At 73.4% G+C, this 55,495-nt stretch carries 53 protein-coding genes and 1 pseudogene (1 of these 54 cut by a window edge); 22 read left to right on the top strand and 32 right to left on the bottom strand.

The features are described from left to right. The 6 genes from IE265_RS19220 to iolC form a co-directional block, all read right to left on the bottom strand. Positions 1 to 667, bottom strand: partial view of a SpoIIE family protein phosphatase gene (locus tag IE265_RS19220; protein ID WP_190036852.1) — the beginning only. Its footprint begins 1,805 nt before the window's first position; the window shows 667 of its 2,472 coding nt (coding positions 1-667); the start codon lies at positions 665 to 667; its stop codon lies off the left edge, out of view. Positions 668 to 783: 116 nt separating this feature from the next. Next, on the bottom strand, positions 784 to 1,566 hold the full coding sequence (locus IE265_RS19215; RefSeq protein WP_190036851.1) for a GntR family transcriptional regulator: 783 nt from the start codon (positions 1,564 to 1,566) through the stop codon (positions 784 to 786). 518 nt (positions 1,567 to 2,084) lie between these two features. Continuing rightward, positions 2,085 to 3,959: a 3D-(3,5/4)-trihydroxycyclohexane-1,2-dione acylhydrolase (decyclizing) gene (gene iolD / locus IE265_RS19210; protein WP_190036850.1), complete on the bottom strand. Its 1,875-nt coding sequence runs from the start codon at positions 3,957 to 3,959 to the stop codon at positions 2,085 to 2,087. A gap of 7 nt (positions 3,960 to 3,966) precedes the next feature. Continuing rightward, positions 3,967 to 4,896: a 5-deoxy-glucuronate isomerase gene (iolB, locus tag IE265_RS19205; protein ID WP_190036849.1), complete on the bottom strand. Its 930-nt coding sequence runs from the start codon at positions 4,894 to 4,896 to the stop codon at positions 3,967 to 3,969. Positions 4,897 to 4,912: 16 nt separating this feature from the next. Next, the gene (locus tag IE265_RS19200) at positions 4,913 to 5,791 is read right to left on the bottom strand and encodes a Cgl0159 family (beta/alpha)8-fold protein (protein ID WP_190036848.1); all 879 of its coding nucleotides are present in this window, start codon (positions 5,789 to 5,791) and stop codon (positions 4,913 to 4,915) included. 27 nt (positions 5,792 to 5,818) lie between these two features. Continuing rightward, entirely contained in the window at positions 5,819 to 6,769 is a 951-nt protein-coding gene (gene iolC / locus IE265_RS19195; RefSeq protein WP_190036847.1) for a 5-dehydro-2-deoxygluconokinase, read from the bottom strand. 312 nt (positions 6,770 to 7,081) lie between these two features. Between iolC and IE265_RS19190 the strand changes: the two genes are divergently transcribed. From IE265_RS19190 to IE265_RS19175, 4 genes are all read left to right on the top strand, one after another. Beyond that, complete coding sequence (locus IE265_RS19190) at positions 7,082 to 8,101, top strand: sugar ABC transporter substrate-binding protein (protein ID WP_190036846.1); 1,020 nt, start codon at positions 7,082 to 7,084, stop codon at positions 8,099 to 8,101. A 5-nt stretch (positions 8,102 to 8,106) separates the two neighbouring features. Continuing rightward, entirely contained in the window at positions 8,107 to 9,180 is a 1,074-nt protein-coding gene (locus tag IE265_RS19185; protein WP_190036845.1) for an ABC transporter permease, read from the top strand. A 4-nt stretch (positions 9,181 to 9,184) separates the two neighbouring features. Continuing rightward, positions 9,185 to 10,210 (top strand): ATP-binding cassette domain-containing protein, encoded by a 1,026-nt coding sequence (locus IE265_RS19180; RefSeq protein ID WP_190036844.1) that lies wholly within the window; start codon positions 9,185 to 9,187, stop codon positions 10,208 to 10,210. Positions 10,211 to 10,337: 127 nt separating this feature from the next. Then, on the top strand, positions 10,338 to 11,357 hold the full coding sequence (locus IE265_RS19175) for a Gfo/Idh/MocA family protein (RefSeq protein WP_190036843.1): 1,020 nt from the start codon (positions 10,338 to 10,340) through the stop codon (positions 11,355 to 11,357). 179 nt (positions 11,358 to 11,536) lie between these two features. On the opposite strand, the gene IE265_RS19170 is transcribed toward IE265_RS19175, so the two are convergent. The 4 genes from IE265_RS19170 to IE265_RS19155 all read right to left on the bottom strand — a co-directional run bounded on the left by IE265_RS19170 (position 11,537) and on the right by IE265_RS19155 (position 15,691). Beyond that, the gene (locus tag IE265_RS19170) at positions 11,537 to 12,559 is read right to left on the bottom strand and encodes a Gfo/Idh/MocA family protein (RefSeq protein ID WP_190036842.1); all 1,023 of its coding nucleotides are present in this window, start codon (positions 12,557 to 12,559) and stop codon (positions 11,537 to 11,539) included. Continuing rightward, positions 12,556 to 13,560: a Gfo/Idh/MocA family protein gene (locus IE265_RS19165; RefSeq protein ID WP_190036841.1), complete on the bottom strand. Its 1,005-nt coding sequence runs from the start codon at positions 13,558 to 13,560 to the stop codon at positions 12,556 to 12,558. The genes IE265_RS19170 and IE265_RS19165 overlap by 4 nt, the downstream gene beginning before the upstream one ends. A 141-nt stretch (positions 13,561 to 13,701) precedes the next feature. Beyond that, positions 13,702 to 14,478, bottom strand: coding sequence for an SDR family oxidoreductase (locus IE265_RS19160; protein WP_190036840.1), 777 nt, complete (start codon positions 14,476 to 14,478; stop codon positions 13,702 to 13,704). Positions 14,479 to 14,512: 34 nt separating this feature from the next. Then, positions 14,513 to 15,691 (bottom strand): phytanoyl-CoA dioxygenase family protein, encoded by a 1,179-nt coding sequence (locus tag IE265_RS19155; protein ID WP_190036839.1) that lies wholly within the window; start codon positions 15,689 to 15,691, stop codon positions 14,513 to 14,515. Positions 15,692 to 15,797: 106 nt separating this feature from the next. On the opposite strand from IE265_RS19155, the gene IE265_RS19150 reads away from it, so the two are divergent. Continuing rightward, entirely contained in the window at positions 15,798 to 16,868 is a 1,071-nt protein-coding gene (locus tag IE265_RS19150; protein WP_190036838.1) for a LacI family DNA-binding transcriptional regulator, read from the top strand. Between the two features lie 417 nt (positions 16,869 to 17,285). Here IE265_RS19150 and IE265_RS19145 read toward each other — a convergent pair whose 3' ends face one another. Continuing rightward, complete coding sequence (locus IE265_RS19145; RefSeq protein ID WP_190036983.1) at positions 17,286 to 17,723, bottom strand: DUF4442 domain-containing protein; 438 nt, start codon at positions 17,721 to 17,723, stop codon at positions 17,286 to 17,288. A 179-nt stretch (positions 17,724 to 17,902) separates the two neighbouring features. Here IE265_RS19145 and IE265_RS19140 point away from each other — a divergent pair, with 179 nt between their 5' ends. Together IE265_RS19140 and IE265_RS19135 are read left to right on the top strand one after the other, a co-directional pair. Beyond that, positions 17,903 to 18,910: a DUF8017 domain-containing protein gene (locus IE265_RS19140; RefSeq protein ID WP_190036837.1), complete on the top strand. Its 1,008-nt coding sequence runs from the start codon at positions 17,903 to 17,905 to the stop codon at positions 18,908 to 18,910. Between the two features lie 135 nt (positions 18,911 to 19,045). Next, positions 19,046 to 20,332, top strand: a complete 1,287-nt coding sequence (locus IE265_RS19135) for an MFS transporter (protein ID WP_229916289.1) — start codon at positions 19,046 to 19,048, stop codon at positions 20,330 to 20,332. Between the two features lie 74 nt (positions 20,333 to 20,406). On the opposite strand, the gene IE265_RS19130 is transcribed toward IE265_RS19135, so the two are convergent. The 4 genes from IE265_RS19130 to IE265_RS19115 form a co-directional block, all read right to left on the bottom strand. Then, positions 20,407 to 21,252 carry a spermidine synthase gene (locus IE265_RS19130; RefSeq protein WP_190036836.1) on the bottom strand — a complete coding sequence of 282 codons (846 nt, stop codon included), beginning with the start codon at positions 21,250 to 21,252 and terminating at the stop codon, positions 20,407 to 20,409. Between the two features lie 127 nt (positions 21,253 to 21,379). After that, entirely contained in the window at positions 21,380 to 21,949 is a 570-nt protein-coding gene (locus tag IE265_RS19125) for a DinB family protein (protein WP_190036835.1), read from the bottom strand. A gap of 99 nt (positions 21,950 to 22,048) precedes the next feature. Beyond that, positions 22,049 to 23,239 carry an elongation factor Tu gene (gene tuf / locus IE265_RS19120; protein WP_190036834.1) on the bottom strand — a complete coding sequence of 397 codons (1,191 nt, stop codon included), beginning with the start codon at positions 23,237 to 23,239 and terminating at the stop codon, positions 22,049 to 22,051. Positions 23,240 to 23,606: 367 nt separating this feature from the next. Beyond that, positions 23,607 to 24,341 carry a DNA alkylation repair protein gene (locus tag IE265_RS19115; RefSeq protein ID WP_190036833.1) on the bottom strand — a complete coding sequence of 245 codons (735 nt, stop codon included), beginning with the start codon at positions 24,339 to 24,341 and terminating at the stop codon, positions 23,607 to 23,609. A gap of 49 nt (positions 24,342 to 24,390) precedes the next feature. On the opposite strand from IE265_RS19115, the gene IE265_RS19110 reads away from it, so the two are divergent. Then, positions 24,391 to 25,164, top strand: a complete 774-nt coding sequence (locus tag IE265_RS19110) for a TVP38/TMEM64 family protein (protein WP_190036832.1) — start codon at positions 24,391 to 24,393, stop codon at positions 25,162 to 25,164. 201 nt (positions 25,165 to 25,365) lie between these two features. Here the strand turns inward: IE265_RS19110 and IE265_RS19105 are convergent, their stop codons facing one another. Continuing rightward, positions 25,366 to 26,535, bottom strand: coding sequence for a thiolase family protein (locus IE265_RS19105; RefSeq protein WP_190036831.1), 1,170 nt, complete (start codon positions 26,533 to 26,535; stop codon positions 25,366 to 25,368). 120 nt (positions 26,536 to 26,655) lie between these two features. On the opposite strand from IE265_RS19105, the gene IE265_RS19100 reads away from it, so the two are divergent. Then, positions 26,656 to 27,114 (top strand): winged helix-turn-helix transcriptional regulator, encoded by a 459-nt coding sequence (locus tag IE265_RS19100; RefSeq protein ID WP_373302986.1) that lies wholly within the window; start codon positions 26,656 to 26,658, stop codon positions 27,112 to 27,114. 100 nt (positions 27,115 to 27,214) lie between these two features. Here IE265_RS19100 and IE265_RS19095 read toward each other — a convergent pair whose 3' ends face one another. The 3 genes from IE265_RS19095 to IE265_RS19085 are packed head-to-tail and all read right to left on the bottom strand — an operon-like array spanning position 27,215 to position 30,071. Further along, positions 27,215 to 27,934, bottom strand: coding sequence for a cupin (locus IE265_RS19095; protein ID WP_190036830.1), 720 nt, complete (start codon positions 27,932 to 27,934; stop codon positions 27,215 to 27,217). Next, on the bottom strand, positions 27,931 to 28,866 hold the full coding sequence (locus IE265_RS19090; RefSeq protein ID WP_190036829.1) for a DUF6807 domain-containing protein: 936 nt from the start codon (positions 28,864 to 28,866) through the stop codon (positions 27,931 to 27,933). Before IE265_RS19090 ends, IE265_RS19095 begins: the two co-directional genes overlap by 4 nt. Next, positions 28,863 to 30,071: a Gfo/Idh/MocA family protein gene (locus IE265_RS19085; protein WP_190036828.1), complete on the bottom strand. Its 1,209-nt coding sequence runs from the start codon at positions 30,069 to 30,071 to the stop codon at positions 28,863 to 28,865. Before IE265_RS19085 ends, IE265_RS19090 begins: the two co-directional genes overlap by 4 nt. A gap of 310 nt (positions 30,072 to 30,381) precedes the next feature. Here IE265_RS19085 and IE265_RS19080 point away from each other — a divergent pair, with 310 nt between their 5' ends. Together IE265_RS19080 and IE265_RS19075 are read left to right on the top strand one after the other, a co-directional pair. Then, positions 30,382 to 31,257: an undecaprenyl-diphosphate phosphatase gene (locus IE265_RS19080; RefSeq protein ID WP_190036827.1), complete on the top strand. Its 876-nt coding sequence runs from the start codon at positions 30,382 to 30,384 to the stop codon at positions 31,255 to 31,257. 773 nt (positions 31,258 to 32,030) lie between these two features. After that, a complete protein-coding gene (locus IE265_RS19075; protein WP_190036826.1) occupies positions 32,031 to 32,210 on the top strand; it encodes a hypothetical protein in 180 nt (59 codons plus the stop codon). Between the two features lie 155 nt (positions 32,211 to 32,365). On the opposite strand, the gene IE265_RS19070 is transcribed toward IE265_RS19075, so the two are convergent. Next, positions 32,366 to 33,106 (bottom strand): SDR family NAD(P)-dependent oxidoreductase, encoded by a 741-nt coding sequence (locus IE265_RS19070; protein WP_190036825.1) that lies wholly within the window; start codon positions 33,104 to 33,106, stop codon positions 32,366 to 32,368. 247 nt (positions 33,107 to 33,353) lie between these two features. Here IE265_RS19070 and IE265_RS19065 point away from each other — a divergent pair, with 247 nt between their 5' ends. Continuing rightward, positions 33,354 to 33,839 carry a nuclear transport factor 2 family protein gene (locus IE265_RS19065; protein ID WP_190036824.1) on the top strand — a complete coding sequence of 162 codons (486 nt, stop codon included), beginning with the start codon at positions 33,354 to 33,356 and terminating at the stop codon, positions 33,837 to 33,839. Between the two features lie 114 nt (positions 33,840 to 33,953). Further along, positions 33,954 to 35,540 carry an apolipoprotein N-acyltransferase gene (lnt, locus tag IE265_RS19060; RefSeq protein ID WP_190036823.1) on the top strand — a complete coding sequence of 529 codons (1,587 nt, stop codon included), beginning with the start codon at positions 33,954 to 33,956 and terminating at the stop codon, positions 35,538 to 35,540. Here the strand turns inward: lnt and IE265_RS19055 are convergent. Both IE265_RS19055 and IE265_RS39325 read right to left on the bottom strand, forming a co-directional pair. After that, entirely contained in the window at positions 35,464 to 36,369 is a 906-nt protein-coding gene (locus IE265_RS19055; RefSeq protein WP_190036822.1) for a Gfo/Idh/MocA family protein, read from the bottom strand. The genes lnt and IE265_RS19055 overlap by 77 nt on opposite strands. A gap of 848 nt (positions 36,370 to 37,217) precedes the next feature. Next, positions 37,218 to 38,165: pseudogene (locus IE265_RS39325) on the bottom strand (FAD-dependent monooxygenase); the annotation flags it as partial. A gap of 84 nt (positions 38,166 to 38,249) precedes the next feature. On the opposite strand from IE265_RS39325, the gene IE265_RS19045 reads away from it, so the two are divergent. From IE265_RS19045 to IE265_RS19035, 3 genes are all read left to right on the top strand, one after another. Beyond that, on the top strand, positions 38,250 to 38,852 hold the full coding sequence (locus tag IE265_RS19045; protein ID WP_190036821.1) for a TetR/AcrR family transcriptional regulator: 603 nt from the start codon (positions 38,250 to 38,252) through the stop codon (positions 38,850 to 38,852). Between the two features lie 33 nt (positions 38,853 to 38,885). Beyond that, positions 38,886 to 39,398, top strand: a complete 513-nt coding sequence (locus tag IE265_RS19040) for a DinB family protein (protein WP_190036820.1) — start codon at positions 38,886 to 38,888, stop codon at positions 39,396 to 39,398. An 85-nt stretch (positions 39,399 to 39,483) separates the two neighbouring features. Then, positions 39,484 to 39,948, top strand: coding sequence for a hypothetical protein (locus IE265_RS19035; RefSeq protein WP_190036819.1), 465 nt, complete (start codon positions 39,484 to 39,486; stop codon positions 39,946 to 39,948). Between the two features lie 271 nt (positions 39,949 to 40,219). On the opposite strand, the gene IE265_RS19030 is transcribed toward IE265_RS19035, so the two are convergent. The 7 genes from IE265_RS19030 to IE265_RS19000 all read right to left on the bottom strand — a co-directional run bounded on the left by IE265_RS19030 (position 40,220) and on the right by IE265_RS19000 (position 46,674). After that, positions 40,220 to 40,783: a hypothetical protein gene (locus IE265_RS19030; protein ID WP_190036818.1), complete on the bottom strand. Its 564-nt coding sequence runs from the start codon at positions 40,781 to 40,783 to the stop codon at positions 40,220 to 40,222. Between the two features lie 449 nt (positions 40,784 to 41,232). Continuing rightward, entirely contained in the window at positions 41,233 to 41,916 is a 684-nt protein-coding gene (ung, locus tag IE265_RS19025) for a uracil-DNA glycosylase (RefSeq protein ID WP_190036817.1), read from the bottom strand. A 103-nt stretch (positions 41,917 to 42,019) separates the two neighbouring features. Next, positions 42,020 to 43,600: an ABC transporter substrate-binding protein gene (locus tag IE265_RS19020; protein ID WP_190036816.1), complete on the bottom strand. Its 1,581-nt coding sequence runs from the start codon at positions 43,598 to 43,600 to the stop codon at positions 42,020 to 42,022. Positions 43,601 to 43,848: 248 nt separating this feature from the next. Further along, positions 43,849 to 44,607 (bottom strand): SDR family oxidoreductase, encoded by a 759-nt coding sequence (locus IE265_RS19015; RefSeq protein ID WP_190036815.1) that lies wholly within the window; start codon positions 44,605 to 44,607, stop codon positions 43,849 to 43,851. A 17-nt stretch (positions 44,608 to 44,624) separates the two neighbouring features. Next, on the bottom strand, positions 44,625 to 45,386 hold the full coding sequence (gene fabG, locus IE265_RS19010; RefSeq protein WP_190036814.1) for a 3-oxoacyl-ACP reductase FabG: 762 nt from the start codon (positions 45,384 to 45,386) through the stop codon (positions 44,625 to 44,627). Positions 45,387 to 45,523: 137 nt separating this feature from the next. After that, entirely contained in the window at positions 45,524 to 45,913 is a 390-nt protein-coding gene (locus tag IE265_RS19005; protein WP_190036813.1) for a DUF3037 domain-containing protein, read from the bottom strand. A 2-nt stretch (positions 45,914 to 45,915) separates the two neighbouring features. Further along, on the bottom strand, positions 45,916 to 46,674 hold the full coding sequence (locus tag IE265_RS19000) for a HipA family kinase (RefSeq protein WP_190036812.1): 759 nt from the start codon (positions 46,672 to 46,674) through the stop codon (positions 45,916 to 45,918). Positions 46,675 to 46,727: 53 nt separating this feature from the next. Here IE265_RS19000 and IE265_RS18995 point away from each other — a divergent pair, with 53 nt between their 5' ends. Together IE265_RS18995 and IE265_RS18990 are read left to right on the top strand one after the other, a co-directional pair. Further along, a complete protein-coding gene (locus tag IE265_RS18995) occupies positions 46,728 to 48,833 on the top strand; it encodes a S9 family peptidase (RefSeq protein ID WP_190036811.1) in 2,106 nt (701 codons plus the stop codon). Between the two features lie 83 nt (positions 48,834 to 48,916). Continuing rightward, positions 48,917 to 49,381, top strand: a complete 465-nt coding sequence (locus tag IE265_RS18990) for a Rieske (2Fe-2S) protein (RefSeq protein ID WP_190036810.1) — start codon at positions 48,917 to 48,919, stop codon at positions 49,379 to 49,381. Here IE265_RS18990 and IE265_RS18985 read toward each other — a convergent pair. After that, on the bottom strand, positions 49,368 to 50,018 hold the full coding sequence (locus IE265_RS18985; RefSeq protein ID WP_190036809.1) for a cysteine hydrolase family protein: 651 nt from the start codon (positions 50,016 to 50,018) through the stop codon (positions 49,368 to 49,370). The genes IE265_RS18990 and IE265_RS18985 overlap by 14 nt on opposite strands. A 115-nt stretch (positions 50,019 to 50,133) precedes the next feature. Between IE265_RS18985 and IE265_RS18980 the strand changes: the two genes are divergently transcribed. After that, positions 50,134 to 50,601, top strand: a complete 468-nt coding sequence (locus IE265_RS18980) for a pyridoxamine 5'-phosphate oxidase family protein (protein WP_190036808.1) — start codon at positions 50,134 to 50,136, stop codon at positions 50,599 to 50,601. Here IE265_RS18980 and IE265_RS18975 read toward each other — a convergent pair. Further along, positions 50,569 to 51,522 (bottom strand): LysR family transcriptional regulator, encoded by a 954-nt coding sequence (locus IE265_RS18975; protein WP_190036807.1) that lies wholly within the window; start codon positions 51,520 to 51,522, stop codon positions 50,569 to 50,571. The genes IE265_RS18980 and IE265_RS18975 overlap by 33 nt on opposite strands. 38 nt (positions 51,523 to 51,560) lie before the next feature. Here IE265_RS18975 and IE265_RS18970 point away from each other — a divergent pair, with 38 nt between their 5' ends. Continuing rightward, the gene (locus IE265_RS18970) at positions 51,561 to 52,586 is read left to right on the top strand and encodes a DMT family transporter (protein ID WP_190036806.1); all 1,026 of its coding nucleotides are present in this window, start codon (positions 51,561 to 51,563) and stop codon (positions 52,584 to 52,586) included. A 129-nt stretch (positions 52,587 to 52,715) separates the two neighbouring features. Here the strand turns inward: IE265_RS18970 and IE265_RS18965 are convergent, their stop codons facing one another. Then, the gene (locus IE265_RS18965; protein ID WP_190036805.1) at positions 52,716 to 54,047 is read right to left on the bottom strand and encodes an aminotransferase class I/II-fold pyridoxal phosphate-dependent enzyme; all 1,332 of its coding nucleotides are present in this window, start codon (positions 54,045 to 54,047) and stop codon (positions 52,716 to 52,718) included. A gap of 131 nt (positions 54,048 to 54,178) precedes the next feature. On the opposite strand from IE265_RS18965, the gene IE265_RS18960 reads away from it, so the two are divergent. Next, positions 54,179 to 54,853, top strand: a complete 675-nt coding sequence (locus IE265_RS18960) for a pyridoxamine 5'-phosphate oxidase family protein (protein WP_190036804.1) — start codon at positions 54,179 to 54,181, stop codon at positions 54,851 to 54,853. Further along, positions 54,853 to 55,485, top strand: coding sequence for an FMN-binding negative transcriptional regulator (locus IE265_RS18955; RefSeq protein ID WP_190036803.1), 633 nt, complete (start codon positions 54,853 to 54,855; stop codon positions 55,483 to 55,485). The genes IE265_RS18960 and IE265_RS18955 overlap by 1 nt, the downstream gene beginning before the upstream one ends. Positions 55,486 to 55,495 lie beyond the last annotated feature (10 nt).

Here is a 55,495-nt window from a genome sequence, read left to right as displayed (position 1 = left end):
ACGACATCGCGTGGGCGGTGTCCCGGTGGGGCGCGGAGCGGACCGACCCGATGTGCTCGTAGCCGACGACGGGTACTCCGCTCTCCAGCACCCGGCGCATGACCGCCTCCAGCGCCTCGGCGTCCAGGCCGGGCTGGATGTCCGCGAGCCGCTTGCCGATCCGCTCGTGCCCGGAGCCGCCGCCGAACTCCTCCAGGGCCGCGTTCGACCACACGAAACGCAGGTCCACGTCCACGATCGCGAGGCCGATCGGCGACTGCGCGGCCAGCCGTTCCAGCACGCTGCGGCTCATGTCCCAGCCCGCCGCCCCGGTCGTGTCGGCGGCCAGGACGACCCAGCGGGAGGGGCCGTCCGCCTCCTCCAGGGCCGGCACGACCCGTACCGCCGTGACGACCGGGTGCCCGTCGCGGTGGCGCACGGCGACGAGTCCGGTCCAGCCGCCCGCGGAACCGCACTCCCGGATCGGCCCGGGCAGCCGCGCGGCGTCCTCGGGCATCAGCAGTTCGGCGACCGCCCTGCCCACGACCTCGGCGCGGCGGTAGCCGAAGAGGCGTTCCGCGTCGGCGGACCAGCCGGTCACCGCCGTACGGTCGTCCAGCAGGGCCACCGCGGCGTCCGCCATGTCGAACCTCTGCCGCGCCACACCGCTTTCCTCGCTCGTCGCCACGCGGACCCTCTCCGTCCCGGGAGTGGTCGTTCCCGTCCGCCACGTTCGGTGCATTCGTGCGATACGGGCCCAACGTACCGCCGTGGCCGCGTCCCGACCTGGGCAGCCGCATCCGATCAGGGGCGCACGAGGAGCTGGAAGTCGAAGGTGTAGCGGGAGGCGCGGTACACGTGGGTCCCGTACTCGACGGCTCGCCCGTGGTCGTCGTAGGCCGTGCGCCGCATGGTGAGGAGCGCGGCGCCCGCCGGTTCGTCGAGGAGTTCCGCCTCCCTGTCGGTGGCGGACCGGGCGCCGACGGTCTGCTGGGCGCTGTGCAGGGTGATGCCCGCCGCCCGCAGCACGCGGTAGAGGCCGGTCTCCCGCAGCCTGCCGGTGTCCGCCTGGATGAGTGAGGCGGGAAGGTGGTTGCACAGGTGGGCGACGGGCTCGCCGTGGGTGGTGCGCAGCCGCTCCAGGACGATGACGTCACGGCCCTCCGGGATGCCGAGGGCGGCGGCGACCTCCGCCGACGCGGACTGGATCTCGTTGCGCAGCACCCGGGTGGCGGGGCTCTGGCCGGCCGCCGCCAGGTCGTCGTAGAGGCTGCTCAGTTCCAGCGAGCGCCGGACCTGGCTGTGCACCACCTGCGTGCCGATGCCGCGGCGGCGCACCATCAGCCCCTTGTCCACGAGGGACTGGATGGCCTGGCGCACGGTCGGCCGGGAGAGGCCGAGCCGGGCGGCGATGTCCACCTCGTTGCCGAGCAGGTCTCCGGGGGCGAGCGCCCCGCGCTCGATCGCGGACTCCAGGTGCTGGGCGAGCTGGTAGTAGAGCGGGATCGGGCTCGCCCGGTCCAGGGCGACCTCCAGGCGGTCGAACGCGCCGGCGGTGGCCGGTCGTGCGGATCCCGTCTCTGCCACGGGAGCACCTTCCCTTCGCGTGTCCTCTGTACGGCTGGGGCTGGGGCTGCTGTACGGGGCTGGGGCTGCGCGGGCCGCCGGGGTGTGCGGGGGCGCGCGTCCCGTGTCACGGATCGCCGGCGGCGCTCCCGCCGTCGGCGTGACGGGGTGCCCGCGCGGCGCCGGACCCGGCACGGGGACGCGGGACGGTCGCGCCGCCGCCGGTGCGTGCGCGGCCCTCGGCCGGGGCGGCGAGGACCACGGGGCCCGCGACCCCGAAGACACGGCCCCGCACGCCGCCGAACGAGTGAGGTGCCGCCGCCGGGCCGGGCGCAGGCACGTGGGCCGGGCCCTGCCGGACCCCGTTCGGGGAGCGGCGGAGCCCTCCGCCGCGGGCCGCGACTGCGGTGTGACGGGAGTGGCCGGTGGTGTTCCCGACGGGTCTGCCGCCGGCCTGGCGGGTGGTCGTCCTCATGGGCGCGGGTCCGTTCCTGGGTGGCGGACCGCCGCCGGGAGGGCGGCAGGGAGCGGGCGGACGGTCAGAGGTGGCGCCGGCGGTCGACGACCCTTCGCTCGTACGCCTCCCGCGCCCTGGTGGCGGCCTCGCGGGAGGCGACCTCGGCCACCGGGACGTCCCACCACGCCTGGGCGCCGGGGGCGCCGGTGGCCGGGTCCGTCTCCACGTGGACGCATGTCGGCCGGTCCGACGCCCGGGCGGCGGCCAGCGCCTCGCGCAGTTCGCCGACGGTCTTGGCGCGCAGGACGTCCATGCCGAGGCTGGCGGCGTTGGCGGCGAGGTCCACGGGCAGCGGGTCGCCGGTGAACGTGCCGTCGGCCGCGCGGTAGCGGTAGGCGGTGCCGAAGCGCTCGCCGCCGGTCTGCTCCGAGAGCCCGCCGATGGAGGCGTACCCGTGGTTCTGGATCAGCACGAGCTTGACCGGCAGCCGCTCCTGGACGGCGGTGACGATCTCGGTGGGCATCATCAGGTACGTGCCGTCGCCGACCAGCGCCCAGACGGGGGTGCCGGGCGCTGCCTGCTGGACGCCCACGGCGGCCGGGATCTCGTAGCCCATGCAGGAGTAGCCGTACTCCAGGTGGTACTGGCGCGGCGAGCGGGCCCGCCAGAGCTTGTGCAGGTCTCCGGGGAGCGAGCCGGCCGCGTTGATCACCACGTCCTCGTCGCCGACGACGGCGTCCAGGGCGCCGAGCACCTGCGTCTGGGTGGGCACCGCGTGCTCGTCGTCCGCCCGGTAGGCGGCGTCGACGACCCGCTCCCAGCGCTCCTTGCCCGCGCCGTACTCGGCCTCGTACTCCGCGTCGACGCGGTGGCCCGAGAGGGCCCCTGTGAGGGCTTCGAGGCCGGCGCGGGCGTCGGCGACCAGGGTGCGCGCGCTCAGCTTGTGGGCGTCGAAGGCGGTCACGTTGAGGTTCACGAAGCGGACGTCCGGGTGCTGGAACAGGGTCCCCGAAGCGGTGGTGAAGTCCGAGTAGCGGGTGCCGACGCCGATGACGAGGTCGGCGGTGCGGGCCAGGTCGTCGGCGACGGAGGTTCCGGTGTGGCCGATTCCGCCGAGGTCGGCCGGGTGGTCGTGGCGCAGGGACCCCTTGCCCGCCTGGGTGGACGCGACGGGGACGCCGGTGGCCTCCGCGAACTCCCTGAGCGCCCGCTCGGCCTCGCTGTGGTGGACGCCGCCGCCCGCGACGAGCAGGGGGCGCCGTGCGGCCCGTACGGCGTCGGCGGCCGCCGCTAGTTCGGCCGGTTCGGGGGCCGGGCGGCGCACCCGCCAGATCCGCTCGGCGAAGAACTCCGCGGGCCAGTCGTACGCCTCCGCCTGCACGTCCTGCGGCAGGGCGAGGGTGACGGCGCCGGTCTCCACCGGGTCGGCGAGCACCCGCATCGCCTGCAGGGCGGCGGGGATCAGCGCCTCGGGGCGGGTGATCCGGTCGAAGAAGCGGGAGACCGGGCGCAGGGTGTCGTTGACCGACACGTCCGCCTCCACGGGATGCTCCAGCTGCTGGAGGAGCGGGTCCGCCACACGGGTGGCGAAGTAGTCGCCGGGCAGCAGCAGCACGGGCAGCCGGTTGATCGTGGCGAGGGCGGCGCCGGTGACCAGGTTGGTGGCGCCCGGCCCGATGGACGTGGTGACCGCCTGGGCGGAGAGCCTGTTGAGGTGGCGGGCGTGGGCCACCGCCGCGTGCACCATGGCCTGTTCGTTGCGGCCCTGGTGGAAGGGCATGCTTTCCTCGCCCGCCTCCAGGAGCGCCTGGCCGATGCCGGCCACGTTGCCGTGGCCGAAGATCCCCCAGGTGCCGGCGATCAACCGGTGCCGTACGCCGTCGCGTTCGGTGTGCTGCGCGGCCAGGAAGCGCACCAGCGCCTGGGCGACGGTCAGACGGTGGGTGGAGCGGCTCATCGCGACCTCACTGGGACGGGGCAGTGTCGGGAGTCGTGCCGTCCGGGCGCCGCCGGACGTCGGGCGGGGCCAGCCGGGGGTCGACAGGGGTGCCTGGCCAGGTGTCGCGGATCCACGCGTGGTCGGGGTGGTCGCGGATCAGCCAGGCCCGTTCGTCCCCGGGGCCCGCCATGACGTTGAGGTAGTACATGTCGTGGCCGGGCGCGGCCATCGACGGGCCGTGCCAGCCGTCGGGGATCAGTACGACGTCACCGGCGCGCACCTCGGCGAGGACGTCCGTCCCGCTTCCCCGGCCGGAGGGCGAGACCCGCTGGTATCCGAGGCCGGGGGTGCCCTCGTGGCCGGCGATCTCGAAGTAGTAGATCTCCTCCAGTTCGGACTCCTCGCCGGGGTGGTGCTCGTCGTGCTTGTGCGGCGGGTACGAGGACCAGTTGCCGCCGGGGGTGACCACCTCGACGGCGATGAGCCGGTCGCACTCGAAGACCCCCGCGGCGCCGAAGTTGTGCACCCGGCGCGAGCAGTTTCCGGTGCCGCGCAGCTCGACGGGGACGGAGTCGGCGGGCCCGTGGCGGGCGGGCAGACGGCGGGTGCAGCGCGCTCCGGTGAGCGCGAAGCGCCCGCCCGCCTCCGAGGTGAGGGTGGCGGTGGCGTCGCGCGGGACGTACACGAAGTCGCTGACCCCGGCGAACACGTCGCTGCGGCCGCGCAGTTCGAAGGCGTCCTGCCCGGGGGCGTCGTCGACGGTGACGGTGCAGCCGCCGCCGAGGGAGAGCACGATCCACTCGCTGTCCCCCGCGGGGAACAAGTGCGTTCCTCCGGGCGGCAGTTCGAGGACACGGAGGCTGGAGTACCGCCAGCCTGCGCTGTCCGGCGAGACGTCCACGGCGTAGGGGTCGCTCACTGCCTTGCCGGCGGGCAGGTGGTGTGCGCTGGTCATACGGGATTCCTTCCGGTCAGAGCAGGCCGACCGCGGTGTCCACCGCGGTCTCGACGCCGCCCTCGGCGGGATAGAGCAGGGACCGCCCGACGACCAGCCCCTGGACGGTGGGCAGCCGCAGGGCCTTGCGCCATCTCTCGTACGCGCCGTCCTGGTCCCGGCCGACCTCCCCGCCGAGCAGCACGACGGGCAGGGTCGACGTCTCCAGGGCGGTGGACATGTCGTCGGGGTCGTCGGTGACGGGCAGTTTCAGCCAGGTGTAGGCGGAGGTGCCGCCGAGCCCGGAGGCGATGGCGATGGACCGGGTGACGGCCGCGGCGGTGAGGTCGTTGCGCACCGTCCCTCCGACGCGGCGGGTGATGAACGGCTCGACGAACACGGGGAGTCGGCGTCCGGCCATGGCGTCGATCGCGCGGGCCGAGGACTCCAGGGTGGTCAGCGAGCCGGGGTCGTCGTAGTCGATGCGCAGCAGCAGTTTGCCCGCGTCGAAGTTCAGCCTCTCGATGTCCTCGGCGCGGTGGCCGGTGAAGCGGTCGTCCATCTCGAAGGAGGCGCCGGCCAGGCCGCCGCGGTTCATCGAGCCCATCACGACCTTGTTCTCCAGCGCGCCGAGCAGGAGGAGGTCCTCCAGGATGTCGGCGGTGGCGAGCACCCCGTCCACACCGGGCCGCGACAGCGCGACGCACAGCCGCTCCAGCAGGTCGGCGCGGTTGGCCATCGCCAGGGCGCGGTCGCCGACGGCGAGCGCGCCGCGCGCCGGATGGTCGGCGGCCACGATCATGAGGCGGCCGCCGTCGCCCACGAGAGGGCGCCTGCCGCGGCGGGCCGCCGCCTCGGCTATGGCCTCCGGGTGCCGGGCCCGCACCCTGACGAGGTCGGGGATGGTGATGCTCAAGGGTTGCTCCGTTCGGGGGTGGCGGCGTCAGCCGCGGGAAGCGACGAGATCCTCGACCTCGGCGGCGGTCGGCATCGCGGAGGAGCAGGCGAGGCGGGAGGCGACGATGGCTCCCGCCGCGTTGGCGTGCCGCATCGTCCTCTCCAACTCCCAGCCCGCCAGCAGCCCGTGGCACATCGAACCGCCGAACGCGTCGCCCGCGCCGAGGCCGTTGACGACCTCGACGGGCACCGGCGGCACCTCGGCGGCGGTGCCGTCGCGGTGGACGGCGAGGACGCCCTTGGGGCCCTGCTTGACCACGGCCAGCTCGACCCCCGCCGCGAGGAGCGCCTCGGCGCAGGCCCGCGGTTCGCGCTCCCCGGTGGCGACCTCGCACTCGTCGAGGTTGCCGACGGCGACCGTGACGTGCCGCAGGGCCTCGGCGTAGTACGGGCGGGCCTGCGCGGGGTCCTTCCAGAACATGGGGCGCCAGTCGAGGTCGAAGACGGTGGTGCCGGCCCTGCCCCGGGACTTGAGGGCCGCGAGGGTGGCGGAGCGGCTCGGTTCCTCGCTGAGCCCGGTGCCGGTGATCCAGAGGATCTTCGCCGCCCTGAGGGCGAAGAAGTCGAGTTCGTCGGTGCGGATCTCCAGGTCGGGCGCCTTGGGCCGGCGGTAGAAGTAGAGCGGGAAGTCGTCGGGCGGGAAGATCTCGCAGAACGTGACCGGTGTCGGGTGGGCGCCGACCGGGGTGACCCAGCGGTCGTCGACCCCGAACTCCCGCAGGGCCTGGTGCAGATACTCCCCGAAGGGGTCGTCGCCGGTGCGGGTGACGATCGCGCTGGAGCGCCCGAGGCGGGCCGCGGCGACCGCGACGTTGGCGGCCGAGCCGCCGAGGAACTTCCCGAAGGTTTCCACGCGCGCGAGCGGTACGCCGGTCTGCAGCGGGTAGAGATCGACTCCGATGCGGCCCATGGTGATCAGGTCGAAGGACTCGCTCATACAGGTCGCTCCTCGAGCTGGGGTGCGGACTTCCGGGGGGTGCGGGATACGGGGGACCGGTGATTCCTAGGTGTAAGACCGGGGCCGGACCCTGTCAAGACTTTGTACTTACATTCTCACGTGTTCCTGAAATGATGTCTTAACAAAGTATTGACAGAGGGGTCGGTCAGGGACTTACATCCCCTCCCAACAGCACTGCCGAATTCGTCGTCATACGGCCCACCGGTTCCCTCCGTTCGGGCCCGAGGTCCGGGCAGCGCGCCCGGACCGACCCGCAGCCTTTTCCCTGTCGCACAGTGAGGTGCCGGAAAGATGGACCGCACGTCTCGCCCCCGCTCCCGCAGATTCCCCGCCCTCGTCGCCGCGGCCGCCGCGGCGGCCCTCATGGTCACCGGCTGCTCCAGCGACTCCGGCGGCAAGAAGGCCGAGGAGAGCGCGGACAACGCGGCTGCCGGCAAGGCCGACACGCCCCGAATGAAGGTCGCGCTGATCACCCACGCGGCCCCCGGCGACACCTTCTGGGACCTCATCCGCAAGGGCGCCGAGGCCGCCGCCGACAAGGACAACGTCGACCTCCTCTACTCCAACAGCCCCGACGCGGCCAAGCAGGCCAACCTGGTGCAGAACGCGATAGACCAGAAGGTCGACGGCATCGCGATAACCCTGGCCAAGCCGGACGCCATGAAGGCGGCCGTCGCCAAGGCGAAGAAGGCGGGCATCCCGGTCGTCGGCCTCAACGGAGGCATCGACGACTGGAAGGAGCAGGGCCTCCTGGAGTACTTCGGCCAGGACGAGTCCGTGGCGGGCGAGGCCTTCGGCGAGAAGCTGAACGAGCTCGGCGCGAAGAACGCCGTCTGCGTCATCCACGAGCAGGGCCATGTCGCCCTGGAGGCACGCTGCGCCGGGGTGAAGAAGACCTTCGGGGGCAAGACCACGAACCTCTACGTCAACGGCACGAACATGCCGGCCGTGAAGTCGACGATCACCGCCAAGCTCAAGCAGGACTCGTCGGTCGACTACGTGGTGACGCTGGGCGCCCCGTTCGCCCTGACGGCCGCGCAGTCCGTCGGTGACGCCAAGAGCAAGGCCAAGGTCGCGACCTTCGACCTGAACAAGGACATGGTCAAGGCCATCGAGGACGGCGACGTCGACTTCGCCGTGGACCAGCAGCCCTACCTCCAGGGCTACTTGTCCGTCGACGCCCTGTGGCTCTACAAGACCAACGGCAACTTCAGCGGCGGCGGCCAGGAGCCGGTGCTGACCGGTCCGGCGTTCGTGGACAAGGAGAACGTCGCCGACATCGCCAAGTTCGCCGCGAAGGGCACCAGGTGATCCCCGTGTCCCAGGCAACGGCGCCGGCGGCGAGCGACTCGCCGCCGGCTTCGCCGGCCGCACCGAAGGACGGCCGGACCTCCGAACGGTCCCTGGCCAGGCGCGTACTGGCCAGGCCGGAGATCGGCGCGCTCATCGCGGCGATATCCGTGTACGTCTTCTTCTTCGCGGTGGCCTCGCCGTTCCGGGAGGCGAGTTCGCTCGCCAACGTGCTCTACGAGTCGTCCGTCATGGGCATCATGGCGCTGCCGGTGGCCCTGCTGATGATCGGCGGCGAGTTCGACCTGTCCGCCGGTGTGGCCGTGACGACCTCGGCGCTCACCGCGAGCATCCTCAGCTTCCAGCTGTCGCTGAACGTGTGGACCGGGGTGATCGTCGCCCTGGTGGTGGCGCTGGCCGTCGGGGCGTTCAACGGCTACCTGCTCGTGAGGACCGGCCTGCCCAGCTTCCTGATCACACTCGGCTCCTTCCTGATCCTGCAGGGCGCCAACCTCGCCGTCACGAAGATCTTCACCGGCAACGTCGCCACCGACTCGATCAGCGACATGCAGGGATTCGACCAGGCCAAGAAGGTCTTCGCCTCCGAGATCGGCATCGGCGGGGTCGATGTGAAGATCACCGTGTTCTACTGGCTGGTCTTCGCCGCCGCCGCGACCTGGCTGCTGCTGCGCACCAGGTTCGGCAACTGGATCTTCGCGACCGGCGGCAACGAGGAGAGCGCCCGGGCCGTCGGCGTACCCGTCACGTTCACCAAGATCGCCCTCTTCATGGGCGTCGGCGCCGGCGCCTGGTTCGTCGGCATGCACATCCTGTTCTCGTTCAACACCGTCCAGTCCGGCGAGGGCGTGGGCAACGAGTTCCTGTACATCATCGCGGCGGTCATCGGCGGCTGCCTGCTCACCGGCGGCTACGGATCGGCGATCGGCCCGGTCATCGGTGCCTTCATCTTCGGCATGGTCTCGCAGGGCATCGTCTACGCCAACTGGAACCCGGACTGGTTCAAGGCCTTCCTCGGCGTCATGCTCCTGCTCGCCGCCCTCGTCAATCTGTGGGTCCGCCGCCAGGCGACCCGGAGGTGAACCCATGACAACCGACAACTCCTCCCCGACCGGCGCGGCGGCCGGCACGGCGGACACCGGAGCGGGCACGGAGCCCGGGACGGGCGCCGCCACGAGCACGGGTACAGGCGCAGGCCCGGACAGGGGCGCGGACGGCTCCGCCGCGCCGATCGTGGAGCTGCGCGGTGCCGGAAAGGCGTACGGCAACGTCCGCGCGCTGCACGGCGTCAGCCTCGCCGTCCGTCCCGGCCGGGTCACCTGCGTCCTGGGCGACAACGGCGCGGGCAAGTCGACCCTCATCAAGATCGTCTCCGGCCTCCACCAGCACACCGAGGGCGAGTTGCTCGTGGACGGCGAGCCGGTGCGGTTCGGCAGCCCCCGCGAGGCCCTCGACCGCGGGATCGCCACCGTCTACCAGGACCTCGCCACGGTCCCGCTGATGCCGGTGTGGCGGAACTTCTTCCTCGGCTCCGAGATGACCCGCGGCCCCTGGCCGGTGCGCCGCCTCGACATCGCCCGCATGAAGCGCACCGCGGACGAGGAACTGCGCAACATGGGCATCGTCCTGGACGACCTGGAGCAGCCCATCGGCACCCTGTCCGGCGGCCAGCGCCAGTCCGTGGCCATCGCCAGGGCCGTCTACTTCGGCGCCCGCGTGCTGATCCTCGACGAGCCCACCGCGGCGCTCGGCGTGAAGCAGTCCGGCGTCGTGCTGAAGTACATCGCCGCCGCCCGCGACCGGGGCCTCGGCGTCATCTTCATCACCCACAACCCGCACCACGCCTACATGGTCGGCGACCACTTCAGCGTGCTCCGGCTGGGCACGATGGAACTGAGCGCGTCCCGCAGCGAGGTCGGCCTCGAGGAACTCACCAACCACATGGCGGGCGGCGCCGAACTCGCCGCCCTGAAGCACGAGTTGGCACAGGTGCGCGGGGTCGACGTCGAGGGGCTGCCCGAGGAGGCGGACCTCCGGGCCCCGGTCACGTCCGGAGCCGGCGCTCCCGCCCCGTCCGTCCCGACCGCGCCTCCCGGCGGGAAGGACTCCTGACGGCCCGCGGCCCGCGCGGGCCGGGCGGGCCGGGCGCCCCGGACCACCGGAGACGTCCGGCCCCCCGCCCACCATCGACCCGCCAGTTCCCGTGCCGGCGCGGCACGTGAGAAGGGACCGACCGACCATGGCACAGCGCGGACCGCTCGGGGTGGCCGTCATCGGCACCGGGAAGATGGGGGCCGACCACGTACGCCGGCTGCACGAGGTGACCAACGGGGCGCGGGTCGCCGCGGTCGCGGACGTCGACGCGGAGCGCGCGAAGCGCGCCGCCGACGGCATCGAGGGCTGTTCGGTCCACACCGACCCGATCGCGGCGATGAGGGCGGACGGCGTCGAGGCCGTACTGATCGCCTCCCCGGGGCCCGCCCACGAGGCGGCCCTGCTCGCCGCGTTCGCGCACGACCTGCCCGTCCTGTGCGAGAAGCCGCTCACCCCGGACGCGGCGTCCGCGCTGCGCGTCCTGGAGGCGGAGCGGCGGCTCGGCCACCGACGGGTCCAGGTGGGTTTCATGCGGCGCTACGACACGGAGTACGCCAGGCTCAAGTCACTGCTGGACAGCGGGGAGTTGGGCAGGCCGCTGATGCTGCACAACCGGCACCGCAACGTCTCCACCCCGCCGGGCTTCACCAGCGCGATGCTCATCAGCGACTCCGTCGTGCACGAGATGGACATCACGCGTTGGCTGCTGGGCCAGGAGATCACCGCGGTCACCGTGCTGTGCCCCACGCCGTCCGGCAACGCCCCCGAGGGCCTGCGGGACCCGCAGTTGGTGCTGTTCGAGACCGACGGAGGGGCCGTCGTGGACGTGGAGATCAACGTCAACTGCGGCTTCGGCTACCAGGTGCAGGCCGAGGTCGTGTGCGAACGCGGTACGGCCCGCATCGGCGACGGGCACGCCCTGGTCACCACCGCGGCGGGCCGCTGGGGCGGGGCCGTGGCGCAGGACTTCGTGGAGCGGTTCGAGGACGCGTACGACCGCCAGATGCAGGCCTGGGTGGACGCCACCCGGCGGGGCGAGGTCACGGGCCCCAGCGCCTGGGACGGCTACGCGACGGCCGCGGTGTGCGAGGCGGGGGTGCGCGCGCAGACCGGTGGCGGCCGGATCGCGGTCGAACTGGTGGAACGGCCGGACTTCTACCGCTGAGCCGGCGGCGGGGGCGCTTCCTGACGGATCCCCCGCCGCGTGTCCGGGGCGGAGGCCGCCCGGCGACGGTCCGCCGGGCGGACTNNCGGGCGGCCTCCGCCGTCCGCCGCTCGTGTGCCCCGCGGGGCAGCCGGCGCACCGCGTGTGCGCCCCGCGCCCGTGGCCGGCGCGCCGGGGACTCAGGAGGCCGGGAGCCCGGTGCGCGGCCTGGGCCGGAACCCGGCGGCGCGGTAGCAGTCGTCGATCAGCCGCATGGTGGCCACCGCGTCCTCGGCGTCCAGCGGCAGCGCCGCCCCGCCGCGCACCCGGGCGGCGAAGGCCTCCAACTGGTACGTGTACGAGGACCGTTTGCCGAGCTCCTCGGTCCGCTCCCCCGCCGCCGTGCGGACCACCACCCGGTCGTCGCGGTGCGGCAGGACGAAGTTCATCGCGGTCGCCTCGCCCAGGGAGCCGACGATCTTGCAGGTCATCAGCAGTTCGCCGTGGTCCATGTGGCAGCGGGCGGACCCGGTGGCCCCGCCGGGGAACACCAGGTCCGCGTCGAGCCACTCGTCGACCTCCGGCGCACCCGCACGCGCCCCGCCCCGGGCGCCGGCCAGGACCGGTGGCCCGCCGGCCCAAGGGGCCAGCATCCGCAGGGCGTGCAGCCCGTAGCAGCCGAGGTCCATGAGCGCGCCGCCCGCGAGGGACAGCGACCAGCGCGGGTCGTCCCCGGGCGGGGCGGGAACGGCGACCGTCGCCTCCACGTGCCGCAGCTCCCCGAGTTCCCCGGAGGCCAGCAGGGCGTGCAGGCGGCCCGTGACGGGGTGGAAGAGGTAGTGGAAGGCCTCCATGTACACCGTGCCGGCCCCTGCGGCGGCGTCCCGGACCTCGACGGCCTCCTCCGTGTTGCTCGCGGACGGCTTCTCCGTGAGGACGTGCTTGCCCTCGGCGAGCGCCGCGAGGTTCCACGGCCCGTGCAGTCCGTTGGCGAGGGGGTTGTAGACGACCTCCACCTCCGGATCGGCGACCAGTTCGGCGTACGAGTCCACGACGCGCTCCACGCCGTGGTCCGCGGCGAAGGCCGCGGCCCGGGACCGGTCGCGGGCGGCCACCGCGACCAGTCGGTGGCCCGTCGCGCGGGCCGGGCCCACCAGGGACCGTTCGGCGATGCGGGCGGCCCCCAGCACCCCGATGCGCAGCGGCTCTGCGGGGTTCGTCACGCGCCGCGCACCTCCTCGGTCGTCACCGCGCGGCGCTCGCGCAGGGAGAGGGTGCAGGCCTCGGCGATCCAGCCCGCCTCCAGCGCGTCGGCGACGGTGCAGGGCGAACTCCGCCGGCCTGCCACGACCTCGGTGAACACGCCGAGTTCGGCCCGGTACGCGTCGGCGAAGCGGTCCATGAAGAAGTCGTGCGGCGGGCCCGCGGGGAAGGTGGCTCCCGGCTCGACCGACCGCAGCGGCAGCTTGTCCTCCAGGCCGACCGCGATGCTGTCCCGGAAGCCGTGCAGCTCCATCCGGACGTCGTAACCGCGCGCGTTGTGGCGTGAGTTGGAGACCACGGCGAGCGTGCCGTCGTCCAGGGTGAGCACGGCGGCGGTGGTGTCGGCGTCGCCCGCCTCGGCGATGTACCGCTCCCCGCGGTTGCCGCCGGTCGCGTACACCTCGGTGACCTCGCGCCCGGTCACCCAGCGGATGATGTCGAAGTCGTGCACGGAGCAGTCGCGGAAGATGCCTCCGGAGGAGGCGATGTACGCGGCCGGCGGCGGCGCCGGGTCGAGGGTGGTGGAGCGCACGGTGTGCAGCACGCCGAGTTCACCGCCGCGGACCGCGGCGCGGGCGGCCGCGAAGCCCTTGTCGAAGCGCCGGTTGTAGCCGATCTGGATCTCGACACCGCTGTCCCGTACGGCGTTCAGGACCTCGGTGCCCTCCTTCATCGTGCGGGCGACGGGCTTCTCGCAGAAGACCGGGAGCCCCGCCTCCACCGCGGCCAGGAGCAGTCCGGGGTGGGCGTCGGTCGCGGCGGCGATCACCACGCCGTCGACACCCGAGGCGAACACCGCCTCGGGCGAGTCGGCGGCCTCGGCGCCGAGGCGTCCGACGGCGGCCGTGACCGCTCCCGCGAACGGGTCGGCGACGACGAGGGACTCGACCGTGTCGAGCCGGGAGAGGGTCTCGGCGTGGAAGGCGCCGATCCGGCCGAGGCCGAGGATGCCGATGCGCATGGTTCACGGGCTCCTTGTTCGCTTGCGTGTGTGCGGTTCACGTACTGCGCGGGCGGGGTGCGGGGACGGGACGGCGGGACAGGGGGCCGGATGCGGGTACCTGGGGTGCTTCGGTGGGGAGGGACGGGTGCGGTCGCCCGCTCAGTCGAGTCCGCCGAGGACGTTCTGGTCCCAGTCGATCACCGAGCCGGTGACGACGCCGCTGCGGTCGGAGAGCAGGAGCACGACGAAGGCGGCGATCTCGTCGGGCTGTCCGAGTCTGCCCATCGGCAGCTTCGCGGCGGCCCGTTCACGCCAGTCGTCGCCCGCGTCGTGGAAGGTCCGCTGGGTGGTGTCCTCGCCCTCGGTCTCCGTCCAGCCGATGTTCAGGCCGTTGATCCGTACGCGGTCCCATCGGTGGGCGTGCGCCGCGTTGCGGGTCAGGCCGACGAGCCCCGCCTTGGCGGCCACGTACGGCGCGAGGAAGGGCTGGCCTCCGTGCGCGGAGGAGGTGATGATGTTGACGACGGTGCCCGGGGCTCCCCGCGACACCATGTCCGCGACGGCAGCCTGCATCGCGAAGAACGGGCCCTTGAGGTTGACCGCGATGTGCGCGTCGAACAGTTCGGGCGTCGTGTCGAGCAGCGTCCCGCGCGAGGTGAGCCCGGCGGAGTTGACCAGGCAGTCCACGCGCCCGTACGCGGCGACCACCTCGGCCACACTGCCGCGGGCCTGGTCGGCGTCGGACAGGTCGGCCCGTACGTAGCTCGCCCGGGCGCCGGCACCGGTCAGCTCGCCCACCAGCGCCTCGCCCGGCCCGGGGCGGCGCCCGGTGACGGCCACCGTCGCCCCCTCGCGCGCCGCGGCCCGGGCGACGGCGGCACCGACACCCTGGCTGCCGCCGTTGACGAGGACGACCTTGCCTTCGAGAAGTCCCATGCGCGTCCCCACGTGACCGAGTCCTCCCACGGTGTCAGCTCTCGCGGCGGGCCGCGCCGTCGCGCAGCGCGGCCCTCAGCCGCTCCGGCGCCCACTCCCCGGCCAGCGCGCGGTGCACCAGGTCCGCCTGGGAGGAGGGCGTCGCCCCGTCGACGGGCGGGTCGGAGTCGAGGTTCGTCGGGAACGGGTAGCCCTCGGCGCTCGCGGCGACCACGGCGTCCAGCCAGGCCTGTCCGACGCCCTCGGCGCGGCGCCGGAGCAGCACCGGGTAGACCGCGTTCGTGACGGCCTCGCGGTCCACGCTCTCCATGGCCCGGCCGAACGCCGAGGAGACCTGGAGCAGGTTGGCCGCGCGCCGGACGTCCGTCGACCGGTTGTGTCCCGCCGCGTGCAGGAGGGCCGGGTTGAAAAACACCGCGTCCCCCTCCGCCAGGGGCAGTTGTACGTGGTGGGCCTCGAAGTACGCCTGGAACTCGGGCAGTCGCCAGGCCAGATAGCCGGGCCCGTACTTCTGCGAGTGCGGCAGGTACATCGTGGGGCCCGACTCGACGGGCATGTCGCAGTGCGCGACCGCGCCCTGGAGTGTGAGCGCCGGGGAGAGGCGGTGGACGTGGGCGGGATACGCGGCGGCGACCTCGGCGGAGAGGAATCCCAGGTGGTAGTCGCGGTGCGCGGTCTGCGCGGCGCCGCCCGGGTTCACCACGTTGATCTGGGACGTGACCTGGTAGCCGGGTCCGAGCCACGCCGTGGACACCAGGGCGATCATGTCGTTCGCGTAGTAGTCGGCGAACGCCTCGGGGTCGAGCAGGGCCGTCTTCTCCAGGGCGTTCCACACCCGGTCGTTGGCGCCTGGCCTGGCGAAGTGGTCGCCCGCGGCGGCACCGGACGCGCGCTGCCGGGCGATCAGCTCGTCGAACGCGGCTCCCGCCCGGCGGACCACCTCGCGGTCGGGGAAGGCTCCCCGCAGGACCACGACACCGGGGCCCTCGGCGAGCGCGCGGACCAGTTCGGTCTGCACGTCCCGGCGGCCGTCGGCCGTGGCGGACGCGGCGCGCAGCCGGTCGCAGTCGTAGAGCGGGACGTTCCGCTCCACGCCGCTGGCGTACGGGTGGTCGGCCGGGTCGGTCTCGCGCTCGACCAGTTCGCGCAGGGCGCCGAGGTCGCAGTCGCGCTCGGACAGCCATGCGCGGGGCCCTGAGAGAGTGCGGTGCATCCTCGTCCTCCCGGAGTTCGCAGCGACGCGTCGATGTCATTCTTGTGAGGCCGCACCCCTCGGGCAATCGTCAGAGAGCCGTCAAAAACCCCTCAAGGAGCCGGTGATGGGCCACCCGTACCCGATCAGGGAGATCGCCCGCCAGGCCGGCCTGAGCGAGGCCACCGTGGACCGGGTCCTGAACGGCAGGGGCGGGGTCAGGGAGAGCACGGCCCGGTCGGTCCAGCAGGCCGTCACGGACCTGGACCGGCAGCGGACGCAGGTGCGGCTGACGGGCCGGACCTTCATGACCGACGTCGTGATGCAGACACCGGAGCGCTTCTCCACGGCGGTGCGCGCGGCACTGGAGGCGGAACTGCCGTCCCTGCACCCGGCGGTGGTGCGCTGCCGGTTCCACTTCCGGGAGACCGGCGGCCCGGACGAGCTGGTGGAGACGCTGGACCGGACGGCGCGGCGCGGCTCGCAGGGCGTGATCCTCAAGGCGCCGGACGTCCCGGAGGTCACCGCGGCGGTGGGACGGCTGGTGGCCGCGGGCGTCCCGGTGGTGACCCTCGTGACGGATCTGCCGTCCAGCGGCCGGCTCGCCTACGTCGGCATCGACAACCGGGCGGCGGGCGCCACCGCCGCCTACCTGCTGGGGCAGTGGCTCGGCGGCCGCCCCGGCACCGTGCTCACGACGATCAGCCGCGGCTTCTTCCGCGGCGAGGAGGAACGGGAGATGGGCTTCCGGGCGGTGATGCGTACGCTTCGGCCGGCCCGTCGGCTGGTGGAGGTCACCGACAGCGACGGTCTGGACGCCACGCAGTTCGACCTCGTGCTGGCCGCGCTGCGGCAGGACCCGGAGATCGGAGCGGTCTACTCGATGGGCGGCGGCAACGTCGCGACGCTCGACGCGTTCGACGCCGTGGGCCGCCCGTGCGAGGTCTTCGTCGCCCACGACCTGGACCACGACAACGCGCGGCTGCTGCGTGCCGGGCGGCTGTCCGCCGTGCTCCACCACGACCTGCGCCAGGACATGCGCGACGCCTGCCGGCTGATCATGCGGGCCCACGGCGCCCTGCCCCCGGACAGCACTCCGGTCCTGCCGTCCGCGATCCAGGTCGTCACGCCGTACAACATGCCGCCCGGCTCGCCGCCGGCCCCGTCCCAAGGCCGCCCGAACGGACCCGGGAGCTGACCGCGGGGCCCCCGGCGCCGGACCGCTTCGACGGCTCGTCCCCGATGGGCGCCGAATGTGCCCGGACGACCGGACGGCCGGACCGGATGCGCGCCGGGGGCTCCCTGCGCGCTCCGCGCCCCGGACCGGCAGGCAGGCGGCCGGGCGCGGTCGCTGCCACTCGCCCGCCGCCCGGCGGTACGTCAGGAGGGCGACCCATCGGCCCGAGCCGTGCGGGCGCTCCTCGGCCGCCACCTGACAGTGGCTCGGCACCGGTTCGGCGGGCGACACCGAGGCCGCCGACGGCCCCGGCGGCACGGGAAGGGCCTCGGCCCTGCCCCGACCCCGGCCGCCGGACGGCCGCAGCACATCTCGGGCGGCCGCGGCGCCTCTCACGCGGACGCGGCGCACCTCGCACGGCCGCGGCGCCCGAGGGCCTCAGCCGTTGGGCCTCAGAGTCCAGATCACGGTCATCTCTCCGGTCACCGCTCCGTCCTCGCGCCGGATGGCGACGGCGACCGGGAACTCGGGGCGCTCGCCCGCGTCGAGTTCGGCGACGACGTCCGCGACGGGGCGGCCGAGCGTGGCGGTGGCCGTGACGGGCCCGCGGGCCAGCTTCTTGAAGGCGATCTCGGCGGTCACGGGCAGCGGAACGGCCCGCGCGAGCTGGTCCCCGAACGCGGCCAGCACGACGGCCCCGCTCGCGGACTCGCCCAGCGTGAACATCGCTCCGGCGTGCGGGCCGCCCACGTGGTTGTGGTACTCGCTCTGGTCCGGCAGCGCCAGGACGGCCTTCTCCGGAGTGGTCTCCAGGTACTCCAGCTTCAGGGTCCGAACCATCGGCACCGTGGCGGCGAGCATCTCGCCGATCGACATCTGGTCTGCGCTCATGACCGCATGTTACTCATGAGTAGACAGCTCTGACCAGAAGCGGAGCGCGATCGTCGCAACGGCGCCCCATACGGGACGAACCCGGTCGGCCCACCGCCTCGGTTACCGGCCTGGGCAGGGGCGGTGACCCAACCGTGTCCCTGACAGCACTAGGGTGGCTGCCCATGTGGCCAGGAAACCAGCCGCCCGGGGGCGAGCAGAACCCGCAGAACCAGAACCCGTACCAGCAGCCGGGGTACCAGCAGCCGAATCCGTACCAGCAGCCCGGGTTCCAGCAGCCGAACCCGTACGCGCAGCCGGGGCAGGCCGGTTGGACGGCGCCCGGTGCGCCGCAGCCGCCGCAGGGCGGCGGGAACGGGAACCGGACGAAGGTCGTCGCGATCGTGGCGGCCGCTGCCGTCGTGATCGCCGCCGGTGTCACGGGGCTCCTGGTGCTCGGCGGCGACAACGACAAGGACGACAAGGCGGACGGCGGCAAGGACAAGAAGTCGTCCTCGCCCAGCGCGTCCAAGGACCCGAGCGCGTCCGCGTCCTCCGGTGACGACAACCCGCGGGGCGGTGACGGCGAGAAGGCCACGATCGCGGGCTGGAAGGTCGTCATCAACCCGCGCTTCGGCACGATGTTCGACGTGCCCGCCGAGTGGGAGATCGAGAGCACCGACACGAGCGTCGGATTCGAGTGGGAGGAGAAGGGCAAGACCGACCGCACCACGGTCACCGCCCCCGCCTACCTCAAGTCCAAGTGGTGCTCGAGCGACACCGACAAGGACGGCCGCGTCGAGGACACCTCGCTCGCCACGGCCGGCACGCGCGGCGAGAACGGTGCCAAGACCACCGCCGAGGCGGCAGAGACCCGCGTTCCCTGGTGGATCTTCGGCGGCTACACGCAGCCGGACAAGAAGAGCGTCAAGTGGGACAAGGCCAAGGCCTACACCACGAAGTCGGGGCTCAAGGGCAGCATCGCCACCGCGTACTCGAGCAACACTCCGCAGAAGAAGAAGTGCGACAGCGAGGGCAAGGCCATCACCTTCGCGTTCAAGAACGGCGCGGGCGACTACGTCACCTGGAACCTGTACGGGGCCAAGGGCGTCAAGGACGAGATCCCCGAGGCGACGGTCAAGAAGATCCTCAGCACCGTGCGGCTGACCGAGGCCGCGCCGACGGACTCCTAGGCCCTCCCGCCGGCCCCTCGGGGCCGTGCACGGCACCTCCCGTCGCACGGACGGCGCGAGGTGCCGGACGCCGACCGGCCGAAGCAGCCGGCGACCGGTTTGGCAAGTCGGCCCCGCGGCGGCAATAGTCACCAGGTGAAGACCTCGTCCGCCGCTCCCGAACGCCTGCGCCGCCCCTCCTGGGCGGGCCGCAACTACACCCTGCTGACCGCCTCCGCGGTCGTGACCAACCTCGGCAGTCAGGGTGCCCTGATCGCGGCGGCGTTCGCCGTCCTGGACCAGGGCGGCGACGGCGGCGACGTGGGCCTGGTCGCGGCGGCCCGCACGCTGCCGCTGGTGCTCTTCCTGCTGATCGGCGGCGCGGTCGCGGACCGCCTTCCCCGGCACCGCGTCATGGTCGCGGCCAACGCCCTCAACTGCGTCTCCCAGGCCGCGTTCGCCTTCCTCGTGATCTCGGGCGAGCCGCAGCTCTGGCAGATGATGCTCCTCACCGCGCTCGGCGGCACGGGCCAGGCGTTCTTCAACCCCGCCGCCGAGGGCATGCTGTTCTCCTCGGTGAGCGGCAGCCAGGCCGGCCGCGCCTTCGCCATGTTCCGCCTCGCGATGCACGGTGCGGGCCTGGGCGGTGCCGCGCTCGGCGGGGCCATGGTCGCCCTGGTCGGCCCCGGTTGGGTGCTCGCCGTGGACGCGGCCGCCTTCGCGGTCGCCGGCGCCCTGCGCGTGTTCCTCGACGTGAGCCACATCCCGCCGCGCGCCCCGGGCGGCGGCCTGCTCGCCGACCTCCGGGAGGGCTGGCAGGAGGTCGTCGGGCGGCCCTGGCTGTGGTCGATCGTCGCCCAGTTCTCGGTCGTGGTGGCCGTGGTCGGCGCGGCCGAAGCGGTGTACGGACCACTGGTCGCCCGGGACAGCCTCGGCGGGCCGGGTCCGTGGGGCCTGGCCCTCGCGGCGTTCGGCGCGGGCACGGTCGGCGGGGCGCTGCTGATGATGCGCTGGAAGCCCCGGCGGCTGCTCCTCGCCGGATCCCTCTGCGTCTTCCCGCTCGCACTGCCCTCGGCGGCGCTGGCCGTGCCCCTCCCGGTCGGCCCGCTGTGCGCAGTGATGTTCGTGACCGGCGCGTCCATAGAGGTCTTCGGCGTCTCCTGGATGACCGCGCTGCACCAGGAGATCCCGGAGGACAAGCTCTCCCGCGTCTCGGCGTACGACTGGTTCGGCTCCATCGCCATGGTCCCGCTGGCCACCGCCCTCGCGGGCCCGGCGGAGTCCGCGTTCGGGCGCACCGCCTCGCTGTGGGGCTGCGCGGTGCTGGTGGTCGTGGTGACGGCGGCGGTGCTGTGCGTACCGGATGTCCGCAGACTGACCAGGCGGACGAGGGAAGTGGCCCAGGGAGTGCCGCGGAGCGAGCCCGCGCGCTCGGAGGTCTGACCCGCCGGACCCCTCGCCCGACGGCGGCAACGGCAGCGGCAGGCCATGGTGCCGGGCCGGTGCCGTCCCTCGGCTCAGCCGATGCCGAACGCCCCGTCCGGAGGCTCCGGCGAGGGCACCGCGTCCTCGTCGTGCACGGGCCGCGCGTCCCCGACGAGGAGGCGCAGCGTGTCGCCGTGCTCGACACGCGCCGGGAAGGCGTCCGCCGCCGTACGGCGGGCGAGGGCGGCCGTGTCGAACGGCCGGTGCGAGGCGACCAGCACGGCGTTGCCGAAGCGGCGTCCGCGCAGCACCCCCGGCTCGGCGACGAGCGCCGACTCCTCGAAGACGGCCGCGAACGTCGCGAGTTGGGAGCGCAGGAAGGCGAAGGGGGCGGCGTCGGCGAGGTTGGCCAGGTACACGCCGCCGGGGCGCAGGACCCGCTCCGCCTCGCGGGCGAACTCCAGCGACGTCAGGTGTGCCGGCACGCGTGAGCCGCCGAAGACGTCGGCTATCAGCACGTCGGCCGAGCCGCCCGGCGCGGATTCCAGCCAGGCCCGGGCGTCCGCGCCGTGCAGTGCGATGCCCGCGTCCGCGGGTACCGGCAGATGCTCCACGACGAGGTCCAGCAGCGCGGCGTCGGCCTCCACGACGTCCTGCCGGGACCCGGGCCGGGTCGCGGCGACGTAGCGGGGCAGCGTGAGCGCGCCGCCGCCCAGGTGCAGCACGTCGAGGGCCCGCCCCGGCTCGACGACGATGTCCAGGACGTGCCCGAGCCGCCGCGTGTACTCGAACTCCAGGTGGCCCGGCTCGTCCAGGTCGACGTACGACTGGGGCGCGCCGTCGACCGTGAGGAGCCAGGCCCGCTCCCGGTCGATGTCCGGCATCAGCTTGGCGGTCCCGTGATCCACTGCCCGCGTCACGGGTATCGGCTCGTCCACGGGTCCATTGTGCCCGCGCCCCGCGCCCCCGGGTCACGACCACGACCGGATGCCGCGCCCGCGGGCACCCGGCGGTCCGGGCCGGGCTGCGGCGCGTGCCGGGGCGGTGCCTGCCAGGGGGCCGGGCTCAGAGGCCGATCGCCCCGTCGATCCGTTCACGCAGCAGATCGGCGTGGCCGTTGTGGCGGGCGTACTCCTCCACCATGTGCAGCAGGACCCAGCGCAGCGACACGGGCCCGCGCCACGGGTCCTCGCCCTCCAGACCGAGGCCGGGCGCCCCGGCGGCGAACTCCTCGGCGAACGCCACCTCGGCGCGCCAGGCCCGCCAGGCCCCGGCGATCACGGCCGGATCGGCCGTGGCGCCCTCGAAGTCGCCGTCCGGGCACTCCGGCGAGGAGAAGAGGGCCGGCGCGTCCTGCCGGGCGAGCGCCCGCCGGAACCAGCGGCGCTCCACGTCCGCGAGATGCCGGACGAGGCCCAGCAGCGACAGCGTGGAGGGCTCCGCGGAGCGCAGCGCCAACTCCGCGTCCAGTCCGGCGCACTTCATCTCCAGCGTCGTCCGCTGGGCACGCAGGACGTCGGTGAGCAGGGTCCGTTCGTCGGCGGTCGCGGACGTACGGAAGCGCGGGTCGTCCTCCCCGGCGGCGAACAGCTCGGCTCTTCTGCTGGGGGCCGGACCCGGCCGGGTGCTCGTCATGGCCCCATCCTCGGCCCAGGACGCGGCCCGGCGCACCCGAGTTCGACCGCCGGCGGCCGTGCGCCCCTCCCCCGTGGAAGGGGCGCACGGCCGCGGGGCTCAGCCGACGGCGGTCACCGTGCCGGCGCCGACCGTCCTGCCGCCCTCGCGGATCGCGAAGCCGAGTCCCGGCTCCAGCGGCACCTCGCGGCCCAGCTCGACCGTCATGGTGACGGTGTCGCCGGGCCTGGCGACGGCGAGCTCCCCGAGGTCGACGTCACCGACCACGTCCGCCGTGCGGATGTAGAACTGCGGCCGGTACCCGGTGGACACCGGTGTCGTACGGCCGCCCTCCCGCCCGGACAGGACGTACACCCGCGCGGTGAAGTGCCGGCCGGGCACCACGCTGCCTGGCGCCGTGACGACGTGCCCGCGGCGCACCGCGTCACGGGGCACCCCGCGCAGCAGCAGCGCCACGTTGTCGCCGGCCTGGGCCTCCGCCATCGGCCTGCCGAAGGTCTCCAGGCCGGTGACCACGGTGTCCACCGAGGCGCCGAGCACCTCGACGCGGTCGCCGACGCGGATCGTGCCCCGCTCGACGGCGCCGGTGACGACCGTGCCGCGTCCGGTGATCGTGAGCACGTTCTCGACGGGCAGCAGGAACGGCGCGTCGAGATACCTCTCCGGCATCGGGACGTACGTGTCCACGGCGTCCAGCAGCGCCTCCACCGAGGCCGTCCAGCGCGGGTCCCCCTCCAGGGCCTTCAGCCCGGAGACCCGTACGACCGGTACGGCGTCGCCGCCGTAGCCGTGCGTGGAGAGCAGTTCCCGGACCTCCAGCTCCACGAGGTCGGCGAGCACGGCGTCCTCGCCGTCGTCCACGGCGTCCGCCTTGTTGAGGGCCACGACGATGTGGTCGACGCCCACCTGCCGGGCGAGCAGCACGTGTTCGGCGGTCTGCGGCATGATCCCGTCGAGCGCGGACACCACGAGGATCGCCCCGTCGAGCTGGGCCGCGCCCGTGACCATGTTCTTGATGTAGTCGGCGTGGCCCGGCATGTCCACGTGCGCGTAGTGGCGGGTGTCGGTCTCGTACTCGACGTGCGAGATGTTGATGGTGATGCCGCGCTCGGCCTCCTCCGGGGCGCGGTCGATCCGGCCGAACGGTACGTAGCGGGTGGAGCCGCCGGAGCCGCGCTCGGCGAGGACCTTGGTGATGGCGGCGGTCAGGGTGGTCTTGCCGTGGTCGACATGACCCATGGTGCCGATGTTGAGATGCGGTTTGGTGCGCGTGTAAGCCGTCTTGGACATGGCGGTACCTCGAAGCCTCTTCGGTGTCGGCGGAGCTGAGTGACGACCCGGCGGCCGAACGGCCGGGAAGGGGACCCCGAGGACGGGCCGACCCTCCCCCTGCGGGGTCCGCCGGAGTGTCCGGGAAGGGTCAGCTTCGGGCGCCGTCCGCGGCGGCCGCGGTGAGCGGGACGGCAGCCTTCGGAGCGGCCGCGACTGCGGCTGCTGCGAGGAAGGCGTACCGGAACATGAGCCGATCATCGCCGACGCCCGGGGGCCCGTCGAATGGTTTTCGGCGCCCCGGGGCGGGTGTTTCCCCTGGTGCGTCAGGGTCCGGGGTTCCCCGGGAGCCGATGCGTTTCGGGGCCCGCCGGACTCCGGAGGGGCTTCAGGGTCCGACGTTCTTCAGTGCCTCGCGGACGGACAGCGGCGACAGCCGTCCGCGCTCCCGGGCGACGAACGCGCGCACGGCGTCCGGATCGGTCTTCGCGTACTCGCGCAGGCACCAGCCGATGGCCTTGCGGATGAAGAAGTCGGGGTGGCCCGCCTGCCGTACGCAGTAGGCGAAGAGGCGTTCCGTGTCGGTGTCGCCCTTGGAGCGGAGCTGGTGGAGGAGGGCGGTGCGCGCGATCCACAGGTCGTCGTCCTCGATCCACGCGTCCATGTCGGCGCGCAGGGCGGGGTCGGCCGCCACCAGGCCTCCCACCACGTGTGCGGCGAGGGCGTCGACGGTGTCCCACCAGGGGACCGTGGAGACGAGCCGCCGCGCGACGGGCAGGAACCCCGACGAGAGACGCCTCACATGGCGGCGCAGGTAGTCGACCGCGAAGTACTGGTACTCCCGCTCCGGCAGCCGCCAGCAGCGCAGCGCCACGGCGACGCAGTCGGCCTCCTCCGGCCGGGGTGTGCCCGCGAGGACGACACGGGACAGCGCACGGCGGTCCGGCGTGGTCAGGCCGAGGAAGGGGGCGATGTCCTTCATGTACGCGCGCGCCGACGCGGCGCGTCGCGGGTCGGCCGCCGCCGCGTAGGTGGCGGTGAGCCGCTCCAGCACGGTGTCCGCCAGGGCGCTGGGTGGCGGCACCGGGCGGCGGTCCGGTGCTCCGGAAGCTGTGACCTCCATGAGACGAACCATACGGCGATCACACACACGGGTCGGTTAGTGTCGCCGGATGCTCGATGCCACCACCCGCTCTGGGGGCACCGCCACGGCCACTCCCCCGCTCCCCGCACCGGCTCTCGTCCCCACCGGGTTCGCCGGCTCCCCCACAGGTGTCGCCGCTCGCTGCACGAGAGCACTGCTCTCTCCGTGGTCCCGGTTCTCCCTGCTGGTGACGCTGCTCGTGGCGGCCGGCGGGAGTGTGCTGCTGTTCGAGCCGCAGAGACTGCTGGCCGACGGCTGGCCTCCGCAGCTCGGCGGGGCCGGCGCGGCCCTGGTGTTCGCGGCGGCGTACGGGCTGTGCACGGTGGCGTTCGTGCCGCGCCCGATCCTGAACCTCGCGGCGGGTGCCCTGTTCGGCTCGCAGCTCGGCATCGGCGCGGCGGTCGGCGGCACGGTGCTGGGGGCCGGGATCGCCTTCGGTCTGGGCCGAATGCTCGGGCAGGACGCCCTGCGCCCGCTGCTGCGGGGCCGCTGGCTGAAGGCGGCGGACGGGCAGCTCAGCCGCCACGGCTTCCGCTCGATGCTCGCCGCGCGGCTCTTCCCCGGGGTCCCGTTCTGGGCCGCGAACTACTGCGCGTCGGTGTCCCGCATGGGCTGGCTGCCGTTCCTCCTCGCCACGGCGCTGGGCTCGGTCCCGAACACGGCCGCGTACGTCGTCGCCGGTGCCCGCGCCTCGGCCCCCACCTCCCCGGCCTTCCTGATCGCGATGGCCTGCATCGCGCTGCCGGCCCTGGGCGGAGCGGTCGTCGCCTGGCGCAAGCGGCACCACTTCAGGTCCCGCTGACGGACGCGGCCCGGCCGACGGGCCGCCGGGCCGGCCCACGGACGCCCCGCCCCCGCGCCCGGCGCCGAGCCGGCCCCGAGGACCCGCCGCCCCCCGCTCCCGGGAAGCCCCCGCTCGCGGGCCCGGACGGCCCCGGACCCGCGAGCACCCGAAACCCCCGCCCACGCCCACGCTCTCGCCCACGCGCGGAGCTCCTCGCGCCTACAGCCCTTCCAGGACCATCGCGTTGGCCAGGCCGCCCGCCTCGCACATCGTCTGGAGCGCGTAGCGCGCCCCGCGCTCCCGCATCGCGTGGACCAGCGTGGTCGTCAGCCGGGTGCCGCTCGCGCCGAGCGGGTGCCCGAGGGCGATCGCGCCGCCGTGGACGTTGACCTTGGCGAGGTCGGCGCCCGTCTCCTGCCGCCAGGCGAGGACGACACTGGAGAACGCCTCGTTGACCTCGAAGAGGTCGATGTCGTCGAGGGTCAGCGAGGCCCGGCGCAGCACCTTCTCCGTGGCGGGGACGACCCCGGTGAGCATCAGCAGGGGGTCGGACCCGGTGACGGCGAAGCTGTGCAGCCTGGCCAGCGGCCTCAGCCCGAGCCGGGCCGCGACCTCGCCGGAGGTGATCAGCACGGCGGAGGCCCCGTCGTTGACGGGGCTGGCGTTGCCCGCCGTGACGTTCCACTCGATCTGCGGGAACCGTTCGCCGAAGGCCGGGTCGTAGTACGCGGACCGCAATCCGGCGAGCACCTCGGTGGTGCTGTCCGGCCGCACGCACTCGTCCCGGGCGACGCCGTCGAGGGGGGCGACCTCGGCGTCGAACAGGCCCTGCTCCCACGCCGCCGCGGCCTTGCGGTGCGACGCCACGGCGAACGCGTCCATCTCCTCCCGGGAGAGCGACCACTTGGCCGCGATCAGTTCGGCGCTGATGCCCTGCGGGACCAGTCCCCCGGGGTGGCGCTCGGCGACGCCCGGTCCGAACGGGTCCGCGCCCTCGGGCACGTTCGACCACATGGGCACACGGCTCATCGACTCGACGCCGCAGGCCACGACCATGTCGTACGCCCCCGCCATGACGCCCTGTGCCGCGAAGTGGACGGCCTGCTGGGAGGAACCGCACTGCCGGTCAACGGTGGTCGCCGGGACCGACTCGGGGAAGCCCGCCGAGAGGACGGCGTAGCGGGTGGTGTTCATGGCCTGCTCGCCGACCTGGTCGACGGTCCCGCCGATGACGTCGTCGATGAGGGCGGGGTCGACGCCGGAGCGCTCGACGAGGGTGCGGAGGGTGTGGGCGAGGAGTTCCACGGGATGGACGTGGGCGAGCGAGCCGTTCGGCCTGCCCTTCCCCACGGGAGTGCGTACGGCTTCGACGATGACTGCGTCACGCATGGTCGGCCCCTCGGCGTCTGCGGGTTCGCGGATGGTGGGTTTGGTTTTCAAACTTGCCAAGTGACTCCACGGTAACCCAGTGGGTTGGAAGAACCAACCCACTCTCCTAGACTGGTGCGCATGAAGGACGCCCGCCCCTGTTCGATCGCCGGCACACTCGCCCTCGTCGGCGAGAAGTACTCCCTGCTCGTGCTGCGCGAGGTGTCCCTGGGCGCCAGGCGGTTCGACCAGCTGGTCCGCAACACCGGCGCCCCGCGCGACGTACTGGCGACCCGCCTGAAGCGACTGGTCGACGCCGGCGTGCTGGAGAAGGTGGCCTACAGCGACAGGCCGCGGCGGTTCGAGTACCGGCCGACACGGGCGGGCCTCGATCTGGAGCCGGTCCTGCTGACGCTCATGGCGTGGGGCGACCGCCATCTCAACGCGGGCGACCGACCGATGGTGCTGGAACACTCCGGCGACCACGAACTGGTGCCGGTCGTGACCTGCGCGGAGTGCGGCGAGGAGGTCGCGCACGACGACGTGACGGCCCACCCGCGGGCCGCCGGCTGGACGGTGACGGGCCCGACGGCGGCCTGAACCCCGCCGGACCGCCGTCCCCGCGCGATGTGCGCCCCGGCCTCCGGGCGGCCGGTCGAGGGCCCGGAGGCCGCCCGCCCGCCGTCCACGGCGGCCCCGGCTACCGCCCCCGGTACACGTCCAGCCGCCCGCACATGCCGAACACCGCGTGCGCCGAGGGTTGTTCGGCTCGCACTGCCGCCTGCGCGAGGTGGGTCACGTCGCCCCGCTCCAGCCGGTCGAGCTGCTCCCCGGTCGCCGCCGCCGCGGCCTCGGCACCCCGCCTCCACCGCTCGCGCCACGCGTCGAGCCGGGGCCGTACGAGAGCCGCCGCGGCCCGGTGGAAGGCGGCGAGCGGCTCGGGCCCGTCCGCCTCGCGCAGCGCCCGGTACCCCTCCAGGGCGAGGTCGCGCCGCGCCCGGACGACGCGTTCGCGCTCCTCCTCGGGCGCGTCAGCGGGAACGGCCGTCGCCTCGGCGTACGTCGCCGGGTCGGTCAGGAACTCGGGCGGCAGGGTGAGTACGGCGTCACCGGCCTCCGGCAGCCCGCCGTTCTGCATGAGCACGGTGATCCGCAGCCGGTCCTCGTCGACGAGCCGGTGGATCGTGCCCGGCGTGAACCAGGCCACCGTGCCGGGTTCGAGAGGCGTGACCGCGCACCCCGAGGCCGTCAGGGTCTGCACCGCGCCCCGCCCGCCGGTGACGACGTACGCCTCCGAACAGGCCAGGTGCAGATGGGGGGTTCCGCCGCACACGCCGTCCGCCGCGGGCCAGTCGTAGACCGACAGGTGCGAGACGGCGACCCCGCCCGGAAGGCCCGTGAAGGGCTCGGCGGCGCTCACCACGGGTGCTCCGCCAGGTACTTGGCGATCTCGTCCCGCTCCCACACCCCGTCGGCGACGACGACCCGGTAGCGCCTGGTGAGGGTGTCGCCCGGGGCGAGTTCGAGTTCGTCGTGGAACGCGAAGGACGGGGCGACGGCGGCGAAGGGCTCGTTGCGCACGAACCAGTGGGACGGGTGGGCGCCGCCGGCACCCGTGTGGTCGTTCTCGGGGGCGTGCGCGAAGACCAGCGTCGCGTGCCCGTCGGCGTCGTCGTGCTCCCCGGAGTACGCGAGCCAGGGCGCCTGCCGCCCCATCAGGCCGGGCCCCTCGCCGTCGGGTCCGAGGACCCTCCCCTGCCGGAAGGCGCGCGGACCTCGCCAGAACAGCCCCGTGTAGCCCGCCATCTCCCGCCCGGCCGTCGTGGGACTGCCGAACAGCAGTGGCGTGTCCCGGCGGTTGGTGACGGCGGTCGTCCAGGTCAGCGCCCAGGAGCCGGACGCCCGGTCCACGTCGTGCACCTCGACGCGCCGCTCCTCCTCGGCCCACAGCGAGCCGTCGTACGGATGCCAGGTGAGCCGCTCGGCGACGACCGCGCCGCCGGGCCGGGCGGCGACCTCGTCGAAGCCGGTGTGCGCCATCGACCCGACGCGCTCCGGGAGTTCGAGGTACCCCTGGCCGTGCACGTAGCTGTTGCCGCCCCACAGGTTCGCGCCCGACAGGTGCGAGGCCGTCATCTGCAGGCCCTTGTGCCAGCGGTGGTCATTGGGCCGGTACCCGGTGACGACCCGGCCCGCCAGGGTCCTGAGCGGGTGCAGGTACGGCTTGGGCGCCTCCCAGGCCGCCTCGGGACCGTAGACGTAGCTCAGCAGCGCGACCCCGCTCACCGGGTCGGTGACCGTGACACGGTCGCCGTGGGCGTGGACGACGCGCAGCGCGCCGGGTCCGGTCATGCCGATGCCTCCTCGTGACGCGGGGGCGCCCAGCCGGGCGCGCCGCCGTGCAGCGCGGTGTGGAAGGGGTCGCCGGGGCCGATCCCGCCGGCGCGGACGGTGGTGTCCGTGAACGCGGACTTGTAGAGCGCGGAGACCAGTTCCAGGCTGGCGCGCCCGTCGACGCCGCTGCTGCGCGGCCGCTCGCCCGCGCGCATGCTCGCGACCAGGTCGCGGAGTTGGGCCAGGTGCGAGCTCGGCACGTCCGGGCCGAAGTCCCGCCAGGCCGCCGCCTCCCCGGCCGGTACGCCGGGTGCGGGCGTGACACGCCAGTCGGCGTTGCGATGGCCGTAGAGGTGGGTCAGTTCGACCGTGGCCCGCTCGCAGTCGACACGGATCCTGCTGACCTCGTCCGGACTGAGCACGCTGTTGACCACGGTGGCCAGGGCCCCGCTCTCGAAGCGGACCAGGGCGATCGAGACGTCCTCGGTCTGCACGTCGTGCACCAGGCGGCCGGCCATCGCCCGCACTTCGCTCCACGGCCCGAGCAGATCCAGGAGCAGGTCCATCTGATGGATGCCGTGCCCCATCGCCGGGCCGCCGCCCTCCGTCTCCCACCTGCCGCGCCAGGGAACCGCGTAGTAGTCGGCGTTGCGGTACCAGGTCGTCTGGCAGTGCGCCACGAGGGGCCTCCCCATGGCGCGCTCGGCGATCAGCCGCCGCACGTGCCGCGCGCCCGAGCCGAAGCGGTGCTGGAAGACGACAGCCGCGTACGGGCCGCCCTCGGCCCCCTCGTGCGCCTGAACCGCGTCGAAGTCCGCGAGGCTCGGCACGGGCGGCTTCTCGCACCACACCCAGGCGCCCGCGCGCAGTGCGGCGACCGTCTGCTCGCGGTGCAGGGCCGGCGGGGTGCAGACGCAGACGAGGTCGGGGCGCTGCTCGGCCAGCATCCGGTCGAGGTCGGTGTAGCCGTGCGGGACGCCGCCCGCCGCGCAGAAGCGCTTCACCGCGTCGGCGTCGACGTCGACGGCGGCGACGATCTCCGCCTCGCCCTCGGCGGCCAGTGCGGCGAGGGCGGGAAGGTGGCTGCCGGAGGCGATGCCCCCGGTGCCGACGACGGCGGCCCGCACGGGGCGGCCGCCGAGCGGTGCGGCGGGGCGGTGCACGTGCCGGGATGCTCCGGGCTCGGTCGGACTGCTGCTGCTTGCGTCGCGGGAGGTATCCATGGCTGTGATCAGCACTCCATCGGACGTGTCGGTTGATCCGGCGGACGCCTGCCCGTCGCGGCGGCCGTGCGGGACCGCGCGCGGACAGCAAGCGCTTTCACTCCTCGCGGAAACGTAAGCGGACGCGTCGCGGCGGGTCAACACCCTGGTCACCGTCGCGAGGTCTCCCCCAAGGAGGCCCTGTGGTCGCCCGGTTCGCACGGGGCGCTACGCTGCCCCGAGCGCGCCTGATCATCACGACGCACAACCCGGCACGCCCGTCCGGCCATTCACCCCGCTCCCGCCATCAGCACTTGGATCGCGTAACTTCATGTCTTGGTTTGAATCCCTCATCCTCGGACTCGTCCAGGGGCTGACCGAGTTCCTGCCCATCTCGTCCAGCGCGCACCTGCGGCTGACCGCGGCGTTCGCGGGCTGGGAGGACCCGGGAGCGGCCTTCACCGCGATCACCCAGATCGGCACGGAGACAGCGGTGCTGATCTACTTCCGCAAGGACATCAGCCGGATCGTCTCGGCCTGGTTCCGCTCGCTCACGAACAAGGCGATGCGGCAGGACCACGACGCGCAGATGGGCTGGCTCGTGATCATCGGGTCGATCCCGATCGGCGTGCTGGGCATCACCCTCAAGGACCAGATCGAGGGCCCCTTCCGCGACCTGCGCCTCACCGCGACGATGCTCATCGTGATGGGCGTCATCCTGGGTGTCGCGGACCGGCTCGCGGCACGCGACGAGGTCGGCGGGAAGCACCGGGCGGCCCGGGAGCGCAAGTCGCTGCGGGACCTGAGCGTCAAGGACGGCCTGATCTACGGCGTCTGCCAGGCCCTGGCCCTCATCCCGGGCGTCTCACGCTCCGGCGCCACCATCAGCGGCGGCCTCCTCATGGGCTACACCCGTGAGTCCGCGGCCCGTTACTCGTTCCTGCTGGCCATCCCGGCCGTACTCGCCTCCGGCGCCTTCGAGTTGAAGGACGCGAGCGAGGGGGGACATGTCTCGTGGGGACCCACGGTCTTCGCGACGATTGTCGCGTTCGTGGTGGGATACGCAGTCATCGCCTGGTTCATGAAGTTCATCACCACGAAGAGCTTCATGCCGTTCGTCTACTACCGCGTCGCGCTCGGCATCCTCATCATCGTGCTGGTCAGCACGGGTGCGCTGAGCCCGCACGCGGCCGAGTCGGCCGGCTGACGTCCTCCGCCCACGGACCGGCCCGACGCATGTACGGGCCGGTCCGTGGCGTATCCGGGCCGACCCGACGCGTATCCGGGTCGGCCCGACGCATGTACCGGCCGGCCCGACGCGTATGCGGGCCGGCCCGACGTACGTCCGGGTCGGCCATTCGCGCTTCCGGGTCGGCGCGGCCGTGCCCGGGCCGGACCACATGCGTCCAGGTCCGTCCGGCGCGGCGCGCGCCCCGGCAGGATCGGCGCTCCTGACACGATCCGGGCCCCGGCAGCGTCGGCCGCCCCGATCGCCCCGGCCGCTCGGCCCCGGGCCCGTGACCACCCGGCCGCCGTCGCTGCAATCCCGCCCGCGCACTTGGCGGAAGCGCACCCGGTACCCCGCGGCGACCGACGTGCCCCTCACGAGATCGGCGCACCGGTGTTCCCGGCCGCGCGGAGGCATTCCGCACGCACGGGGGCAATCGCTTCCCGATCCCCTAAGTGCGCGCAGGGCGGTGCTGACCGGGCCGACGGACGGGACGCCGGCCGCGACCGCCGCGGACTCGGCGCGGCGGCCCCGCGTACGCGGCCGCACGGACACTCCGTCGTGCGCGCCGCCGCAGCGGACGGTACCCGTCGGCCCCGCCCGGCGGCCGTGCCGCGGCCCCGCAGGGCACCGGGCGACCGCCACCTTCTCCAACACGGCGGCCCTTAAACGTTTTTGGCGTGACCAACCACATACGGGCTGGGTAGTCGTCCGGTAGCGCGCTGTCAGTCGTTGGCCCTACGCTTGTTCGCATGTCCCCCGATTCCCTCACCCCTGGTTCCGCACGGTCTGCCGCCGTGCTGAATGAGCAGATCCGCGCGTTATGGATACGCGCGGGCGGTTCGCTGTCCCCACAGGAGCGGGCGGAGTACGAACTGCTCGTGGTGGAGTGGGCGGCGGCGGTCCGCGACGAGGTCGTCGAAGCGGCGTGAACTTCCGGGCGGGGCAAGGACATCCCCGCCGCCGGACGAGGCGGGACGCGCCCCCGCCACCCCCGACCCCCGACCTGCGACACAAGGCACAAGGCACAAACCGCACGCCACTCGCCGGGCGGCGCCCGACCACCCCTCCGGGCGGGCGCCCTTCGTCAGCGGCCCCCCGCCACCCTCAGCACCGCCCCCGTCACGTACGACGCCTCGGGCGACAGCAACCACGCGACGGCCGCCGCGATCTCCGCGGGTTCGCCCGGCCGTCCGAGCGGGATCGCCGGAGCCATCCGGGCGGGACGGCCCGGATCACCCATGGCCGCGTGCATGTCGGTGTCGACCAGGCCGGGAGCGACCCCGTTCACCCGCACGCCGTCCGGACCGAGCTCCTTCGACAGACCCACGGTCAGGGCGTCGATCGCGGCCTTGGTGGCCGCGTAGTGGACGTACTCCCCCGGACTGCCGAGCGTGGCGGCCGCCGACGAGACGTTGACGACCGAACCGGCGCCCCGGGCGGCCATGTCGCGCGCGGCCCGGCGCGAACACAGCAGCGTGCCCAGGAGGTTGACCTCCAGGACGCGGCGCAGCACCGCTGTGTCCGTGTCCGCGAGCCGGCCGAGCTGACCGGTCACCCCGGCGTTGTTCACGAGGCCCGTCACGGGCCCGAGGCTCTCGGTCGCGGTGTCGAAGAGCCGCTCCACGTCGTCCTCCTCGGAGGTGTCGACCCGGACGGTGACGCACCGGGCCCCGGCCGCCCGTACCGCCGCCGCGGTGCGCTCCGCGGCCTCGTCGTCGCGCGTGTACCCGAGGGCCAGGTCGTGGCCGTCCTCCGCCAGTCGCAGACAGGTCGCCGCACCGATCCCCCTGCTGCCGCCCGTTACCACCGTGACGGGTCGAGACATGCGCACTCTCCTCCGTGATGCCTGTATGAGCCATCCATGATCCCAGGCCGTCCGGGCCGGTGTCCCGGAACCGCCGCACCCCCCGCACTCCCGCACCCCTCCGGCCCGACTCCGGGCGGCGGCAGGGCCCTCGGCGGCGAAGAGCCGGGCGGAGCCGGAACACCCGCGTCCGTCGCCCGGGCGCACGCCGGGTGAATATCCCTGCACGCCCCTTGGCGAAGCGGGCCCCGTGACCAACACTTGGCCGATGACGCAGCGCGTGGAACTGGCAACGGTGATGGACCGGCTCGCGGTCGACGGGATGGTCACCGAGTACGCGGTGGCGGTCGACGACGGGGACTGGGAGGCCTACCGGGGACTGTTCGCACCCGGCGGCCGGGCGGACTACCGGTCGGCCGGCGGCATAGAGGGCGACGCCGGGCAGATCGCCGACTGGCTCGCGCGGACGATGCGGCTGTTCCCGATGCGGCAGCATCTGATCGTCAACCGGCGCGTGCGGTTCGGGCTGCTGGAGCAGGACACCGGCGACACCGCCAGGGTGCAGGCCGACTACATCAATCCGATGCGGTTCGCGGGACAGGACGAGGGCTCCACCGAGCCCGACTTCGTGTGCGGCGGCCGCTACGACTTCGCCCTGTTGCGCACGGACGACGGATGGCGGCTGCGCGAGGTGGTCGTCCGGGAGAAGTGGCGCCGCACCGCTCCGACCGGCAAGGAGCCTGCCGCTCGGTGAGTCCCGTACGCCTTCGGGGCATGTCTGCGTCAGCCTGGGCACCCTTACGGTGATCGTCAGGTGGGCGCACACTGGGGTCACGCACTGTGGCCCGAGGGCCGAGGGAGGCGAAGCATGACTCTGTCCGCCGCCGAGTGGCGCACGCGGCTCGGGACGCGCTGGTGGCGCGGCGGAGCGGCCGTGCTCGCCGGAGCGCTGCCGATGCTGACCTTCCCCGCCCCCTCGCTGTGGTGGTTCGCGCCCTTCGCCCTGGTCCCGTGGATCCTGCTCGCCCGCTCGGCGCCGACGGGGCGGCGCGCGGCCTACGACGGCTGGCTGGGCGGTTTCGGCTTCATGCTGGCCGTGCACCACTGGCTGCTGCCGAGCCTGCACGTCTTCACTCTCGTCATAGCGGCACTGCTGGGCGCGCTGTGGGCCCCCTGGGGCCGGCTGGTACGCCGGTTCCTCGCCGCGACGCCCTCGCCGGGCCGGGCCTTCGCGGCCCTGCTGGTCCTGCCCTCCGCGTGGCTGATGGTCGAGCTCGTCCGCTCCTGGGAAGGGCTGGGCGGCCCCTGGGGCCTGCTCGGTTCGAGCCAGTGGGACGTGGAGCCCGCGCTGCGGATCGCCTCGGTGGGCGGTGTGTGGCTGCTCAGCTTCCTGCTGGTGTCCGTGAACGTCGCGGTCGCCCTCCTGGTCTCCGTACCCCGGGCCAGGGTTCCCGCGGTCGCGGGACTCGTCGCAGTGGGCGCGGCCGTCACCTCCGTCTGGGCCTGGTCGCCCCGTCCGCAGGAGGCCGGGGCGGCACGGATCGCCGTCGTGCAGCCCGGGATGGTCGACGCCGCGGGCGGCGCGGAGGAGCGCTTCACCCGCGAGGAGGCACTCACCCGGGAGCTGGCCGGACAGGACGTCGACCTCGTCGTGTGGGGGGAGAGCAGCGTCGGCTTCGACCTCACAGAGCGGCCCGACCTCGCGGACCGGCTGGCCGCGCTCGCCCGCGAGGTGGACGCCGACGTCCTGGTCAACGTGGACGCGCGCCGCGCCGACCGCCCGGGCATCTACAAGAGCTCGGTCCTCGTCGGCCGCGACGGCCCGACCGGCGACCGCTACGACAAGATGCGGCTGGTCCCGTTCGGCGAGTACGTGCCGGCCCGCTCCCTCCTCGGCTGGGCCACCTCCGTCGGCAAGGCGGCGGGCGAGGACCGTATGCGGGGCACCGAGCAGGTCGTGATGACGGTCGGGGACGGGCTGCGGGTGGGACCGATGGTCTGCTTCGAGTCGGCGTTCCCGGACATCGGCCGGCAGCTCGCGCGGGACGGTGCGCAGGTGCTGCTGGCCCAGTCGGCGACCTCGTCGTTCCAGAGCAGCTGGGCGCCCGCGCAGCACGCGTCGCTGGCGGCGCTGCGGGCGGCCGAGTCGGGCCGCCCGATGGTCCACGCGACCCTGACCGGTGTCTCCGCCGTCCACGGTCCGAACGGTGAACGGGTCGGTGAGCGGCTCGGCACGGACGCGAGCGCGTCCGCGGTGTACGACGTCCCGCTGGCCGGCGGGACCACGCTCTACCTGCGGTTCGGCGCCTGGCCGGTGTACGCGGCCCTGCTGGTGCTGGCCGCTCTGGCGCTCTTCGAGGGCCGGCGCCGGCTGCTGCTCAGGCGGGCCGTTCCGTCACCGCTCGCACCACACGCTCGCACAGCTCATGGGTGGCCAGCGCGTCCCGGGCACTGAGCACCTTGCCCGCGCGTACGGCGTCGAGGAAGGCGAGCACGACCTGCTCGATACCGCGCTGCCGGGCGACCGGCACCCAGTCGCCGCGCCGCCGGGTGGTCGGCTGCCCCTTGTGGTCGACGATCTCGGCGAGGTTCACGACCTGCCGCTTCGTGTCCTGGCCCGAGACCTCCAGGATCTCCTCGTTCGATCCGCTCAGCCGGTTCATCACCCCGAGGGCGGTGAACCCGTCGCCGGCGAGCTGGAGCACCACGTGGTGCAGCAGCCCGCCCTCGACGCGGGCCCGTACCGTGACGTCGTCCACCGTTCCCGGCACCAGGAACCGCAGGGTGTCCACGACGTGGATGAAGTCGTCGAGGATCATCGCGCGCGGCTGCTCCGGCAGGCCCACGCGGTTCTTCTGCATCAGGATCAGCTCGCGCGGATGGTCGGCGCACTGCGCGTACGCGGGTGCGTGGCGGCGGTTGAAACCGACGGCCAGGCTGGTGTCGCGCTCCTCCGCCAGCCGGACGAGCCGCTCCGATTCGGCCAGTTCGTACGCGATCGGCTTGTCGACATAGGTGGCCACGCCCGCTTCGAGGAGCCGGGCCACGATCTCGGGGTGGGCGTGCGTGGGCGCGTGCACGAAGGCCGCGTCGAGGCCCTGGTCGAGCAGGCCTGACAGGTCGGTGTGGCGCTGTGCCGCCGGGATGTGGAGTCCGTCGGCGACCCGGGTGAGGGTGGCGGGCGTCCTGGTGTGCAGATGCAGTTCGACTCCCGGCCGGGTCGCGAGCACCGGGAGGTAGGCCTTCAGCGCGATGTCGCCGAGTCCGATGCAGCCGACCTTCACAGGGGTCTCCTCTTTGGGGGGTCCGAGGGCGAGTGGGTGTCCACGGGGCGGGCCGCGTCCGCGGCTCCGAGGGCTCTCCCGTGGCTCCTGGCGGGCTCGGGAGGACCGCCACGGCACCTCGCCGTGCCGCCCGACCGTCCGGACATCCCCGGGTACGCCCTTGCGTGAGCGGCCCTACGCCCCGCGACGCACCGCGTCCGGCACAGGGCGCCGATCCGCCAGGGACCACGGGACAGCCCTCAGGGCGTGTCCGCCCGTGTCCCGTCGGAAGCATACGGCGACCTCGGAGGCCGCCAGTCGGCGATCCCATCGAAACTCCGCAGGAGAACGGCCGGCGCCGCCGTGGAGACGGCGGCGACCACGGCGTCGCGCAGTGCTGTCCCCAGCCGGCCGCGGACCATGTTGAGCCGGGCCGCCGAGACCGCCTTGCGGGCGATGGCGGTCGTCCGCGGTCGGCGGCCCGCGCTGTAGGCGGCCAGGGCGTCCCCCATCGCGTGCGGCCCACCGGACGGGACGTACGCCCCGACGCCCGGACCGAACGGGTCCGGGCCGGCGGAGGCCTGACCCGCGTGGCGGTGGGACGGGCCTGCGTGGTGCGGGTCCGGGTCTGCGGAGACACCGCCTGCGTGGCGCGGGTACGGGTCCGGGTCGGCGGAGGCCCGGCCCCCGTGCCGGGTGTCCGGATCGGCGCCGGTGGCAGGCGGGCCCGTGTGCCGGGAGAGCGGGTCCCCGCCGGTGGCGGGCGGGCCGAGGTGCCCAGGTCGGTGCGGGGGGTACGAGTCCGCGTCGGCGACGGCCGGACCCCCGCGCCGGACGCGCGGGTCCGCGTCGGCGAGGCGGACCGGATCGACGTGGTGGGCGAGCACGATCGCGTCCTCGATGGCCTGGTTGCCGCCCTGCCCGAGCGTCGGCGGCATGGCGTGCGCGGCGTCCCCGACCAGGGCGACGCGGCCCGCGTGGAAGGCGGGCAGCGGCTCGGCGATGTGGTGCACGTCGTGCCGCAGGACGTCCTCGGGCCGGGCGGCGGCGAGGACGTCGGGCACCGGCTCGTGCCAGTCGCCGAACAGCCTGACCAGCTCGGCCAACTCGTCGTCGGCCGCCCGTCCCCCGGCCGGGACCCGGGCGGCGGCGTACGCGTAGACCCGGCCGTCCTTCATCGGGTGCGTGCCCCAGATACGGCCGCGGCCCCACGTCTCGTGCGCGGCGAAGGGCACTCCCGGCACCGGGACCACGATCCGCCACGTCGTGAACCCGGAGTAGACGGGCCCGGGGTGCGCCGGGAACAGGACCGGGCGCACGGCGGAGCGGAGGCCGTCGGCGCCGACGACCAGCTCCGCCTCCAGTTCGCCGCCGGGTGTGGCGACGCGGGCGGGCCGGCCGGGCACCCCGGGGTCGCCCTGGTCGACGAGCGTGGTGGGAGCGCCCGTACGCACACAGCCGGCCGGGAGGCACGCGACGAGGCTGCCGACCAGCGTGGCGCGGTGCAGCAGGACGAGCGGTCCGCCGAACCGGGCCGCGACGGCTGCCGCGCTGCCCCGCGAGAGCCACCGTCCACCCGGAGTGCGCAATCCCCCGTCGCCCTGCCAGGCGGCGAGGTCGCGGATCTCGTCGCCGAGCCCGATGACGTCGAGGGCGCGCAGGGAGTTGGGCGCCAGCGAGATGCCGGCTCCGACGGGTTCGAGCGAGCGGGCCCGCTCCAGGACGGTGACCCGCCAGCCCGACCGGTGCAGCGCCACGGCGGCCGTCAGGCCTCCGATGCCCCCGCCCACGACGATCGCGCGTGGTGCCTGTGCCATGACCCCTCCAGCGTTCACTACATCTGTAGTTACCGAGCACCTCGACCGTACTACAGCCGTAGTCGCGGCGGTAGGTTGGGTTCCATGGCCGTACGCAGCGCCGGCGCCAGCCGTGCCGAACTCATCGCCGACGCCGCCCTCGGCCTCCTGGCCGAACGCGGCATGCGGGGTCTCACCCATCGCGCCGTCGACTCGGCCGCGGGGCTTCCGCCGGGGTCCACGTCGAACGTCGCGCGCACCAGACTCGCCCTGCTGGAGGCCGCGGTACGGCGCCTTGCGGAGCGCGAGGCGCGCGTGCTCGGGGTGGAGGAACTGCCCGACCCGCGCGCCGGAGTCGACTCCCTGGTGGAGGGGATGGCGCAGGCGGTGCACCGCTCGCTCACCGGCCACCGCGAACTGCTGCTGGCCCGCTACGAGTTGGCACTGGAGGCGACCCGGCGACCGGAGCTGCGGGTGTTCTTCGACGCCGCGGGACGGCAGTTCCGGGACCTGCTCACCGGGCTGCTGACCGCGTTGGGCTCAACCGAGCCCGAGCGGCACGCCCTGTCCCTGGTCGCCTGGGCCGACGGCCTGATGTTCTCCTGCGCGGCGGGCTCGTACCACGCGGACGTGCCCAGTGTCGACGACGTGCGGACCGGGTTGCGGGAGGTACTGGACGGCATGCTGCGGGACGGCCGCGCGGGATGACCGGCAGCGGCGGCGGGCTGCGATGATGCGGGCATGAAGACGGAACGCAGCGAACCCGCGCCCGACGCCGGCGAACGCGCCATGCTGGAGGGCTGGCTCGACTACCACCGCGACACCCTCGCGTGGAAGTGCGCGGGCCTGGACGACGCCCAGCTCAGAACGGCCTCCGTGCCGCCGTCCGAGTTCTCGCTGCTGGGTCTCGTCCGGCACATGGCCGAGGTGGAGCGCGGCTGGTTCCGCCAGGTACTCGTGAACGACGACCCCGGGTCGATCTACTGCACGGCCGAGGACCCGGACGGCGAGTTCCACGTCACGGACAAGGACACCTGGGACGAGGCGTACGCGACCTGGCAGCAGGAGATCGCGGTCGCCCGTCGCAACGCTGTGCGGTTCGGTCTGGACGACCTGTCCGAGGGCGCGAGCCGGTCGTCCGGCACGTCCTTCAACCTGCGGTGGATCTACACCCACATGATCGAGGAGTACGCGCGCCACAACGGTCACGCGGACCTGGTCCGTGAGCGGATCGACGGGGCGACCGGCGACTGAGGACCGCGGCGGGGCGTTCACCCGTGCGGGGCATCATTCGCTCGTCAGCTCCCCGGATCGGGCCGGACGCAGCAGAGTTGCGCGGGTGCATCGAACCACCACCACCGCAACGCTCCTGGTCACCGTGGCCGTCTCGGCCGTCTCCGGCTGCATGACCGTGCAGCGGGCACCCTCGCCCGGGCCGCCCCCGGCGCCCTCCACCGCCTCCGAGCCCCGGCCGGACGGCAGCACCCGGACCCATGTCGTGCAGGCCCCGGTCCAGGAGGCCCTGGAACATGTGGGCCCGCCGCGGCGCTCCTCGGCCCCGGCGTCGGCGCCCGCCCGGCAGGCCGCCCCGGCGGCCTCCCCCGCGGCTCCGGCCGCTCCCGCGCGCCGGCCCGCGGCCGACCCGCCGGAGCGCCCCGACTCGCGGGAACCCGAGCGCCACGCCGCCCCTCGGCCACCCGTGCCGGGGCCCGGCACGGACGTGTGCGCCCTGGGCAGGTCGTACGGCGGCTGGCCGGCGGACAGCCCGCAGGCGGCCATCTGCAAGGACGTGTACGGAGGTTGACCGGATTCGCGCGGCGGACCGGATGCCCCGGCCCGCCGCGCGCCGGCGTCCCGCCGCATCGTCGGACCCGCGGCCTTCGACGTCCGAGGGCCGACGTCCGACATCCGACGTCCGAGGACCGAGTACCGAGTACCGAGTACCGAGTACCGAGGACCAACGCCCGACCGTTGCCCCGCAGGCTCCGACCTCTGAACTCCGGCCTTTGGCCTCCGGCCTCTGACGTCCGGTCCTCGACCTCCGGTGTCCGGTACCGCTCCGCCCCGGCCTGTCTTCAGGGTCGGCTGCGCGGCGGTCCCAGGGTCTCCCCGCCGGGCCCTCTCCCCTGGTCCGGCGGTTCGGGGGTGCCGCCGCCCGACGGGCCCTCCTCGTCGAGCCGCAGCTCCAGCCTGCCGATCCCCGCGCGGACCCCGTCGCCGTAGGCGTCGTCGCCGAGTGCGCCCACTGTCTCGCGGGCGCGGCCCAGGTGGCTGCGGGCCGCCTCGGAACGGCCCAGCTTCACGTAGTCGGCGGCGAGGTTCAGATGGAGGGAGGGGTAGAAGGCGCGGACCGCGAGCGAGGCGTGGTGCTCCGCGAGCCGTGCGTCCGTGAGTTCGTCGGCCGCCGACAGTGCGCGCAGATCCCAGGAGAGCTCGTCCGCGGGGTCGTCCTGAGCGTCCGCCATGTAGTGCGCGAGCGTGCAGCGGTGCAGCGGGTCGCCCTCCTCGCCGATCTCAGACCACAGGCCGAGGAAGCGGCCCCTGGCCTCCTCGCGGTCGCCCCCGTGCAGGAGCATGGCGGCCTGTCCGATCCGGGTCATCATCGAGTCCGCAGCCGTCTGTTCCTGTTGCTCCGCCACCGGGCCGTCCTCCGCGCTCGTCCGCGGCCGCCGCGCCCGCGCCGACCGATGCCACCGCCGTCGACGCTAACGGCAGCCACTGACAATCGCGCTCAGGCGGCCCCGCACAGCGCTGGGCCAGCCCGGTGACGGACCGCGGCGAACGGCCCCGGGCAGCCCCCCTCCCGAAGCCCGGCGACCCGGCCCTTCACGGAACCCGGCGACCCGCCCGTCCCGAAGCCCGGCGGTCCGCCCGCCCTCGAGCCGGGGCAGCCCTGCCCGATCCCCACAACGAACCGGCCCCGCGAACCCGCGGCCCGCAGTACCCCGGCAGCCCCCGGAGCCCACGGCGTCCCCGCCCCGAATCGGCACGCGCCTGGCCGCACACACGCCACGGGCCCCCGGCGGCCGGAACGCGCAGAGGGCCGTCCCCCACGGGACGGCCCTCACGAACTTCCTCCGGCGACGGCTCAGCCGAGGTTCGGAATGCGCCAGTCGATCGGCTCGTGACCCTGCTTGGCCACCGCCTCGTCGATCTGCGTGAAGGGGCTGGAGCCGAAGAACTTCTTCGCGGACAGCGGCGAGGGGTGCGCGCCCTTCACGACGATGTGCCGCTCCTCGTCGATGAGCGGGAGCTTCTTCTGCGCGTAGTTGCCCCAGAGCACGAAGACCACCGGGTCGGGACGGTCGGCCACGGCGCGGATCACGGCGTCCGTGAACTTCTCCCAGCCCTTGCCCTTGTGCGAGTTCGCCTCGCCGGCGCGGACCGTCAGGACCGCGTTGAGCAGCAGGACGCCCTGCTGGGCCCACGGCATCAGATAGCCGTTGTCCGGCACCGGGTGGCCGAGCTCCGCCTGCATCTCCTTGTAGATGTTGCGCAGGGAGGGCGGTGTCTTCACGCCGGGCCTGACCGAGAAGCACAGCCCGTGTCCCTGGCCCTCGCCGTGGTACGGGTCCTGACCGAGGACGAGCACCTTCACGCTCTCGTACGGTGTCGCGTCGAGCGCGGCGAAGACCTCCTCGCGCGGCGGGTAGACGGGACCCTTCTCGCGCTCCTCCTCCACGAACTCGGTGAGCTCCTTGAAGTAGGGCTTCTGGAGCTCCTCGCCCAGGACGCCGCGCCAGGACTCGGGCAGCATGGCGGTGTCGGTCACGTGAACTTCCTTAGATGTGCGGTCGTTTCCGGTTCCCCGAACCTACCGCCGCCCACTGACAATCGGTCCCGGAGGCCTGGATCGGCGACCGGGACCGTCCGTACTACCAGCTCGTCTTGCGGCCCAGCTCCCACATCATCATGATCGTCGACGGGTCGAGGGCACGCTCCAGGCCGGAGATCTCCTCGCTGGCCGCGACGTACTGCTTGCCCTGCCACAGCGGCAGCAGGCGGGCGTCCTCGACGAGGATGTCCTGCGCCCTCTCGAACTGCGCCGCGACCGCCCCGCGGTCGCTCTCGCGACGCGACTCCGGCAGCAGGACATCGGTGATCTCGGGCGACTTGTACGGCGTGCCCAGCGCGTTCTGCTCGCCCACGAACGGCGCGATGAAGTTCTCGGCGTCGGGGAAGTCGGGGAACCAGCCGCGGCCGAACACCGGGTACTCGCCCTCGCGGTAGCCGGCCTCGTACGTCTTCCACGGGCGTCCCTTGATGGTGACGCTGAACAGTCCTGACTCGTTGAGCTGGCGCCTCAGTTCCTCGAACTCCGGCTTGGTCTGCGAGCCGTAGCGGTCCGTGGTGTACCAGAGGGTCAGCGGGACCTTCTCCGCGATGCCCGCTTCGAGGAGGATCTGCCGCGCCTTGGGGACGCTGGGGTTCCCGTAGTCGTCGAAGAAGCCCGTCGTGTGTCCGGCGAGGCCGCTCGGGACCATCGAGTACAGCGGCTCGACGGTGTCCTTGTAGATGTTGTGGGCGATGGCACCGCGGTCGATGATCTGCGCGATCGCCTTGCGGACCGCGGACTTCTTCGCCCACGGGTCCTTCGGGTTGAAGACCAGGTAGCTGATCTCCGTGCCCGCGCCCTCGACCAGTTGGAGTTCGTCCTCGGACCGCTTGGACTGGAGGGCGACGACGTCGGCGGCGGCGAGTCCGCGCAGGATCACGTCGATGCGGTGGTCGCGCAGCGCGCCCACCATCTCGCCGGAGTCCTGGTAGTACCGGATCGTGACGGCGCCGTTCCTGCGCTCGGCGAAGCCCTTGTAGTTGCCGTTGCGGACCAGTTCGGCCTCCTGGCCCTCCTTGTAGCCCTCCAGGCCGTACGGTCCGGAGCCGGTGACCTTGCCGTCCTCGCGCAGGGCGTCGGCCGGGTACTCCTCCGGGTCGACGATCGACATGGCGGGCGTCGCGAGGACGAACGGGAAGGTGGCGTCCGGCTTGTTCAGCCGAAAGACGACCTCGCGGTCGCCCTTCGTCTCGACCCGGTCGAGGCTGCCCAGCAGCCCCGCCGGACCACCGCGGACGGCGATCTTCACGATGCGGTCGATGGAGTGCTTCACGGCCTTGGCGTCGAGCTTGTGCCCGTCCGAGAAGGACAGGCCTTCGCGCAGCTTGCAGCTGTACGTGCGGTTGGAGCCGTCCGTGAAACGGCAGCTCTCGGCCGCGTCCGGCTGGGGTGCCGAAGCCCCGGAGGGGTAGCTCAGCAGAGTCTGGTAGATGTTGCGGAACAGCTCCCAGGAGCCGTCCCACGAGGCGGCGGGGTCCAGCGTGCTGGGCGCGCTGGTCGTCCCCACGACGATCGGCCCCTCCTCCTCGGACGTGTCCGAGGAGAACACACCACATCCCGTCACCAGGGATATGGACGCGATCGCCGACAAGTGACGCAGAGACCGGTTCCGGTTGAACACGCGCACGCTCCTCGATCTGCCTTGCCAAGGTCGGCAGACCATATCGCAGTGCCCCGCCCGGTCAACCTGATCCGAAGGCGGGGCACTTGGCGTGCTCAAACATCAACTGTGCGATTTCTTTCGACTCTGCGGCTCTTGTGTGGAAACTGTGGTGAACATATCCGGCCACTGTACGAATTTTCTCCGTCACTGACCGGTACGAGAACGAAACCGCAACGTCATCGAATTCTTTGCGCCAACCGCCCTTTTCAGGCCACGCCGGCGTTGAGGAAGATGCCTCCGTCGACCACGAGCGTCTGCCCGGTGACCCAGTCCGACTGGTCGGAGGTGAGGAACGCGGCGGCACCCCCGATGTCCGACGGCACGCCGAGCCGCCCGAGCGGGTAGGCCGCGGCGGCCTCCGCCTCGCGCCCCTCGTACAGCGCCTGGGCGAACTTGGTCTTCACCACGGCCGGCGCGATCGCGTTGACCCGGACCCGCGGCGCGAACTCGTGCGCGAGCTGGAGGGTCAGATTGATCATGGCGGCCTTGCTCATGCCGTAGGCCCCGATGAACGGGGAGGCCGAGACGCCGGCGACGGAGGCGATGTTCACGATCGCGCCGCCGTTCTCACCCTGCCAGGCCTTCCAGGTCTGCTGGGCGAAGCCGAGCGCCGAGACGACGTTGGTCTCGAAGACCTTGCGGGCGACATTGAGGTCCAGCTCCGCCATCGGGCCGAACACCGGGTTCGTACCGGCGTTGTTGACCAGGAAGTCGACCCGGCCGAACGCCTCCATGGTGCGCTCCACGGCGACGGCCTGGTGGGCCTCGTCGTGGGCCTTGCCCGCGACGCCGATGACGCGGTCCGCGCCGAGCCGCTCGACGGCCTCCTTGAGCGCGTCCTCGTTGCGCCCGGTGATGCACACCCGGTCGCCGCGGGCGATCAGCGCCTCGGCGACGCCGTAGCCGATGCCGCGACTGGCACCGGTGACGAGGGCGACCTTGCCCGAGAGTTCCACAGCAGTCATGTCCCTGTCCCCCAGCGCTAGTTGAGCGGTCCGCCGGCCACGTACAGCACCTGGCCGGAGACGAATCCGGCGGCGTCGTCCGTGAAGAAGGCGATCGCGTTGGCGATGTCGTCGGGGTTGCCGACGCGCTGGACCGGGATCTGGGTGGCGGCCGCGGCCTGGAACTCCTCGAAGCCCATGCCGACCCGCTCGGCGGTCGCGGCGGTCATGTCGGTGACGATGAAGCCCGGCGCGACGGCGTTGGCGGTGACGCCGAACTTGCCGAGCTCGAAGGCCAGCGTCTTGGTGAAGCCCTGCAGACCGGCCTTGGCCGCGGAGTAGTTGACCTGGCCGCGGTTGCCCAGCGCCGAGGACGAGGAGAGGTTGACGACGCGGCCGAACTTGGCGGCCACCATGTGCTTCTGGACGGCCCGCGTCATGAGGAAGGAGCCCCGCAGGTGCACGTTCATGACCGTGTCCCAGTCGGACACGGCCATCTTGAACAGCAGGTTGTCGCGGAGCACGCCCGCGTTGTTCACCAGGATCGTCGGAGCCCCGAGCTCCTCGGCGATCCGCGCCACGGCGGCCTCGACCTGCGCCTCGTCCGAGACGTCGGCACCCACCGCGATCGCCCGGCCGCCCGCGGCGGTGATCTTCTCCACGGTGTCCTTGCACGCGGCCTCGTCGAGGTCGATCACCGCGACGGCACGGCCCTCGGCGGCCAGTCGTACGGCGGTCGCGGCGCCGATGCCGCGCGCGGCACCGGTGACTACGGCGACGCGCTGCTCAGTGGTGGACATTGCTGGTTCTCCTCGCCCTTGGGGTGCGGCACCCACGGTACGCCCATCAGGTGAGCGACCGCTTAGTACCTTCAGCAGACGTGACGCTAGAAGCCTTGGCACCCAGTGTCAACGGCATCCCGCGCGCATGTGATCCATTACCTGACCAGCAGATCGAGCAACCGCCCCGCCTCGGCCGCCGGATCCTCGGTGAGACCGGTGTGCACGGGACCCGGTTGGACCACGGTGGACCGGGGCGCGATCAGCCAGCGGAAGCGCCGCCCGGCGTCGTCGCCGGCGGCCTGGCCCGCCGCGTCGCCCCCGGCGCAGACCCCCTCGACGGCCCGCAGCGCGGCCCGCACCCCGGCCACGTCCGCCCGCGGGTCGAGGGCCGTCAGCCTGGCCTCGTCGAGATGGGTGAGGGCCGCCACGAAGGACTTGGCCCGGCAGTACACGAGCACGCCCGCGTTGATGCACTCGCCGCGCTCGACGCGCGGCACGACGCGCAGCAGTGCGTACTCGTAGACGTCCCGGGTGCTCCGGCTCACCGTCACCTCGTCCCCTCCTGGATGCGTTCGTGGATGGTGCTGGCCCGTTCGAGCAGGGGCCGCTCGTACGCGCGCCGCAGTTCGTCGGGCGACCCGAAGCCCGGTTCGTCGCGCAGCCAGGCGTCGGGGACCGCGGCCGTCACCTCGGCGAGCAGGTCCTCGGTGACCCTCGGCGCCAGTTCGGCGGCGGCGGAGGCGATGTCCGGGCCGAAAGGGGCGAGCGCGTGGTCGGTCGCGTTGTACGGTTTGGCGGCCGAGGCGCGCGCGCCGGGCCAGTTGTGGTGCCAGATCATGGTGGCGCCGTGGTCGATGAGCCAGACCTCGCCGTCGCGGACCAGCATGTTCGGGTTCCGCCACGACCGGTCCACGTTGTTGACCAGCGCGTCGAACCAGACGATCCGCCCCGCCTCACGGGCACCCACCCGGTGCGCGAGGGCGTCGAAGCCGATCGCCCGGGAGAGGAAGTCCATCCCGAGGTTCGGCCCGCCGCTCGACTTGAGCAACTCCTGCACCTCCTGGTCCGGTTCACCGAGTCCGAGGACCGGGTCGAGGCCGATCGCGACCAGGCCCGGCACCCGCAGGCCCAGCCGGCGGGCGAGTTCGCCGCAGACGACCTCGGCGACGAGCGTCTTGCGGCCCTGCCCCGCCCCCGTGAACTTCATGACGTACGTGCCGAGATCGTCGGCCTCGACGAGCCCCGGCAGCGAGCCGCCCTCACGCAGCGGCGTGATGTAGCGGGTCGCGCTGACTTCCTTGAGCATCGCCCCAGGTTACTGGGGTGTTCCCCGTTCACCCGCACCCGAAGGGATCGACCGTGACCACCGAGGACCTGCCGCTCCAGTTCGCCCGCACGCACCGTTTCTCCTCGGGCACTCCCCGCGACTTCACCGTGTCGCCCGACGGCGGGCGCGTCGTCTTTCTGCGCACCGCGGACGGCCGTTCCGGCACTGGCCTGCTGTGGCTGTTCGAGAACGGCTCGGAGAGGCTGCTCGCGGACCCGCGCGCGCTCGGCGCGACCGGCGCGCTCCCCGCAGCCGAGGCGGTCCGCCGCGAACGGGCCCGCGAGACGGGCGGCGGGATCGTCTCGTACGCCGCGGACGCGGACGTCCGCCTGGTGGTGTTCACGCTCGCGGGCGCCCTCTGGACCGTGCGCACCGACGGGGGCGTGCCGCGCCGGATTCCGACGGCCCGCCCGGCCGTCGCCCCGCGCCCCGCTCCGGACGGTTCGCTCGTCGCCTACGTCGGGGAGGGCGCGCTGCGCGTGGTGCGGACCGACGGCACCGGGGACCGTGCCCTGGCGGAGCCGGAGGGCCCGGAGGTGACGTACGGGCTGTGCGACCACGTCTCGTCGGAGTCGCTGGGCCGAACTCGGTCCTTCTGGTGGTCGCCCGAGGGGGACGCGCTGCTGGTGGTGCGGGTCGACGACTCCCCGGTGCGGCGGTGGTTCGTCGGCGAACCGGCCCGTCCGGGGAAGGCGCCCCGCGCGGTCGCGTACCCCGCGGCCGGCACCGCCAACGCGGAGCTGTCCCTCCACCTGCTGCGGCTCGACGGAACCCGCGTCGGCGTCGACCTCCCCGCGGCGGCCGACCCCGCTCCCGGGGACGACCGGGCCGCCGGCGCCTTCGAGTACGTCGTGGAAGCGGCCTGGGACGGGGACGGGCCGCGGGTCCTCGTGCAGACCAGGGACCAGCGTTCCGCGCTCCTGCTCCGGATCGACCGGACGACCGGGGCCACCGCACCGCTCCACCGCCTCGCGGACGACGCCTGGCTGGAGTTCGTACCCGGGACGCCGGCCGCCACCGCGAGCGGCGGCCTCGTCCTCACCACCAGGGACGGGACCCGCGGGCTGCTGCTCACCGGGACCGGGGTGCGCACTCCGAAGGGCATGTACGTCCACGAACTCCTCGGCGTGGTCGGCGACCGGCTCCACTTCACGGCCTCCGAGGAGCCGACCGAGGCGCATGTGTGGTCGTACGAACCGGAGGCCGGCTTCACACGGCTGACCGGCGAACCCGGCGTGCACGGCGCGGCCGTCGGGGGCGACACGGTCGTCCTGGACAGCGCCACGCTCGACCGGCGGACGGTGACGGTGCTGCGCGGCGGGCGTCCCGCCGGGCGGATCGGGGTGCTGGCCGAGCGGCCGGTGACCGAACCACGCCCCCGTTTCCTGACGCTCGGCGAACGGGAGCTGCGGGCCGCGCTGTACCTGCCGGGCGGGCACCGGCCCGCGCCGGACACCCGCCTGCCCGTGCTCGTGCACTCGTACTCCGGGCCCGGAACCCAGCGGGTGGTCCGGGCGGCCGCCTGGCACCACGCGGTCAACCAGTGGTTCGCCGACGAGGGCTTCGCGGTGCTGACCGTCGACGGGCGCGGAACCCCCGGGCGCGACCGGGCGTGGGAGACGGCCGTCCACGGCGACCAGCTGACACCGGTCGTCGAGGACCATGTGGACGCCCTGCGAGCGGTCGCGGAACTCCGTCCGGAACTGGACACGGACCGGGTGGCGATCCGCGGCTGGTCCTTCGGCGGCTTCCTCGCGGCGGGCGCCGTACTGCACCGGCCCGACGTGTTCCACGCGGCGGTCGCCGGCGGGGCGCCCACCGACATGCGGCTGTACGACACGCACTGGAAGGAACGGTTCCTGGGGCATCCGGACGTCTGCCCGGAGAACTACGAGCGGTGCTCCCTGGTCGCGCACGCGCATCTGCTGACCCGTCCGCTGATGCTCGTCCACGGGATGGCCGACGACAACGTGGTCCCCGCGCACATGCTCCGGTTCTCGGCCGCGCTGCTTGCGGCGGGTCGCCCGCACACGGTTCTGCCGCTCACAGGCTCGACGCATACGGTGGCGGGTGAGGGCGTGGCCGACACGCTCCTCCGGCTGGAGCTCGACTTCCTCAAGAAGTCCCTCCCCGGCTGAACGACCCGGGCGGGGTGCTCGTACCACCTGGTGGACCGACCGAATCCGCGCACATCCGCACATCCGTGGAAGGGACCGCCACCATGTCCAGCGAAACGCTTCAGCCCGCTCCGGGACCGGCCCGCCGCACCGTCATCGCGGCGGTCGGCGCCGTCGGTGTCGCCGCCACGCTGACCGCGTGCTCGGACTCGGGCGACGACTCGGGCTCGTCCGACGTGGCGCCCGGCGGGGAGGCCGGGGGCGCCGGGGCCGGGGCGGCCGGCGACGCCGTCGCGAAGACCGGTGACATCCCCCAGGGCGGCGGCAAGGTCTTCGCCGACCTGGGGCTGGTGGTCGTGCAGCCGACGGCGGGCGAGTTCAAGGCCTACTCGTCCAAGTGCCCGCACCAGGGCTGCGCGGTGAAGGACATCTCCGACGGCCTGATCAACTGTCCGTGCCACAACAGCCAGTTCCGCGTCGAGGACGGCAGTGTCAAGACGGGTCCTGCGACCAGCGGGCTGCCCGAGGCGAAGATCACCGTCAACGGCGACTCGATCACGCTCGGCTGACCCTCCGGGGCCTCTTGAAGCAGGTGAGCACGTCGTCCGTGGTCGCGATCGTGGCCACCAGGGCGAGTGTGTTGCGGACCATCGCGGGGGTGTAGTCGGAGGGCACCCCGGCGATGGCGTCCTCGGGGACGACGACGGTGTACCCGCGGTTCACGGCGTCGAACACGGTGTTGGGCACGGCCACGTTGGCCGAGACGCCGGTCACGATCAGCGTGCGGCAGCCGAGGTTGCGCAGCAGTGCGTCCAGGTCGGTGCCGCTCAGGGGCGACAGGCCGTGCAGGCGGCGTACGACCAGGTCCTCGTCGGCCACCTCGACCGGTGCCGCGACCCGGACCGCGGCGGTGCCCGACAACTGCTGGACCGGCAGCCGTTCGGCCGCCCTGAAGAGCCGGGCGTTGCGGTTCGCGCCCCGGCCGTCGGGCCGGCGCTCGGCCACGGCGTGCACGACCTGCACACCCGTCCCGTGGGCCGCGGCCACGAGCCGCGCGATCCGTGTGAGCACGCCCGACGCACGTGCCTCCCCGGCCAGTTCGGGCAGCGCGCTGTCGGGGCCGACCACCCCCTGCTGGCACTCGACGGTCAGCAGGACCGTGGTCGCGGGGTCGAGGAGTTCACTGAGCTGTTCGTACGACGGCATGGCTCCCCCTGTGGTGAGCGCCCGGTCGGCGGTGGCGGGCGAGCGTAGCCACCATTGCGCGAGGAGGGAAGACGGCCCATGATTTCCTGACTCCACGTCAGAGAAGAGGGAACGCATGGCCGTCACTCAGCGCCGGGGCCGAAGGATCATGATGACGCCGGAGGAACTGGACGAGTTCCTCACCCAGCAGCGCACGTGCCGGGTGGCGACCGTGTCGGCCGACGGGGCCCCGCACGTCAGCACGCTCTGGTTCGTCTGGGACGGCACGTCGCTGTGGCTGTACTCGATCACGCGCAGCAAGCGGTGGGCCGACCTGCGCCGCGATCCGCGGATCGCCGTGGTGGTCGACGCGGGCGAGGAGTACGGGGAACTGCGGGGGGTCGAGCTGTCCGGCTCCGTGGAGTTCGTCGGCGACGTTCCGCGCACGGACGGGCCGTGTCCCGAACTCGAGCCCGTGGAGCGGTTGTTCGCCGCCAAGAACTTCGGTCTGGACGAGATGCCGCACGACGGACGGCACGCGTGGATGCGGCTGACGCCGGATGCGACGGCGTCATGGGACTTCCGCAAGCTCGCCTCCCTCTGATCCGCGCCGCGGGCCGGAACCGGTCCCGGCGCCTCCCGCACGCCGCAGCGCCTCCACCGCCGCCCGGATCGAGGGGCGGCGGTCGGCGTCGGCCCGCCACACCGCGTACACATGCCGGCTGACGCGATGCCGCACCGGCACGGCCCGCACTCCGGACGGCATCGGGTCACGGCCGAGCCGGGGCGCGACACAGACCCCGAGGCCTGCGGCGACGAGGGCCAGTTGCGTGTGGTGCTCCTCCGCGCGATGGGCGATCACCGGCTCGATGCCCTTGGCGCGCAGCGTGAACATCAGCCACTCGTGGCAGAACTCGCCCTCGCCCCAGGTGATCCACTCGTCGTCGGCGAACTCCTCCATGTCCACGGTGTCCCGGTCGGCCAGCGGATGCCCCGCCGGCATCGCCACGTCCGCGGGATCGTCGAGCAGCGAGGCCTTGACCAGCCCTTCGGGCACCGGGAGCGGCTTGTTGTACCAGTCGAGCACCACCGCCACGTCGAGGTCCCCGCGGATCACGCCCGCCACCCCGTCCTCGGGCTCCAGTTCGCGCGAGCGCACCCGCAGGCCCGGATGCCCGGCGCGCAGTCCGGCGAGCGCGGCGGGGAACAGGCCGCGGGCCGCGGTCGGGAAGGCTGAGAGCCGGAGTTCGCCGACCACCTGGCCGCGCTGGGCCTCCAGGTCGGACTGGGCCAGCTCGACCTGGGACAGGATGCGGGCGGCGTGGTCGGCGAGCAGGCGTCCGGCGTCGGTGAGCCGCACACCGCGGCCGTTCCGGGCGAGGAGCTGCTGCCCCACCTCCCGCTCCAGCTTGGACATCTGCTGCGACACGGCCGAGGTGGTCACGTGCAGCCCCTCGGCGGCGCCGCTGACCGAGCCGTGCCGGGCGAGGGCGTCGAGGGTGCGGAGACGCTCCAGGTTCAACATGTAAGCAATGCTACGAGATACGGAGCGAGAAATCTCGCTTGTGCTACGAGATCCACTCCGTCATCGTGGTGCCCATGAGCGCCACGACCGAGCCCCGCCCCGCTTCAGCCGCCGCCCCGCCCGGCGCGACCTCGACCCCGGTCGGCGCCGGCCCGGGGACCGCCGCGCCCCGGCCGCGCCCGGCCCTCGACTGGCGTCTGCGGTTCGGCGCGCTGTCCCTGGTGTGGGGGTTCAGCTTCCTCCTGATCAAGGTGGGCACCGAGGGCTACGCCCCGTTCCAGGTGACCCTCGGACGGCTGGTGTTCGGCACGCTGGTGCTCGCCGCCGCGATGGCCTGGAAGCGGGAGCGGCTGCCTCGGGGCGCGCGCACCTGGGGCCACCTCACGGTCGCGGCGCTGCTGCTCAACGCGCTGCCGTTCTCGCTCTTCGCGTACTCCGAGCTGACGATCCCGTCCACCCTTGCGGGCATCTGCAACGCGACCTCGCCGCTCTGGGGCATGGCCCTCTCCATGGTCGCGCTCTCCGAGGACCGGCCCACGCGCCGCCGGGTGGCCGGCCTCGGCATCGGCTTCCTAGGCGTACTGACGGTGCTGGGCGCCTGGCAGGGCTTCCACGGCCTGGACACCGCCGGCACCACGATGGCCCTGCTGGCGTCGCTCAGTTACCCGATCGGCTGGATCTACGTCCGCCGCACCCTGGCGGGGTCCAGCCACTCCAACCTCTCGCTGACGGGCGCCCAACTGCTCCTGGCGACGGCGCAACTGGCCGTGGTCACCCCCCTGTTCACCTCGTTCCCGACCAGGTTCGCGCTCGTCCCGCTGCTCGCGGTCGTCGCCCTGGGAGCCCTGGGGACCGGACTCGCCGTCCTCGTCCAGTACGGCCTGGTCTCCGAGGTCGGCCCGACGACGGCCCAGATGGTCACGTACTTCATCCCGGTCATCGCCACCGCCGCCGGGGTCGCGATCCTCGGCGAATCGCTGGCCTGGTCCACCCCCGTGGGCGCGCTCGTCGTCCTGGCGGGCGCCGCGCTCACCCAGTCCGGGCCGAGACCGGCCAAGGCCTGACGACGGGGCGGCCACCCCGTCGGCCAACCCACCGGCCACCCCTCACACGATCCGGCCACCCGTCCGTCCGCCGCCCCTCACCCGGTCCGGCCGAAGGCCCCGCGTCCGCCCCGTGGCGGACCCCGCCGCTCAGACGTACCGGCGCGCGGGAGCGGGCCCGACCGCGGCGGCGACCGCGTCCGCGACCGCAGGGATCTCCTCCGGACCGAGCGTCGAGACGGTGATCCTCAGCCCGGGAGGCGCGTTGGTCCGGAAGCGGGCCCCCGGCGCCACGGCCCAGCCCGCGTGCAGCAGTCGCGCGACGGCCCCGGTCTCGTCGGGTACGGGCACCCAGACGTTCATCCCGCTGCGCCCCTGCGCCTCGATCCCGTGCCGCGCGAGCGCGTCGATCAGGGCCTCGCGCCGCCGCCCGTAGCCGGCCGACACGGTCCGCGCGTCCACCGCGCCATCCGCCCACAGGCCCGCGACGGCCTGCTGGAGGAGCCGGCTCACCCACCCCGGGCCCAGCCGCTGGCGGCCGCGGACCCGGTCCATGGTGACGGAGTCGCCGGTCAGCACCGCGAGCCGGAGGTCGGGTCCGTACGCCTTGGCCACCGAGCGCGCCAGCGCCCAGTGCGCGGTGGCGCCGGCCAGCGGATGCAGGGGCAGGTCCACGATGCGGTACCCGTGGTCGTCCTCGACGAGCAGGGTCCCCGGGTACTCCTCCAGCACGGCGCGCAACGCACGCGCACGCGCGGCGCCGACGGCCGCGCCGGTCGGGTTCTGCGCGCGGTCGGTGACGATCAGGGCACGCGCTCCGGCCTCCAGAGCGGCCCGTACGTCCTCGGGCAGCGGCCCGTCGTCGTCCACGCCGACCGGAACCGCCCGGAACCCGAGCGCCGGCACCAGGTCGAGCACACTGCGCCAGCCCGGGTCCTCGACGGCCACGGCGTCGCCGGGCCTGAGGTGTGCGGTGAGTACGCGTTCGATGGCGTCGAGCGCGCCGGACGTGACGACGACCGGGCCGTCCGGAACGCCGTCCGCCGCCAGGTCGGCGCGGGCCAGACGCACCAGTTCGGGTTCCTCGGCGGCCTCCCCGTAGAGGACCGGGGCCCGGTCCGCGCGGGCGGCGGCCGCCGCGAGCACGTCGGCGAGCGGGGGCAGCAGGGCCGGGTCCGGATTCCCGTCGGAGAGGTTCCGCACGCCGGGCGGCACGTCGAGACGGGACAGCTCCCGCGCGGTCGTGACCGGCTTGGCACGGACGCGGCTGCCGCGCCGGCCGTCGGTCTCGATGACCCCGCGCTCACGAAGGGTGCGGTAGGCGGCGGCCACGGTGTTGGGGTTCACCCCGAGCCGCACCGCCAACTCCCGCATCGGGGGCAGCAGTTCGCCCGGCTCAAGGCCGCCCGAACCCACCGAGCGTTCGACGCTGGCCGCAATCTCGGCTGCGCCTCTTCCTTCGATCGGATACTCTCCTAGCACAAAGCCGAGTATGCACTAGTGCAATCTCCCCCGCAAGGCGGCCGCACGCACCGGACGCCCGCGGGAGAGACGGTCGCACACCCGCGAGCAGAGCGCTGACGAGCACGGACCGACGGACCACGGAGACCACCATGACGGAGACGGCCGCCCATCCCACCGACTACACCCCGACGGACCGCACCGTCCCCACCCGCTCCCGGGAACGCGCCGCGTACGACCGCGAGACGGTGCACGCGATACTCGACGAGGGGTACGTATGCCATCTGGGCTTCGTCCGTGACGGGGCCCCGGTCGTCCTCCCCACGCTCTACGGGCGGGTCGGGGAGCGGCTCTACGTGCACGGCTCGACCGGCTCGCGCCCGCTGCGCATGGCGGGCCGGACCGATCCGGGGCTGCCGGTGTGCCTCACCGTCACCCACGTCGACGGGCTGGTACTGGCCCGCTCCGCCTTCCACCACTCGATCAACTACCGGTCCGTGGTGGTGCACGGCGTCGCGCACCAGGTGACGGACCCCGACGAGCGGCGGGAGGCGCTGGACGCGCTGGTCGACCACGTGGTGCCCGGCCGTTCGTACGACTCGCGGCCCGCGAACGACAAGGAACTGGCCGCCACCGCCGTACTCCGCCTGGACCTGGCCGAGGTGTCCGCGAAGGTGCGCACCGGCGGCCCGAGCGACGAGCCCGAGGACATCGGCCTGCCGCACTGGACCGGAGTGGTCCCGCTCCGGAAGGGGTACGGCACCCCGCTGCCCGCGGACGACCTGGACCCCGCGATCGGGCTGCCGGACTACCTGGCCGGCCTGTGATGCTCATCCACCCCTGGGACGCGGCGCACGACGACGGCGAGTGGCAGCGATGGCTGGCCGTCCACGACTTCGGCCAGCTCGCCGTGAACGGCCTGCCCGGCGAACCGCCCCACGTCCAGCCGACGCACTTCGCGTACGACCCGTCCCGCGGCGAGGTCCTCATGCACCTCGCCCGCCCCAACCCGCTCTGGCCCGCGCTCCTCGCCAGTCCCGGCGTGACGCTGAGCGTGGTCGACGACTACGTGTACGTGCCCGGCCCCTGGCAGGCACCACCGGGCGCCCCGCCCGAGCACGGGACCCCGACGAGCCTCTACGCCGCGGTCCAACTCCACTGCACGGCCCACGTGGTGGACGATCCCGCGGACAAGGCGGAGCTGCTCAACCGGCAGTTGGGGCACTTCCAGCCGGAGGGGGGCTCCGCCCGCGCGGCCGCGGGAGAGGCTCCGTACGGCCGTCTGCTGTCCGGCATCCGCGGCCTGCGGCTCGAAGTGAACGACGTACGGGCGAAGTTCAAGTACGCGCTGCACAAGCCGGCGGAAGTCCAGGACCGCATCGCCGCCGAACTCACTGTGCGGGGCGGTCCGCGCGACGCGGCCGCGCTCGAGCACCAGGCGCGGCGGCGCCGGGGCTGACGAGCACCGG

This window comes from Streptomyces fructofermentans, assembly GCF_014651055.1.
GTDB lineage: Bacteria > Actinomycetota > Actinomycetes > Streptomycetales > Streptomycetaceae > Streptomyces > Streptomyces fructofermentans.
Note: the sequence above shows the minus strand (reverse complement) of the source record. Positions and strands in the feature narration are given on the sequence as shown.

Excerpts from the sequence above, each read along its gene's own strand:
- iolD (WP_190036850.1), bottom strand. The coding sequence starts at position 3,959 with ATGAGCCGCTCCACCCACCGTCTGACCGTCGCCCAGGCGCTGGTGCGC.
- iolB (WP_190036849.1), bottom strand. The coding sequence starts at position 4,896 with ATGACCAGCGCACACCACCTGCCCGCCGGCAAGGCAGTGAGCGACCCC.
- iolC (WP_190036847.1), bottom strand. The coding sequence starts at position 6,769 with ATGAGCGAGTCCTTCGACCTGATCACCATGGGCCGCATCGGAGTCGAT.
- IE265_RS19190 (WP_190036846.1), top strand. The coding sequence starts at position 7,082 with ATGGACCGCACGTCTCGCCCCCGCTCCCGCAGATTCCCCGCCCTCGTC.
- IE265_RS19180 (WP_190036844.1), top strand. The coding sequence starts at position 9,185 with ATGACAACCGACAACTCCTCCCCGACCGGCGCGGCGGCCGGCACGGCG.
- IE265_RS19175 (WP_190036843.1), top strand. The coding sequence starts at position 10,338 with ATGGCACAGCGCGGACCGCTCGGGGTGGCCGTCATCGGCACCGGGAAG.
- IE265_RS19165 (WP_190036841.1), bottom strand. The coding sequence starts at position 13,560 with ATGCGCATCGGCATCCTCGGCCTCGGCCGGATCGGCGCCTTCCACGCC.
- IE265_RS19160 (WP_190036840.1), bottom strand. The coding sequence starts at position 14,478 with ATGGGACTTCTCGAAGGCAAGGTCGTCCTCGTCAACGGCGGCAGCCAG.
- IE265_RS19155 (WP_190036839.1), bottom strand. The coding sequence starts at position 15,691 with ATGCACCGCACTCTCTCAGGGCCCCGCGCATGGCTGTCCGAGCGCGAC.
- IE265_RS19150 (WP_190036838.1), top strand. The coding sequence starts at position 15,798 with ATGGGCCACCCGTACCCGATCAGGGAGATCGCCCGCCAGGCCGGCCTG.
- IE265_RS19145 (WP_190036983.1), bottom strand. The coding sequence starts at position 17,723 with ATGTCGATCGGCGAGATGCTCGCCGCCACGGTGCCGATGGTTCGGACC.
- IE265_RS19140 (WP_190036837.1), top strand. The coding sequence starts at position 17,903 with ATGTGGCCAGGAAACCAGCCGCCCGGGGGCGAGCAGAACCCGCAGAAC.
- IE265_RS19125 (WP_190036835.1), bottom strand. The coding sequence starts at position 21,949 with ATGACGAGCACCCGGCCGGGTCCGGCCCCCAGCAGAAGAGCCGAGCTG.
- tuf (WP_190036834.1), bottom strand. The coding sequence starts at position 23,239 with ATGTCCAAGACGGCTTACACGCGCACCAAACCGCATCTCAACATCGGC.
- IE265_RS19115 (WP_190036833.1), bottom strand. The coding sequence starts at position 24,341 with ATGGAGGTCACAGCTTCCGGAGCACCGGACCGCCGCCCGGTGCCGCCA.
- IE265_RS19110 (WP_190036832.1), top strand. The coding sequence starts at position 24,391 with ATGCTCGATGCCACCACCCGCTCTGGGGGCACCGCCACGGCCACTCCC.
- IE265_RS19105 (WP_190036831.1), bottom strand. The coding sequence starts at position 26,535 with ATGCGTGACGCAGTCATCGTCGAAGCCGTACGCACTCCCGTGGGGAAG.
- IE265_RS19100 (WP_373302986.1), top strand. The coding sequence starts at position 26,656 with ATGAAGGACGCCCGCCCCTGTTCGATCGCCGGCACACTCGCCCTCGTC.
- IE265_RS19090 (WP_190036829.1), bottom strand. The coding sequence starts at position 28,866 with ATGACCGGACCCGGCGCGCTGCGCGTCGTCCACGCCCACGGCGACCGT.
- IE265_RS19085 (WP_190036828.1), bottom strand. The coding sequence starts at position 30,071 with ATGGATACCTCCCGCGACGCAAGCAGCAGCAGTCCGACCGAGCCCGGA.
- IE265_RS19080 (WP_190036827.1), top strand. The coding sequence starts at position 30,382 with ATGTCTTGGTTTGAATCCCTCATCCTCGGACTCGTCCAGGGGCTGACC.
- IE265_RS19075 (WP_190036826.1), top strand. The coding sequence starts at position 32,031 with ATGTCCCCCGATTCCCTCACCCCTGGTTCCGCACGGTCTGCCGCCGTG.
- IE265_RS19070 (WP_190036825.1), bottom strand. The coding sequence starts at position 33,106 with ATGTCTCGACCCGTCACGGTGGTAACGGGCGGCAGCAGGGGGATCGGT.
- IE265_RS19065 (WP_190036824.1), top strand. The coding sequence starts at position 33,354 with ATGACGCAGCGCGTGGAACTGGCAACGGTGATGGACCGGCTCGCGGTC.
- lnt (WP_190036823.1), top strand. The coding sequence starts at position 33,954 with ATGACTCTGTCCGCCGCCGAGTGGCGCACGCGGCTCGGGACGCGCTGG.
- IE265_RS19045 (WP_190036821.1), top strand. The coding sequence starts at position 38,250 with ATGGCCGTACGCAGCGCCGGCGCCAGCCGTGCCGAACTCATCGCCGAC.
- IE265_RS19040 (WP_190036820.1), top strand. The coding sequence starts at position 38,886 with ATGAAGACGGAACGCAGCGAACCCGCGCCCGACGCCGGCGAACGCGCC.
- IE265_RS19015 (WP_190036815.1), bottom strand. The coding sequence starts at position 44,607 with ATGACTGCTGTGGAACTCTCGGGCAAGGTCGCCCTCGTCACCGGTGCC.
- fabG (WP_190036814.1), bottom strand. The coding sequence starts at position 45,386 with ATGTCCACCACTGAGCAGCGCGTCGCCGTAGTCACCGGTGCCGCGCGC.
- IE265_RS19000 (WP_190036812.1), bottom strand. The coding sequence starts at position 46,674 with ATGCTCAAGGAAGTCAGCGCGACCCGCTACATCACGCCGCTGCGTGAG.
- IE265_RS18990 (WP_190036810.1), top strand. The coding sequence starts at position 48,917 with ATGTCCAGCGAAACGCTTCAGCCCGCTCCGGGACCGGCCCGCCGCACC.
- IE265_RS18985 (WP_190036809.1), bottom strand. The coding sequence starts at position 50,018 with ATGCCGTCGTACGAACAGCTCAGTGAACTCCTCGACCCCGCGACCACG.
- IE265_RS18980 (WP_190036808.1), top strand. The coding sequence starts at position 50,134 with ATGGCCGTCACTCAGCGCCGGGGCCGAAGGATCATGATGACGCCGGAG.
- IE265_RS18975 (WP_190036807.1), bottom strand. The coding sequence starts at position 51,522 with ATGTTGAACCTGGAGCGTCTCCGCACCCTCGACGCCCTCGCCCGGCAC.
- IE265_RS18960 (WP_190036804.1), top strand. The coding sequence starts at position 54,179 with ATGACGGAGACGGCCGCCCATCCCACCGACTACACCCCGACGGACCGC.
- IE265_RS18955 (WP_190036803.1), top strand. The coding sequence starts at position 54,853 with ATGCTCATCCACCCCTGGGACGCGGCGCACGACGACGGCGAGTGGCAG.